Annotated in this window: 46 protein-coding genes, 2 tRNA genes, 1 riboswitch and 1 other annotated feature (1 of these 50 cut by a window edge); of the genes, 40 read left to right on the forward strand and 8 right to left on the reverse strand. The window is 43.3% G+C overall.

Annotation, left to right across the window (positions count from 1 at the left end; genetic code table 11):
- The first annotated feature begins 87 nt into the window (after window positions 1-87).
- The 11 genes from DXB15_RS12975 to DXB15_RS13025 all read left to right on the forward strand — a co-directional run bounded on the left by DXB15_RS12975 (window position 88) and on the right by DXB15_RS13025 (window position 11,709).
- Window positions 88-159: transfer RNA gene (locus tag DXB15_RS12975), tRNA-Asn, on the forward strand.
- 94 nt (window positions 160-253) lie between these two features.
- Window positions 254-324 (forward strand) — tRNA-Cys (locus DXB15_RS12980).
- A 165-nt stretch (window positions 325-489) separates the two neighbouring features.
- On the forward strand, window positions 490-1,983 hold the full coding sequence (locus DXB15_RS12985; protein ID WP_118703195.1) for a sensor domain-containing diguanylate cyclase: 1,494 nt from the start codon (window positions 490-492) through the stop codon (window positions 1,981-1,983).
- Window positions 1,984-2,230: 247 nt separating this feature from the next.
- Complete coding sequence (locus DXB15_RS12990) at window positions 2,231-3,772, forward strand: WD40/YVTN/BNR-like repeat-containing protein (protein WP_118703196.1); 1,542 nt, start codon at window positions 2,231-2,233, stop codon at window positions 3,770-3,772.
- A gap of 135 nt (window positions 3,773-3,907) precedes the next feature.
- Window positions 3,908-4,807 (forward strand): LysR family transcriptional regulator, encoded by a 900-nt coding sequence (locus tag DXB15_RS12995; RefSeq protein WP_158582271.1) that lies wholly within the window; start codon window positions 3,908-3,910, stop codon window positions 4,805-4,807.
- 34 nt (window positions 4,808-4,841) lie between these two features.
- The gene (locus DXB15_RS13000; protein ID WP_109216333.1) at window positions 4,842-5,552 is read left to right on the forward strand and encodes a response regulator transcription factor; all 711 of its coding nucleotides are present in this window, start codon (window positions 4,842-4,844) and stop codon (window positions 5,550-5,552) included.
- Entirely contained in the window at window positions 5,527-6,939 is a 1,413-nt protein-coding gene (locus DXB15_RS13005) for a sensor histidine kinase (RefSeq protein WP_118703198.1), read from the forward strand. The genes DXB15_RS13000 and DXB15_RS13005 overlap by 26 nt, the downstream gene beginning before the upstream one ends.
- Window positions 6,929-8,140: an ABC transporter substrate-binding protein gene (locus tag DXB15_RS13010; protein WP_158582272.1), complete on the forward strand. Its 1,212-nt coding sequence runs from the start codon at window positions 6,929-6,931 to the stop codon at window positions 8,138-8,140. Before DXB15_RS13005 ends, DXB15_RS13010 begins: the two co-directional genes overlap by 11 nt.
- Before the next feature lie 207 nt (window positions 8,141-8,347).
- The gene (locus tag DXB15_RS13015) at window positions 8,348-9,694 is read left to right on the forward strand and encodes a GntP family permease (RefSeq protein ID WP_109216336.1); all 1,347 of its coding nucleotides are present in this window, start codon (window positions 8,348-8,350) and stop codon (window positions 9,692-9,694) included.
- A gap of 367 nt (window positions 9,695-10,061) precedes the next feature.
- Window positions 10,062-10,562, forward strand: coding sequence for an RNA polymerase sigma factor (locus DXB15_RS13020; RefSeq protein ID WP_243115654.1), 501 nt, complete (start codon window positions 10,062-10,064; stop codon window positions 10,560-10,562).
- Window positions 10,563-10,680: 118 nt separating this feature from the next.
- Window positions 10,681-11,709 (forward strand): DUF4825 domain-containing protein, encoded by a 1,029-nt coding sequence (locus DXB15_RS13025; protein WP_118703201.1) that lies wholly within the window; start codon window positions 10,681-10,683, stop codon window positions 11,707-11,709.
- 196 nt (window positions 11,710-11,905) lie between these two features.
- Here the strand turns inward: DXB15_RS13025 and DXB15_RS13030 are convergent, their stop codons facing one another.
- Complete coding sequence (locus tag DXB15_RS13030; RefSeq protein ID WP_118703202.1) at window positions 11,906-12,712, reverse strand: DAPG hydrolase family protein; 807 nt, start codon at window positions 12,710-12,712, stop codon at window positions 11,906-11,908.
- A gap of 457 nt (window positions 12,713-13,169) precedes the next feature.
- Between DXB15_RS13030 and DXB15_RS13035 the strand changes: the two genes are divergently transcribed.
- The 5 genes from DXB15_RS13035 (at window position 13,170) to DXB15_RS17760 (ending at window position 18,341) form a co-directional block, all read left to right on the forward strand.
- A complete protein-coding gene (locus tag DXB15_RS13035; protein WP_109216341.1) occupies window positions 13,170-14,054 on the forward strand; it encodes a LysR family transcriptional regulator in 885 nt (294 codons plus the stop codon).
- Entirely contained in the window at window positions 14,051-15,625 is a 1,575-nt protein-coding gene (locus DXB15_RS13040) for a PucR family transcriptional regulator (RefSeq protein WP_118703203.1), read from the forward strand. The genes DXB15_RS13035 and DXB15_RS13040 overlap by 4 nt, the downstream gene beginning before the upstream one ends.
- A gap of 137 nt (window positions 15,626-15,762) precedes the next feature.
- Entirely contained in the window at window positions 15,763-17,292 is a 1,530-nt protein-coding gene (locus DXB15_RS13045) for an FAD-dependent oxidoreductase (RefSeq protein WP_109216343.1), read from the forward strand.
- A 79-nt stretch (window positions 17,293-17,371) separates the two neighbouring features.
- Window positions 17,372-17,563 carry a ferredoxin gene (locus DXB15_RS13050; protein WP_109216344.1) on the forward strand — a complete coding sequence of 64 codons (192 nt, stop codon included), beginning with the start codon at window positions 17,372-17,374 and terminating at the stop codon, window positions 17,561-17,563.
- A 508-nt stretch (window positions 17,564-18,071) separates the two neighbouring features.
- Entirely contained in the window at window positions 18,072-18,341 is a 270-nt protein-coding gene (locus DXB15_RS17760; RefSeq protein WP_442969705.1) for a helix-turn-helix domain-containing protein, read from the forward strand.
- A gap of 162 nt (window positions 18,342-18,503) precedes the next feature.
- Here the strand turns inward: DXB15_RS17760 and DXB15_RS13065 are convergent, their stop codons facing one another.
- Entirely contained in the window at window positions 18,504-19,859 is a 1,356-nt protein-coding gene (locus DXB15_RS13065) for an SLC13 family permease (protein ID WP_109216346.1), read from the reverse strand.
- 922 nt (window positions 19,860-20,781) lie between these two features.
- Complete coding sequence (locus DXB15_RS13070; RefSeq protein WP_118703205.1) at window positions 20,782-22,776, reverse strand: 2-isopropylmalate synthase; 1,995 nt, start codon at window positions 22,774-22,776, stop codon at window positions 20,782-20,784.
- An 88-nt stretch (window positions 22,777-22,864) separates the two neighbouring features.
- Window positions 22,865-23,205: a binding site (T-box leader), on the reverse strand.
- A 602-nt stretch (window positions 23,206-23,807) separates the two neighbouring features.
- On the opposite strand from DXB15_RS13070, the gene DXB15_RS13080 reads away from it, so the two are divergent.
- From DXB15_RS13080 to atpC, 8 genes are all read left to right on the forward strand, one after another.
- Entirely contained in the window at window positions 23,808-24,515 is a 708-nt protein-coding gene (locus tag DXB15_RS13080) for a F0F1 ATP synthase subunit A (protein WP_109216348.1), read from the forward strand.
- Window positions 24,516-24,665: 150 nt separating this feature from the next.
- Window positions 24,666-24,884 (forward strand): ATP synthase F0 subunit C, encoded by a 219-nt coding sequence (gene atpE, locus DXB15_RS13085; protein WP_021737773.1) that lies wholly within the window; start codon window positions 24,666-24,668, stop codon window positions 24,882-24,884.
- Between the two features lie 44 nt (window positions 24,885-24,928).
- Entirely contained in the window at window positions 24,929-25,429 is a 501-nt protein-coding gene (gene atpF / locus DXB15_RS13090) for a F0F1 ATP synthase subunit B (RefSeq protein WP_109216349.1), read from the forward strand.
- Window positions 25,410-25,937: an ATP synthase F1 subunit delta gene (atpH, locus tag DXB15_RS13095; RefSeq protein WP_109216350.1), complete on the forward strand. Its 528-nt coding sequence runs from the start codon at window positions 25,410-25,412 to the stop codon at window positions 25,935-25,937. Before atpF ends, atpH begins: the two co-directional genes overlap by 20 nt.
- A gap of 31 nt (window positions 25,938-25,968) precedes the next feature.
- The gene (gene atpA / locus DXB15_RS13100; RefSeq protein WP_109216351.1) at window positions 25,969-27,468 is read left to right on the forward strand and encodes a F0F1 ATP synthase subunit alpha; all 1,500 of its coding nucleotides are present in this window, start codon (window positions 25,969-25,971) and stop codon (window positions 27,466-27,468) included.
- Window positions 27,469-27,577: 109 nt separating this feature from the next.
- Entirely contained in the window at window positions 27,578-28,462 is an 885-nt protein-coding gene (gene atpG, locus DXB15_RS13105) for an ATP synthase F1 subunit gamma (protein ID WP_118703206.1), read from the forward strand.
- Window positions 28,463-28,477: 15 nt separating this feature from the next.
- Entirely contained in the window at window positions 28,478-29,869 is a 1,392-nt protein-coding gene (gene atpD / locus DXB15_RS13110; RefSeq protein WP_109216353.1) for a F0F1 ATP synthase subunit beta, read from the forward strand.
- Window positions 29,870-29,881: 12 nt separating this feature from the next.
- On the forward strand, window positions 29,882-30,295 hold the full coding sequence (atpC, locus tag DXB15_RS13115) for an ATP synthase F1 subunit epsilon (RefSeq protein ID WP_118703207.1): 414 nt from the start codon (window positions 29,882-29,884) through the stop codon (window positions 30,293-30,295).
- Between the two features lie 625 nt (window positions 30,296-30,920).
- Here atpC and DXB15_RS13120 read toward each other — a convergent pair.
- Together DXB15_RS13120 and DXB15_RS13125 are read right to left on the reverse strand one after the other, a co-directional pair.
- On the reverse strand, window positions 30,921-31,592 hold the full coding sequence (locus tag DXB15_RS13120) for a helix-turn-helix domain-containing protein (RefSeq protein WP_109216355.1): 672 nt from the start codon (window positions 31,590-31,592) through the stop codon (window positions 30,921-30,923).
- Between the two features lie 168 nt (window positions 31,593-31,760).
- Entirely contained in the window at window positions 31,761-32,609 is an 849-nt protein-coding gene (locus DXB15_RS13125; RefSeq protein ID WP_109216356.1) for a PocR ligand-binding domain-containing protein, read from the reverse strand.
- A gap of 314 nt (window positions 32,610-32,923) precedes the next feature.
- Here DXB15_RS13125 and DXB15_RS13130 point away from each other — a divergent pair, with 314 nt between their 5' ends.
- Window positions 32,924-34,276: an MATE family efflux transporter gene (locus tag DXB15_RS13130; protein WP_158582273.1), complete on the forward strand. Its 1,353-nt coding sequence runs from the start codon at window positions 32,924-32,926 to the stop codon at window positions 34,274-34,276.
- Window positions 34,277-34,725: 449 nt separating this feature from the next.
- Window positions 34,726-36,315, forward strand: coding sequence for a DEAD/DEAH box helicase (locus DXB15_RS13135; RefSeq protein ID WP_118703209.1), 1,590 nt, complete (start codon window positions 34,726-34,728; stop codon window positions 36,313-36,315).
- 635 nt (window positions 36,316-36,950) lie between these two features.
- On the opposite strand, the gene DXB15_RS13140 is transcribed toward DXB15_RS13135, so the two are convergent.
- Window positions 36,951-38,327 (reverse strand): alanine/glycine:cation symporter family protein, encoded by a 1,377-nt coding sequence (locus DXB15_RS13140; protein WP_330427526.1) that lies wholly within the window; start codon window positions 38,325-38,327, stop codon window positions 36,951-36,953.
- Window positions 38,328-38,628: 301 nt separating this feature from the next.
- Window positions 38,629-39,657 (reverse strand): aldo/keto reductase, encoded by a 1,029-nt coding sequence (locus DXB15_RS13145; protein WP_118703210.1) that lies wholly within the window; start codon window positions 39,655-39,657, stop codon window positions 38,629-38,631.
- Between the two features lie 412 nt (window positions 39,658-40,069).
- Window positions 40,070-40,213, forward strand: a riboswitch (glycine riboswitch).
- Between the two features lie 76 nt (window positions 40,214-40,289).
- Between DXB15_RS13145 and DXB15_RS13150 the strand changes: the two genes are divergently transcribed.
- The 14 genes from DXB15_RS13150 (at window position 40,290) to DXB15_RS13215 (ending at window position 56,391) form a co-directional block, all read left to right on the forward strand.
- Window positions 40,290-41,702, forward strand: coding sequence for an alanine/glycine:cation symporter family protein (locus DXB15_RS13150; protein WP_177957404.1), 1,413 nt, complete (start codon window positions 40,290-40,292; stop codon window positions 41,700-41,702).
- Window positions 41,703-41,964: 262 nt separating this feature from the next.
- The gene (locus tag DXB15_RS13155; protein ID WP_118703211.1) at window positions 41,965-43,545 is read left to right on the forward strand and encodes an ABC transporter substrate-binding protein; all 1,581 of its coding nucleotides are present in this window, start codon (window positions 41,965-41,967) and stop codon (window positions 43,543-43,545) included.
- A 132-nt stretch (window positions 43,546-43,677) separates the two neighbouring features.
- Entirely contained in the window at window positions 43,678-44,619 is a 942-nt protein-coding gene (gene nikB / locus DXB15_RS13160; RefSeq protein ID WP_118703212.1) for a nickel ABC transporter permease, read from the forward strand.
- 19 nt (window positions 44,620-44,638) lie between these two features.
- Window positions 44,639-45,439 (forward strand): nickel transporter permease, encoded by an 801-nt coding sequence (nikC, locus tag DXB15_RS13165; protein ID WP_109216203.1) that lies wholly within the window; start codon window positions 44,639-44,641, stop codon window positions 45,437-45,439.
- A gap of 11 nt (window positions 45,440-45,450) precedes the next feature.
- Entirely contained in the window at window positions 45,451-46,248 is a 798-nt protein-coding gene (locus DXB15_RS13170; protein WP_118703213.1) for an ABC transporter ATP-binding protein, read from the forward strand.
- Between the two features lie 21 nt (window positions 46,249-46,269).
- Window positions 46,270-47,034 carry an ABC transporter ATP-binding protein gene (locus DXB15_RS13175; RefSeq protein WP_118703214.1) on the forward strand — a complete coding sequence of 255 codons (765 nt, stop codon included), beginning with the start codon at window positions 46,270-46,272 and terminating at the stop codon, window positions 47,032-47,034.
- A gap of 151 nt (window positions 47,035-47,185) precedes the next feature.
- Window positions 47,186-47,959 carry a class I SAM-dependent methyltransferase gene (locus DXB15_RS13180; protein WP_199670986.1) on the forward strand — a complete coding sequence of 258 codons (774 nt, stop codon included), beginning with the start codon at window positions 47,186-47,188 and terminating at the stop codon, window positions 47,957-47,959.
- A 94-nt stretch (window positions 47,960-48,053) separates the two neighbouring features.
- Window positions 48,054-48,812 carry a class I SAM-dependent methyltransferase gene (locus DXB15_RS13185; RefSeq protein ID WP_109216207.1) on the forward strand — a complete coding sequence of 253 codons (759 nt, stop codon included), beginning with the start codon at window positions 48,054-48,056 and terminating at the stop codon, window positions 48,810-48,812.
- Window positions 48,813-49,026: 214 nt separating this feature from the next.
- Complete coding sequence (locus tag DXB15_RS13190; RefSeq protein ID WP_109216208.1) at window positions 49,027-49,944, forward strand: cyclase family protein; 918 nt, start codon at window positions 49,027-49,029, stop codon at window positions 49,942-49,944.
- Between the two features lie 215 nt (window positions 49,945-50,159).
- On the forward strand, window positions 50,160-51,101 hold the full coding sequence (locus DXB15_RS13195) for a 3-hydroxyacyl-CoA dehydrogenase family protein (RefSeq protein WP_109216209.1): 942 nt from the start codon (window positions 50,160-50,162) through the stop codon (window positions 51,099-51,101).
- 11 nt (window positions 51,102-51,112) lie between these two features.
- Window positions 51,113-52,294 carry a thiolase family protein gene (locus DXB15_RS13200; protein ID WP_109216210.1) on the forward strand — a complete coding sequence of 394 codons (1,182 nt, stop codon included), beginning with the start codon at window positions 51,113-51,115 and terminating at the stop codon, window positions 52,292-52,294.
- A 111-nt stretch (window positions 52,295-52,405) separates the two neighbouring features.
- The gene (locus DXB15_RS13205) at window positions 52,406-53,566 is read left to right on the forward strand and encodes an iron-containing alcohol dehydrogenase (protein WP_118703215.1); all 1,161 of its coding nucleotides are present in this window, start codon (window positions 52,406-52,408) and stop codon (window positions 53,564-53,566) included.
- A gap of 35 nt (window positions 53,567-53,601) precedes the next feature.
- On the forward strand, window positions 53,602-55,542 hold the full coding sequence (locus DXB15_RS13210; RefSeq protein ID WP_118703216.1) for a BglG family transcription antiterminator: 1,941 nt from the start codon (window positions 53,602-53,604) through the stop codon (window positions 55,540-55,542).
- A 51-nt stretch (window positions 55,543-55,593) separates the two neighbouring features.
- On the forward strand, window positions 55,594-56,391 hold the full coding sequence (locus DXB15_RS13215; RefSeq protein WP_109216213.1) for a DAPG hydrolase family protein: 798 nt from the start codon (window positions 55,594-55,596) through the stop codon (window positions 56,389-56,391).
- Between the two features lie 169 nt (window positions 56,392-56,560).
- On the opposite strand, the gene DXB15_RS13220 is transcribed toward DXB15_RS13215, so the two are convergent.
- Window positions 56,561-57,671: the 3' portion of a xylulokinase gene (locus tag DXB15_RS13220; protein WP_118703217.1), read on the reverse strand. It continues 440 nt past the right edge of the window; the window shows 1,111 of its 1,551 coding nt (coding positions 441-1,551); the start codon falls outside the window, past its right edge; it ends in the stop codon at window positions 56,561-56,563.

Raw genomic sequence — 57,671 nt, forward strand, 5'->3', positions numbered from 1 at the left:
TTACTAATCGTTTGAGGGCTTGACCAAAAGGTTGAAATGAATCGGATTTCTGTGTGAAGTTTTGAAGGTATATATCATGTACCTTATTCCTCGATAGCTCAATGGTAGAGCACTCGGCTGTTAACCGAGTTGTTGTAGGTTCGAGCCCTACTCGGGGAGTTTTTTCGTAATTAATTATTTACGAAATGAATTTTCGCATATTGACTTATTCCTTCGGGAATGATATAATGCAAAAAGTATATTAATTAAATATGGCGACATAGCCAAGTGGTAAGGCAAAGGTCTGCAACACCTCTATCACCAGTTCGAATCTGGTTGTCGCCTCTAGTAACCTCAGAAATCAAAAGTTTTTGAGGTTTTTTATGTTCTAACTAAATAGAAGTGTAAAAAAACCGTAAATATTGAAATAAATAACTTTATTGTTAATTATTTATTTGGTATTATTATAAAAATAGGAATTAATAAGACCAAAGATGTGAGGATAAACATATGAGAAAAAAGACATCGCAGTTAAAAAATTATATTGTGGCAACTGGTGTTTTCATTATTGCGGTGGTAATTGGCATTTTAGTATTTTTTGCCGGAGTACAGCATTCTGTGGAGAAAAATTCACAGAGAACAATGATGAATAATGTAAAACGTCAGAGTGAACATTTGAGCTCTATTTTAGCAATTCATTATCAGTATTTGAATGGGTTGGCAAAAGAAATGGGGCAGGATGAGGAGCTGATTACTCAGGAGCATTTAGATAAGTTGATCAATATTTATGAATCAACAGATCTGGAGCGGACGGCATTGATTGAACCGGATGGAACGGCATATTATGACAATGGTGTTGTAAAAAATGTTTCTCACAGACGGTATTTCAAAGAAGCAATTAATGGACAGCAGACCTTAAGTGATCCGCTGGAGAGTAGTGTTGATCAGGAAACAAGAGTGGTTCTTGGGGTGCCGGTATATGATAAAAATCAGCAGATAATCGGTATTTTAGGCGGTTCTTACAATGTAACAATGTTAAGTCATATGCTGTTTGATGATCTGTTTGATGGTGAAGGCGATACATTGATCGTTAATCATACGGGAAAAATTATTACCTATGAAGATGGAAATGGTAATAAAAAACAGATTGAATATGGTGATAATTTATTTACATATTACACAGAGAAAAATAAAAATCAGGAAGATACACTGGCACAGGTGCAGGATGATTTTATTGCAAGTGAATCTGGTTTTATTCGCTTAGGTTTGGATAATACAAGTGCACAGGACTACTATATGACTTATATGCCAATCGGAATGAATGACTGGATGCTTTGTTATATTGTTCCGGTCAAAGCAGCGCAGAAATCCTATGCTTTTATTCAGGAATATGAAATGATCTTCATGTTGGTATTTTGCGTGTTAGTAGGTATTTTAGTTATTTATATTGCACGTAAAAATAATCGGGAAAAGGTAAAATTACTGGCAGTAGCACAGCGTGATGCTCTGACGGGATTGTATAACAAAGACTACACACAGAAATTTATCGAACGAATCTTACAGCAGGAATCTGGACAGCATGGTTTTGTGATTCTGGATGTAGATTATTTTAAGAGCGTGAATGACAGTTACGGTCATCTTGTAGGTGACAAAGTCTTAAGTATGCTTGGAAAATTTTTGCAGGGCCAGTTCCGGGAAGATGATATTGTAGGACGTATCGGTGGCGATGAGTTTGTCATTTTAATGCGCAATATTTCTGATCGGGACAAGGCAGAGCAGAGAATTCATAATCTGTTGAAGAATCTTCCGGAAATGAAGATTGAGGAAATGGATAACCGCAGTATTACGATCAGTGTTGGTGTGGCATTGGCACCGGATAACGGAAATACGTTTATTGAGCTGTATCGACATGCGGATCAGGCACTGTATGAGACAAAGAGAGGCGGTCGAAACGGTTATTCTATTTACAATCCGAATTGGACGGAGAATACGACAGAGGAATAAAAATTTTCTAAGAAAAATATATGTGAAGATGGAGAGTATCTTACTATAAATGGTTTATGGAAAATCATTATAGTAAGTGGTCAGCGTGGCGTATTTGAGTGTGATGATATTTTGAATAATACAAAAAGTGAGATTGCGATTCCTGCTATCAAAAAGTAATATATAATTAAAAAATATGTTGATCTATTAGTAGGATAGAAAACAGAGATATTTTTGGGATTTTGAAAAGCAGGAGTGTGATTTTGAAGTGAGTGCAATAAGAAAAATTTGTGGAAAATTGAACATTGTATGCTACCTGTTACTGCTATTTCAGGTCTGGCATGTATGTCAGTATGGCGGCAGACGGCTCAGTGTGATCATTATCGGAGCAATCGGAGCGGCTTTGATCTGTAGTATCATCATATGGAGCGTGCTGACTGCTTATTTGAAGAAAAATGGAAGTCTGACACAGGAAAGAGGATTTTCTTTCTGGATCTCACTGTTAATCATTCTGATCGGAAGCGGCTGTGCTGTCGGAGGTGTGATTTATTCTGCGATTCCGGGACATGGACGGCTGGCAGAAAAGCTGCAGGAAAAGCAGACGGTTCAGTATGTTTCTTATGATCATGATAATTTTTTCAACAATGGTGTGCAGGGATTGCTGGATGATATTGGCAAGAAGATTGATCTGCCGAAGGAATTATACGTTGCCGGTGATGGCGTAAAAATTATTTTTAATGAACGTGGAACCGTGCAGAAGGTGAATACCTTTTTATATGGAAGAGATAAGAATGACAAAGACAGAACATTTCTGATTTCTTATGACGCAACCAAGAGTGACAAAATCAGAGTTGATCTGGATGGCTATACCAGTGGATCTTATGATTCTGATCATTTGTTGCAACCGATGATCCGTATTTTGAGTTTTGCAGATTGTCAGAAATATGTCAGTCGGTGGCAGAAAGCAATTAATGCGACATCGGGAAAAACTGTGACCTATGGCGTGTTATATTATGGTGTTCGTTCCTTTACAACCAGTGATGGATTGGAGTATTTGCCGGGAGATGTGGATGGTGACGGTGTCGTCAGTGGAGAGACAGATTTTTCTGCATTGGATGCAGGCGGAGAGATGAGCGGGTACGAAGTGTCTCTCTATATTCCGGGAATGGAGGATACGATCACACCGGTGCGTTATATGATGGAGCCTCAGTATACACCATTGAGTGAACTGTCGGAGGAACATGAGGCAGAACAGTCGCTGGAGGCGCAGTTGTCGGATGGATGGCATGTGGATCAGAATAATGGTTCTGTGGAATTTTATGTGGAAAAAAATCTGGGCTGGCGATTGGAAATCGTCGATGCGGCTGCAGGCAGCAGGTTTTATGATCTGAATCAGACGACAGATGGCGGTAAAACATGGACAAAAATAAATGAAGATCCGTTTGATGGGACAATGGGTGTGGCAGAAGGTCTGGAGTTTTTCGACAGTCAGTTTGGATTTGCGGGACTGGCAGGCGCTTCCGGGGCACATTCGCAGATTTATGTGACTTACAACGGTGGTGCGACTTTTGAGCCGGTGACATTGCCGCTGGATTCGGCAACGGAGTTATCTCCATATGCGTCGGAACTGCATTTTTCCGCAAGCGACTATCAGTATATGATGATGCCGGAAAAAGATGGTGACACGTATAAAATTAAGCTGATCAATCAGGTGGGCGAGCAGGAAGGAATCTGTTTTACGACTGAGGATCAGGGAAAAACGTGGACGTTTGCAGGAGCTTTTTCTGACTATGGTAATGATGGGGAATAAAAATTTTTCAAAATTCATTTAGCTATCATAATTCTCTGCTATGATGGGAGCATCAAAAGTTGACGGAAAGATTTATGGTGAAAACAGTAAATTTTACGGGCTTAAAATGTTCGAAAAACGCATGGGGGAAATATGATGAACGACACGTTAGTACAAAGTTTTTTATCGGTGGCAGCAGAAGGCAGTTTTTGTAAAGCGGCAGAGAAAATTTATATTTCTCAGCCAAATTTGAGCAGAAACATCGCGCGTCTGGAAAAAGAACTGAATGTGCAGCTTTTTGACAGAAGTGGAAAACATATTGCGCTGACAGAGGCGGGACGGATTTATCAGAATGTATTTCAGAAAGTGGAACAGTGCATGGCAGATGCAAAAGAGCGGGTAGAGCGTCTGGAAGCACTGGAAATGGGCATGATCCGCATCGGTTATGTCAACGGATGGAATATCGGAAGTTATATTCAACCGATTTTAAAAAAACTGCGTCTGGAATATCCGGGAGTTAAGGTGTCTCTGGAAGCTTATAATCTTCAGGAGCTGTCTGCACGTTTTCAGATGGGTCAGCTGGATCTGATCATTACATTAGAAGAACGTGCGGCTAAGATTTATGATGCACAAACATTTGTGATCGATACGGCACCGGAAGTGATCTTGTTTTCGAATACGCTGTTTCGGAATAAAAAGAAGAACTGGAAGCCGGAGGATTTTCGGAAGGAAACATTTTTTGTGCTGGCAGATGACCGGGAAGATATGCAGGCGGAGTATATCCGGACAATTGGAAGTAAGTATGGATTTGTGCCGAATTTCTGCAGCGTAAACAGTATGGAATCGATTCTGATGAATGTGGAAAATGGTCTTGGGGTGACTGTCTGCAATTCATGGGTGAGAAATGTGTATACACAGGGATTTCAGTGCTGTCCGTTGGAACATTCCGTACAGATCGCGGCGGCATGGAAACAACCGGAGGAGCAGTCGGTACTCAATATTTTGCTGGCTATGATAACAGGAGAAGCATCTACAAGTTGCAAAATTATCGCATAAAAGTTATGATACAAAGTATCATGGGGGTGGGACAATGGCGAAAATTTTAGTGGTGGATGATGAATTATCGATCCGTATGGGAATCCGGGAATTTGCAGAATATCAGGGATATGAAGTAGAGGAAGCTGCCAACGGAAAAGAAGCGGTGGAACGTTGCCGGCAGAAGGATTTTGACGTCATTATCATGGATATTATGATGCCGGAGATGGACGGATACGAAGCATATAAAAAAATCCGGGAGATCAAAGATATTCCTGCGCTGATGCTTTCCGCAAAAGGAGAGGAATATGATAAGCTACAGGGATTTGAACTTGGAATTGATGATTACGTGGTGAAACCATTTTCGATTCGTGAACTGGTGGCGCGGATCGGTGTGATCTTGCAGCGGAATCAGAAAAATAAAAAGAAAACAGAGACGGAAGGCACATATCAGGAAGTAGAAAAATACGAATTTGAGGGACTTTCTGTCAATGTGTCTGCGAGGGAAGTTTTTGTGGATGGTGTGCGTGTGGAACTACGCCCCAAGGAGTATGATCTGCTGTTTTTTCTGGTGAGAAACAGAGGCATTGTTTTTTCTAGAGACGCGTTACTGGAAAAAGTGTGGGGATTTGATTTCATGGGAGATGACCGGACGGTGGATGCACAGATCAAGATGCTGCGGCATGCCTTAGGGGAACATCGCACCTACATTGTAACATACAGAGGGGCAGGATATAAATTTGAAGCTGATCAGAAAGAAACATAAGATGATGTTTGGTCTGTGGGTTGGATTTATGGGACTTGCAGGCGCAATGGCGATCATGTTCTGGATGGTGTTACATTTTTCGGTACAGGGAAAATATCAGGAACAGGCAGAAAATGACCTGAAAGCGGCCGCACAGTCTATCTGGGATATGTACGATCAGGAAGATTTTGAGGCAAATATCGCTTTTTTGGCGAAGACGAATGATTATTTTGTTCAGATCGTATCGGAAAAAGATATGCAGGTGTTGCTGTCGGTAAACAATCAGGGAGAAAATGCGGCGCCGCAGCAGGATGATATTGTAGATGAGACGCTGTTTCAGCGGTTGGATGAGTCGGATGGAATCTGTCAGTATTATGTAAAAGATGATGTCAGGATATCGAATTGGGTGGTTCAGGCAGTGGTGCTGGCAAATATTGACGGCGCCAGAGAAGTGCTGGTGGTGAGCAAATCACTGGCAGATGTGGATGCACTGATGCGGCTTCTGACCAGTCGGTATTTGCTGGTGACAGTGACGGTGCTGATTCTGGCATCGATTCTGTCTATCTGTCTGGCAATACATTTTTCGCGACCATTTCAGCATCTGAATAAGAGTGCACAACAGATGGCAGCAGGTGATTATAAAACTGTGTTTGTCCGGGAAGGTCCGGTGGAAGCCAGACAGCTTGCAGATACACTGGAACAGGCGGAACAGGAATTTAATAAAACGGAATCCCTGCGACGGGATTTTGTGGCAAATGTCAGTCATGATATGAAAACACCATTAACAGTAATTCGCATGTATGCGGAAATGCTGGAAGCCTTTTCCGGGGAAATTCCGGAGAAAAGGGAAGAACATGTGCGGATGATTCTGGATGAGACGGATCGACTGACAAACTTTATCAGTGATACTTTGGATCTGGCAAAATTGCAGTCCGGAACGATGGAAATGGAAGAAACGGTATTTTCGATTCGCGGCGTGGCAGAGGAAGTGTTATCCAGTGTCTGTGCAAACCGACCGGAGTTTCATTTTAAACTGGAATGCATGGAGGATGTGCAGGTGCAGGCAGATCGTCGTCTGATCTACCGGGTGATCTACAATTTTGCTTCCAATGCGGTAAAATATTCCGGAGATAAAACGGAGGCACGAATTCTGATCCGGCGGTATCAGGGCAGCGTCCGGGTGGAAGTCATTGATTATGGAATCGGAATCGAACCGGACAAACTTCCGTATATCTGGAACCGGTTTTATCAGGTAAAACCGAATGAACGGGAAAAATGCGGCATGGGTGTGGGCTTGAATATTGCAAGTGAGATCCTGAAACTGCATCATGCGCCGTTTGGTGTGGAGAGCACGCCGAATAAAGGAACCTGTTTCTGGTTTATGCTGGAGGCGTACGATGAAAAATAGAGTGTGGCAGGCAATTGTTGTGATCGTGTTTCTGGTGGTATTATCACGTACCGCCCTGCAGCGCGATCTGCAGGCAAGTGCCTTTGAAGAAAAAATTAATCAGTCTCTGGAAAACGGGTATCTGCCGGTGGTGGTTCTGTCTCAGGAGAGCGGAGAGTACCGTTCTCTGGGAAAATCTGCCTTGTGGGCAGCAGAATATGCGGCAGATAAAGTGAATGAAAATGGCGGCGTGAATGGCTGTAAGGTCCAGATCATTTCGGAAAATACCAATTCAGAGAAAAGTAAAGCGCTGAGTCTTTTTCAGGGTGCAAGCCGGGCTTCTTTTCTGGTTCTTGGACCAATGGATGCGCCGGAGACCGCGTATATTGCAAAAAATGTGGAGCGTAATCAGACTATTAATATTGCGGCATATTCTTTTGCGGAATCCAGAAATACCATGGCACCGCATGGAATCTCTTATATGAGCGATTCGGAGGCAGGCGATCTGGAGGAAGTGCGGGTATGGTCACAGGCAAATCCGGATATCAAAAATGTGGTGCTTTTTACCATGTCGGAGGATGAGTCTCAGGAAAATACGACGGAACTTTTGCAGGATCGTCTGGAGGATATGGGACTGCATCTTTTGAAGATCGTGGATATCAGGCAGGGAGCCAGTGATAAGGATTATGCCTATTATGCCATTCAGGCATTGAATCAGGGGGCGGACGGATATATTTTTCTGGTGCGTGGCAAGGAAACCGGAAATATTCTGTTGAAACTCAGAAGTCATGGAGTGGAGGAAGGTCGGCAGATTTCTACTTCTTTTTCCGCGTATGGCAGTGAATTGTTTGATGTGGCAGGAAATATGCTGGATGGCATTTCTATCTGGAATAAATTTGATCCGGTTTATCAGGGAAAAGACTGGCAGCAATTGCTGCAGGATTATCGGATCGCCCGTCATGGGACGGAGCAGGTGTCGAATCCGGTGGCAGATTATTATGATTCGGTAATGGCGATCTGTCAGTGTTATGAGGAATTTGGCATTACCAGTGAGAATTATAAGGAGTTTATTGGCAATCAGGAAGTGGTTGACTGGTTTTATAATTCCAAGCAGTTGAAAGGTATTCAGAGCTCTTACCAGTGGCAGGAGGGACAGAAAGTGACGGATTACCAGTTTTTCGTGTTTGATGGGAAGACGCCGGTGAACCGGAGCAGCAGGTAGTAATCGTGTAGATTTGTAGAAAAATATGCTGTTTCCCTGTGAGCGTGATGATTTCAAGAAAATGTTCTGCATGTGAGGAATGTACAGAAATGTTGTATATCAAAATTGATATGATTTAATAAAATTTTTAGTATTTGATTATAGAATGTTTATATTTTATACTAAGTATAGTCATAAAAATACTCAGACAAAGGAGGAGAATGAGAAATGGCTGCATTAGGTATTATAGGCATTATTGTTGGTGTCGCTGTTTTGATCTACGGCGCATACAAAGGAATCAGCACAATTATTCTTGCACCGTTATGTGCACTGCTGATCGCGTTGTTCAACGGAATGAACCTGTTGACAACATTTACAGACACTATGCTGCCAAGCGTATGTAACTATGTTACAGCAATGCTTGGTCCGGTATTGATGGGATGTGTTATCGCTGCATTATATAACGCAAGTGGTGCTGCATTATCCATCGCAAACGCATTATATGATTTATTCACAATCAAAGCAAGAAAACAGGCTGCCGCAGGTCAGCAGGTTGTTATGAAACCGATTCTTGCTATCCTTACAATTTATGTAATCGGTACTGTACTTGCTTACAGTGGAATGAACCCGGTTGTACTGATGTTCATTTTATTCCCGATCGCTATGGACTTGTTTGAAAAAGCAAAAATGCCAAGAGCTATGGGCCCTGGTGTTGTTTTAGGAGCACTTGCAACTGCAGCATGCTCTATGCCGGGTACTACATCCGACCAGAACGTTATCGCTGTACAGATGCTTGGTACATCTCCGATGGCAGCAGCAGTTCCTGGATTTATCGGTGGCGCAGTTGTCCTGATCCTGAACATCGTTATGATGAACATTATCTCTAAAAAAGAAATCGCAAAAGGACACGTATACGACGTTGCACCAAACGCACCAAAACGTCCGGAGGGACAGAAAACACCGCACTGGTTACTTTCCATTATCCCGATCGCAGTAACACTGATCTGCTTTAACGGACTTGGATGGAACATTTTAGTAAGTATGATGCTCAACATCATTCTTTCCCTGATTTTCTTCTTCCCATATTATGGAAAATTCTCAGGACTGAAAGAACTGATCAAACCGGTTGGAGAGCAGACAACTATGCTGGTTCTTCAGGTTGGTTTACTTGGAGCTATCGGTGGTGTCGTAGCAGCATCTCCGGCATTCCCGGTACTGACAAACGGATTATTAAACATGGGTGGTCCGGCATTATTCAAGGTAGTACTTGCAATCGCATTACTGACTGGTGCATCCGGATCAGGTCCTGCAGGTCTGTCCGCTACATTACCGTACATGTCAGAGACATTCGCAAGCATGGGTATCAACATGAGTGCTCTGCACCGTGTATCCGTATTTGCATCTCAGACACTTGATACATTACCGACAAACCCGGGATATATCATCGCTACAGGTATTGCAGAAGTTGAGATCAAAGATTCTTACAAATATGTATTTATCACAACTGTATTAAATACAACAATTACTGCTCTGGTTGTTGCATTGATCCTGACAATTTTCCCAGGTCTTGCATAAGCAGCGTAAGTACATAATGAAAAAAACTGATTACAGGAAATGGAGATTTTTCCATATCCGGTAATAGAACCCCTTCCAAACAGGAAGAAGCAAAATAAGTGCCGCATGGTTTTCCTTTAATAGAAAGCCACGCGGCATTTTTATGGTTTACAGGTTGAACGGACATTTAATAATCTGTAAAATACAATTAGAAAAACGGAAATATGCTGTAACGAAAGTGGGAAAACGGCTATTAATAGATAGAACAACAAAAATACAGGTTGTTTAAGTAAGTTTTTTTAATGCTGGTTGAAACGGTTAAGATATGGAGTGTATTTAAGAAACAAAATAACGTTGGCGGAAAGGAGGGGAAACGCAGGTGCAGGATATGGATGCTGTATACCGTCAGCATGCGCAGACGGTGTTTAAATATCTGATGTCATTGACGCATGATGCGGATCTGGCGGAAGAACTGACGCAGGAAACGTTTTATCAGGCGGTACGAAGTATTGACCGTTTTGATGAAAGCTGCAAGATCACAACGTGGCTGTGCGCCATTGCGAAAAATCAGTATTTTGCTTATGCGAAAAAACATGCGCGGCTGCAGGTTGATCCGGATGTGGATCTGATGTCTGACGGAGTGGGCGTGACAGGAAATACCGTGTCGGCGGAGCAGGAAGTGCTGCAGCAGATTGGGCAGGTGGAGTTATTGAAAAAACTGCATGCGTTTCCAGAGCCGGGCAGGGAAGTGTTGTATCTGAGGATGTTTGGAAATCTGTCTTTTCGGGAGATCGGTGAGGTTATGGGAAAAACGGAGAACTGGGCGCGGGTGACTTTTTTCCGGGCGCGCACAAATCTTAAGCATCAATTAGAAATGGATGAAACGTAAGTGTGAGAGAAGGTTGAATGGATGCAGGCAGAAATGTAAGTGTGTTTTTTGATAGAAATAATGACAGGAAGATAAGAAAAGTGGAAATAAAGATGTTTTGGAAGGGAGATGAAATGGCATGAAAAATGATCTGACGTGTGAAGTTGTGCAGGATCTGCTTCCGTCTTATGTGGATGGACTGACAAGTGATGTGAGTAATCAGGCGGTGGAACAACATTTGAAAACATGCGAAAGCTGCCGAAAATTATATCGTGAGATGCAAGAACCAATGAATGGAGAGAATGTGTCTGATATAAATGAGGGGCAGAAGGCTGATTCCAAGAATTTATCAGAAATAGATTATCTGAAAAAGATTCGAAGCAAAAACCGGATGCGGATTTTGACAGCAGTTCTGATTTTCGCAATTGCGGTTGGTGTGGGACTTTGGAGTAAAGTGTATGTCATTGGGCAGAAGGTAGAGCAGGCGGAGTTCGTGCAGGCAGATGTGGTCGTTGAGGATCATAACGTGTCCGTGCAAGGGTTACTGCTTGATACAACAAAAGGTGTATCAGATGTGGCGTTTCAGGAGAAGGATGGCATTGTGACGGTATCTTTGCGGGAAACCAGAAAGTCATCGTTTCATACCAATGAGTTTCAGGTGGATTATCAGAGTTCTGAAGACGTAAAACAGGTTGTTTTGGAAAATCGGATTTTGTGGGATGATGGAGTGTCGATTGACGGAACTGTTTCAGATTTGTACCAGAGCAGAAATCCATATGTGGGAGATACTTCTGCGGATGGACGGTCTGTGCAGGCTGCCAGAGCGGTACTTGGAATCAATGATGGTGCGTTACTTTCTTATGGCACACAGTTGCAGACTTCTAAGGAACCTTATGGATGGACGTTTTTGAATGTGCAGATTTCTTCATCTGACAATGTGGAACGGCTGCAGCAGGAGATGAAACAGCTTGGTTGTCTGCTGATCGCGGTGACGGATAATCTGGGTTATGTCAGCTTTGAGTATAGTGTGGATGGAGCAGAAAATTCGGATGGAAGTACGACATTGACGGTAACGGAAGCGGATGCAGATGCGATGGCAGGACAGTCGGTGAAGGCGATGGCGCAGACACCGGCGGGATTGCAGGAATTGGTGGAATTGATAAAGTAAACTGGCAGTAAATATTTTGAATAAATACACTGGCATATGTTGATTCAGGATAGTGTGAAAAATCTCATATGCAATGGATTTGAATTTACTAAAAGTAAAAATGGGTATAAAAATACACGTGAATTGACTTATTGCAATCAGTCCACGTGTATTTTTGGTATTAGTCTGAAGTTAAAAGTATTTATACTATATGTATTTAGAAAGTATCTTTCTCTTCCTCATATAAGGTTGGCAGAATTGCTGCCAGGTTTGTAAACTCTTTGATGTTGTGTGCGAATAATCCCTGTGGTACGATTGGAGGGATAGATACGCCTTCCGGAATTGCTTTTACAACATTTCCGTCTTCATCCATGCGGTATCCGATCCAGAAACGGGACTCAAATAATACACCGTTTTTGTATGGATGCCACTTGTGCGTCATGACAGCTGCACAGCTGCTTTTTCCAACTGCACAGACCATAGATTCACAGTTTTCTGTACCAAGGATGCTCTCATCATAGCCAAGATCTGCCGGTCTCTTGAAGCAAAGCTGTAAGAACTCAGGTCCCGGTCCAACATCCTCCATGATGTAGTGATCAACGCCCCATGTTTTCTGGTTCATTGGTACGTTCGGATCTACAACGTAAGATGCCGGATATGCTCTTGCAAAATAGTGATCTTCCGGATCCCAGATTTTGTAACGCAGGTCAGATCCTACGGAATGCCATGGGAACCACCAGTCAAGCATTTCGCCTGTAACGCCCGGCATGTAAGTGGTATTACATACAAGACCTGTTCCGTTAGCAGCAACACCGTAACCGATGTTTGCATATTCATCAGCTTCCCCTTTTAAGAATTTATTTCTCTCCTCAAATGGAATACATTTTTCCGGGACGATCGGTCCACCCTGTAAAATAGTGATTTTCTCAGCTGGTACAGGAGCTAAATCCTGCTCAAAATATTTGTAGTAAGAAAGTTTTTTCTCTTCTTCGGAAACTCCAACTTTAACGCCTGGTTTGCTCATGTTAAAATCCTCCTCCTTATATAAAATGCTTCGTTTTGTGATGGTTTTATTGTAACTGATAATAAGATAAAAAGACACTATTTAATTAGATATAGATATAACTTTTATGTTATACTATTTTTAGTTTACCTGTTCTGTATATGTAAATGATGATCATATTGTTATGAAGTAGCATTCGCATATATAGGGACAAAGGAAGTGCTGTTTTATCTCAGTCGAGAAGACTCCCACTTCTGCAAGTGGTGAGTAATAACAAGTCTTTCTCAGTGGGAGTACAATCTCCGACTGAGATAAACGCTCCGCGGGGGCGCACATTGTCTGGGAGACAATTGGTTTGCGCCGACCGGAACGAAGTGTAGATGTGCAGTGATTCTGAGAAGAATATGTCAGCTTTCGCTGACCAGAATCACGCACCAAGTCTCACGTGCGTTCGACTTGAATCTAAAAGGAGAAGCACATGACCACAAAAACATTAGAATATTTTCTGGTAGTAGTAAAACATTTGAATATTTCAAAGGCGGCGAAGGAGCTTTTTATCAGTCAACCGGCACTGAGCAAACAGATCAGCCAGCTTGAGGCGGAACTGGGTGTCAGTCTGTTTGACCGGACAAAACATTCTCTGAAACTAACGTATGCGGGGGAAGTATTGCTGTCAGAGACAAATGAACTGTTTAACAAGCGGGAGGAACTTTTGCAGCGGGTGCGGGCAGCAGGAAATGTATCGGAAAATGATCTTCATTTGTGCCACATGCCGGGGGCATTGAATTATCATGTGGCAGACGTGTTGGCGCAGTTTCAGAGCCGGTATCCGGAAATTGATCTGAAGCTGACCGGAAGTCTGCCAAGTCAGATTTTTTCTGACTTATTAAATGGAAAAATTGATGCGGGAATCATTCTGGCAACGACGACCACCTGTCCGGAACCTTTGCAAATGCAGACGTTGCATGAAGCACAGCTTTCACTGGCAGTTCCGAAGGGACATAAATATGCGGATTATGAACAGATTTCTTTCCATGATATTTCCAACGAAACACTTTTGTATCTGAGTGAGCAGGAAGCACCGGTACAGCATGCGTTGCTGCCATTTTTCCTACATGGAAGTCATCGAGATTATCACAACAGGATCGAATATCTGCCAAATATGGAAACGGTTGTATCGCTGGTGCGGGCGAATCGCGGAGTGGCGTTTATCGCGCGGGATTACTGTGCCGCATCGTTGGAAAACCTGATTTTGATACCGATCGCCGATGCAATGCCGATTTCTTTAAACCTGGTGTATAACCCAAAACATATATCCGGGCAGTTGAAGAAATTGCAGAAAATGATGGGGGATTTGTCATGACAATTACGAAAAATATGCTTCTGTATTTTATCCGGGATATGGGAATCACCATTTTAGGGGAAACAAAGACGGAACAGCAATTTGCAGGAATCAAACACTGGATTCCGGAACGGAAAGATCTGAGCGATGAGTATTTGTATTTATATGATGGCGCGCATATTCCGGAGAAAACGCAGATATTATCGCAAACGGTATGTATGCTGGTGATTTTTTCACAAAAGGAAGCCGGTCAGAAAAATCAGGAGCAGCGAAAAAAATGGAGACAGTTTCATAATAATCTGATCTGTATCGAGACGGAAAAATCAGTGCCGGAAGTCATGAATGCACTGGTGGAAATTTTTTACCGCCTGGTTGAATGGGACAAAAATATGCACATTGCGGCGCTGGAAGGAAAGGACGTGCAGGAGCTGATCGATATCAGTGAGCCGGTTCTGGAATATCCGATGATCGTATTTGATGCAAGTTTCGATGTGCTGGCATATACAAAGCATTGCGAATCTCATTACAAGACCTTTTGGGAAACCGTGCAGCAGGGATATACGGATGCACATACCATGGAGCAGCTGAAGAAAAAGCAGATTTTTTCCCAGATACGGGAAGGAGAAATGTTGATCGCGCCGTCAGCGGAAAACGCTGGCACGAATATTTATCTGCAGTTTTTCAGCGGACAGACGCTGCTTGGCTATACCTCTTTTTTCTGTGGGGATCATTCACCGGAAGATGGATATCTGGATCTGGTCCGCATGTTTATGAAAAATATGTCTTTTTATTTGCAGCGCAATTATGAAAATCAGAGACATGGTCGGATGATGTATGAGACATTTCTGGCAAACCTGCTTGGAACGGCAGAAATTCCAGAGGACCGTATCACGGAGCAGGTAAATATGATCGACGGACTGGAAGAAACCGGCTATTTTGCTCTGGGAATTCTTGATTTTTCCAATCAGGAAAATGTGCCGCTGAAGTTTCTGGCGCGTCTGTTGGAGCGGCAGTCCTGGGAGATCAAACCGTTTTTGTATGAGAAACATATTTGTCTGCTGAAATACAGCAAAGTACCGTTGCATCAGGAAGTGTTTTTCAATGAAAAGGAGCTTGGGATTCTGCGGCAGCTTCTGGAGCAGTATCAGTACCGCATCGGGATCAGCAATATTTTTAATGAGTTAAGGTGTCTGCGGGATGCGTACACACAGGCGGTGTTTACTTTGTCATGGAATGAGAATGTTTTGCAGAAAACAAAGGAGCAGGTGATCTATCAGTATAAGGATGTGGTGATGTATCATCTGTTTTCAAGGATGGAAGATGAAATGAATCCGAGGGCGATGCAGTCGGAGTTTTATCGTGAGGTGGCAAAGTATGATCGGGAGCATCATAGTGCATATGGAAAAACGGTGTTGTGTTATCTAAAAAATGACTGCAGTGCAACACGCACATCAGCAGAACTTGGAATTCACCGAAATACAGTGCGGAATGTGATTCAGTCGGTGGAAGAAAACTATGGCATTTCGCTGGATGACGCGGAGGAAAAGATGCGGTATATTTTGTCGATGCAGATAGAACAATACCTTAGCTGAGTGCAAAATGCACAATTGTATTCTTGAAAATACATATGATTTATGCCAGATGAAAGGTCAAATAGAAAAGCGTTATTGATAAAATCTCCTTAATAGGTGTTCGAAAAAGAGCAACAGGTGAAGGAGGTTTTATTTTTATGAGGTTAAAAACAGATCTGGTAATCATGGGAAGTGGTATGGCAGGAATTTCTGCAGCAGATGCAGCCCTTGCCCGTGGAAAAAAAGTAATGGTATTTGAGAAGAAACCGTATCAGGGTGGAGCAGTTTCCAACTGTCCGATCGCATACTTAAGTATTCGAAATGACAAAGATTTTCAGAATACAGCATTTCATTTATTGTATGAGTATTCTAACTACAACGCAAATCCATCCGTGATCCGTCAGTATGTAAACAATTCCTGGAGAACAAAAGAGTATATTGAGCGTCTTGGAATTAAGATGATCCAGACACAGAAACTGGAGCTTGAGGATATCGGAAATCCGAAATATGCAGATGGATTTCCGCCGGCGATCATGGCACATGGTGATTTTTATCTGGTTCCTGGTCGTGGAAAAGGACACGGCGGTGCGCTGATCTGTTTGAATGCCATGAAAGATATCATTAAACGTGGCGGACAGTATATGCTCAACACACCGATCACAGATATTCTGGTGGACGAGAACGGAAAAGTAAATGGCGTAAAAGCTGTAAATAATGAGACAAAAGAAGAAATCGAAGTGGAATGTGAAGCAGTCATCATTGCCAGCGGCGGAATTATGGAAGACCGTGAGATGATGAAGAAATATACCGGATTTACATTTACTGATTATAACTGTTCCGGTGACGGAAATGTGCTGTTTAACTGCTATCCGAACTCCGGTCAAACCGGTGACGGACAGAAGCTTGCATGGAAACTTGGCGGCGCACAGAGCGCGATCGCTGTATCCGGACACAATCTGGTTCCTGGACCGGGCATCGTGGCAAGTTCTCCGTGGATCGTATACAACGAGACACGTACCATTCAGGAGCAGCCGTATCTCTGGGTAAACAAAAACGGCGAGCGTTTCATTGATGAAAGTATTTCCAACAACCATATGGCGATCAGCACCGGTATCGCTAATCAGCCAAACGGTGAGAGCTATATCGTATTTGATGAGGATACCCGTCGTCATCTGGAAGAAGATGGTGTGGACTACATGTATTTCATTTTCCCGGTAGAAAAACTGACGGATATTCCGGGACAGTTTAAGACACTGATCAACGAAAAAGGCAACAAACACGTATTTATGACAGATACGATCGAGGAGCTGTGTGCACAGTCTGGCATCGATCAGGCAGGCTTAGAGGAAACACTGGATCGCTACAACGGATATTGTGATAATGGCGAGGATGAAGAGTTCGGAAAAGATGCAAAATATCTCCGCCCGGTACGCAAAGGTCCGTTCTATGCAATGCGTGTTTTCTGTGCAGGTTATGACACCATTGGCGGTATCAAAGTAAACGGAAAAATGCAGGTTATCCGCGAAGACGGAAAAGCAATTCCGGGACTTTACGCAGCCGGTGACAATATGATGAGCGAATTTTACGGAAACCCGCCGACAGGTGGAAGTGCAGGTGCTTATTTTGCAATGCCGTTTGGTTTTGCTGCAGGAGACAGTGCCTGTGATTATCTGGAGAAAAATGCATAATTGAACAGCAGATGAGTTGTGAAAACGGCATTTTAAAAGTTTTGGTATATTTTGAAAAATAAAGTTGGAGGAACGGAAAATGAAAGTTGAAATAAAAGAATATTGTGTTCGGTGCGGTATTTGCGTAGGTCTGTATCCAGAGTTGTTTGCACATAATTTTGACAAAGATTGTATTGATGTGAAATACGATGAACTTCCGGCAGAACTGGAAGAAACTGCGAAAAATGCGGCACGTGATTGTGCGGTGACAGCGATTTATTTGAAAAAATAAATCATATGCTAGGGTGGCAAATTAAACAAAAATGATGTTATTTCAGGAGTTGAAAAATCAGGTTTTTGACTCCTGATTTTTGATATAGCCAGAAAATACAAGGGATGTAGCAGAAAGATGGGGTTTATGCAATTTGTACAGAAAAAATTTTGTGATAAAAACGGGCATTGATGGTGAAAGAAAGGCATTATATACTGGCTACACTTTATAAATGTCATGACGAATGCATTCTCAGAAATGAATAAAAGAAAAATAACAAAATTGACAATATGGTATATGTGCCATATAATATAGGGGAATACATATGACAAAATTTGAAGTTATTGCATATGAAACAGAGGACGGAGATAATCCTGTAGAAAAATTTTTAGATAAGCTTAATCCAAAAATGAGAGCTAAGATATGTCAAGAAGACACAAAAAACACCTGTAGCAGAAATACAATTAGCAAAAGCGCGACGAGAAGACTATATGGAAAGGATGAAGAAGGTATGAAAACATTAAATGAAATGTTGGAAAAACAGATGAATGATGAAAACTTTCGAAAAGAATATGAAGAAATGCAACCGGAGTTTGATGTAATTAGAGCAATTGTAGATGCACGTACTTTTCAAAATTTAACACAAAAGGAATTAGCAGAACGTACAGGGATTGATCAGGCAGATATTAGCAAACTGGAAAATGGAACAAGAAATCCATCTGTTAACTTGTTAAAAAGATTAGCAGAAGGAATGGGGATGGTGTTAAAGATTGAATTTGTACCAAAACAGAAAGCATGATGTTTTGGAAAGAGGAATCAAAAATAATAAAATAAAATCTGCCTCCCCCGAAAAAGAATGAGAAAAGATAAGGGGGAGGCAGAGCAGGAGTAAAGATGCCTTTTGTAATAGGGATAGGATGAAGTCCTATTTAGTTGTGCAAAATAAGGCATCTTTTTTGTTTTATATATATCTAACAATGATATATAACATAGAAACAGTAATAACGATCAATGTTGCCGGAATGGAGTACTTGCAATACTGCTTCCAGGAAATATGATGACCGTTTTTGGATGCAACGGCGATGCCAACGACATTCGCAGAAGCACCGATCGGAGTTGCGCTGCCACCGATGTCAGTACCAAGGGCAAGTGTCCATGCAAGGACGGACAGATCTGCACCGGAAGTTGCAGCAAGGCTTTTGATGATCGGGATCATCGTAGCCGAAAATGGAATATTATCAATGATCGCGCTTGCTACAGCGGAGATCCAGATAATAATAATTACGATAAATGTGATATTTCCACCACTGATCGCATGAATAAAGGTTGCGATCAGTTCGAGAATACCGGTTTCTTCCAGACCGCCAACGACTACAAATAAGCCGGTGAAAAATACAAGTGTCGGATAATCAACACGTCGCAGGATTGCTTTGCTTTTCTTACCTGCTGTGATGCAGGTAGCAACCGCGGCAATGATGCCGATGGTGGAAACTGTTAAACCGGTCTGACCATGTGTTACCAGCAGAATTACGGCACAGAGGAAAATCACAGTGCTGATGATAAAAGCACGTTTATTTGTGATGGCACTCTGCGGTGTCGGCATTTTTTCGATTTCTTCTTCGGAAAGATTTCGTTTACCAAGTTTTTTACGAAAACACATGTAAAAGAAGAAAATCATCAATACCAGACAGATGATTGCGATCACACCGGTATTGGTCAGGAAATCGGTAAAGGTATAATGCAGAGCCGTTCCGATAATGATATTTGGCGGATCGCCGCACATCGTGGAAGAACCACCAAGGTTCGAACAGAAGATTTCTGCGATAATGACCGGAATCGGATCAAACTGCAATAGTTTACTTTGGGTAATTGTGATTGCCGCAAGGAATAAAATTACGGTAATGCTGTCAATAAACATGGACAGGACAAAGGCAAGGATCATAAACATGATAAAAATCTTTGTCGTGTTGTATCTGACTGCTTTGGCAATGGTCAGGCAGAGCCAGGAGAAAAATCCGGAAAGTGCCATTCCTTCCACCATGATCATCATACCAGCGATGAAAATGATGGTCTGCCAGTTGATTCCTTTTGTGCTTTCTGTCGCTTCCGCCCCCGCGCGCCAGAAATCAACAGATGTAAAAGTTTGAAAGTTCAGGGTGTCCCAGAGTGCAGTTGCACTGTGCATACAGACACCAAAGACGAGAATGATAGTCGCGATGCTGCAGATGGTCGTGGCTATGTGCCGTGGGATTTTTTCCGTGATGATCAATGCAAACATGATCAGGAAAATAATAACGGCTGTGATTTGTGCTGCCATAAATACCTCCTCAAATTTTGTGTATGCGGTAGTAAGCCAGAACCGTCCCAATCACGTTCTGAATATACCATATACTACATATGTAAAAAGCCCCTGCTATCATTATGTCTTAAAAGAACTGACAAGTCAAATAGAAGTCAGACATATTTCTATAATGCAAATTCCATGCCAGTTTTTTGCTCATTTCCATTTTCCTGTCGAATCAAATAAATATTTTTAAATTATTTTGGTCATTTGTTTCGTATGAAAATCCTGTTGAATGGCTTATCAGATAGAGTTTTATCACTAAGATATTATGTCTGTTTACAAAGAAAAGATGCTGACTGTGAAAAATTTTGTATGTTGGCCAGCGCATTCGATGAAGAAGATTTTTACAAAATATATGTCAAAAATAATTTACCTCAGTCGAGAAGACTCCCACTTCTGCAAGTGGTGAGTAATAACAAGTCTTTCTCAGTGGGAGTACAATCCCCGACTGAGATAAGCGCTCCGCGGGGATGTGCAGGGATTCTGAGAAGAATATGTCAGCTTTCGCTGACCAGAATCACGCACCAAGTCTCACGTGCGTTCGACTTGAATTTTGTTTACATAAATGCTATTTTGAGAGAAAGATATTTTGTAAACATATTCGAAAAAGTGTAATATCGGAGATGCGGGACAGAACGTGAGTGTTTTTTGAGTATGTACTGTCGGATGTTTATCTCAGTCTGAGTTAAGACTCCCACCTCTATAGGTGGTGAGAAACAAGCTAGTATCAGTGGTGGGAGCCAATCCCCCATCTAATATAGCCTCCGGCAGGATTACAGAGGTGCGCAGTTGAAGTATGTCATGCAATTGCATGACGCGCATCTCGCAACAAGAATGCCGGAGCATTCTTGAACAAGAGCGATGGAAGGAGTTACTTGAATACATTTTTGCAAGTCTAGTTTTTTGACTCTCTATACTGGATTGGAGTCATATGGTATTTCTTTTTAAAGGTGCGGCTAAAGTGTTCGACGTTTGGGTAGCCGATGGAGGCCGCGATGTTTTCTGCTGTCATGTTTCCGTTTTTTAACAGGGTGCATGCTTTTTTCATGCGGATGTTTGTGACGTGTTCGCCGAAGGTTACGCCGGATTTTTCACGGATGTATTTGCTGATGTATGGCTCTGTCAGGTGAAATTCCTGTGACATATCTGCTAATGTCACGTTCTGGTAATGGTTCTGAATGTAGTTCAGCATTTTTGTCAGGCGGACGTCTTCGCAGGCGTTGCCTTTTTGTACGGCGAGCATTTTGTTGACGCTGACGCACAGGGCCTGAATGGAGGCTTTGATGATGTCTTCGTCGATGCCCGCACCCCAGTAAGTCGTGTTGTCTTTTTTGATGCAGACATAGGCAATCGCCTTGGATGAAGTTGTCTGGGTTAAGGCATGTTCTTCGTAGTTCATCAAGGTGTAATCAATGTTGAAGAACTGTTTTACTGCGTTGCTGACTGCGTCCAGACGGCCGTTTCCGTTTGCGTCGATGACTGTCTCTTTTTCACCGTTTAAAATGGTGACTTCTGCCATGATGCCATCCGCTAACTGTTTGAAATGGCTTTCGGTAATGCGGAAGTAATTCATGGAGTGAAGGTACTGCTCCTCAAATATTTCATATACGTTCTGCGGGGACAGTTCCTGATGCATTTCGTCGGATATCTGTTTAATGGCATAACCCACGTCTTCACGCATTGCTTCTGGAAGAACAACGCCAAAGTTCTGTTTTAAAATGTAGCTGATACCGCCTTTGCCGGACTGACTGTTGATGCGGATCACGTCACCGTCATAGGTGCGTCCGATATCTTTCGGATCGATGGGCAGATATGGCACGGTCCATTTGTCAGTTTTGTGTTCCTCACGCCAGGTCATTCCTTTGGAAATTGCATCCTGATGAGAACCGGAAAATGCGGTAAATACCAGATCGCCGGCGTATGGCTGACGTTCATGCACTTTCATTCCGGTGTAAGTTTCATAACCTGCGCGGATTGCTGATATGTCGGAAAAATCAAGTTCCGGATCGATACCATGGGAAAACAGGTTCATCGCCATGGTGACGATATCCATGTTTCCGGTGCGCTCACCGTTTCCAAATAATGTACCTTCGATGCGGTCTGCGCCTGCCAGAACACCGAGTTCCGCGTCGGCAACAGCACAGCCGCGGTCGTTATGTGGATGCAGGGATAATAAAACGGCATCTCTGTATTTTAAATGTTTGTGAATGTATTCAATCTGTGTGGCAAACACATGCGGCATGGAATTTTCCACGGTAGCCGGAATGTTGATAATGGCTTTATGATCCGGTGTCGGCTGCCAGATATCAAGTACCGCATTGCAGATTTCGACTGCGTAATCGACTTCGGTTCCGGTGCAGCTTTCCGGGCTGTACTGCAGATAAATGTTTCCACTTTGTTTGTCAGCAAGTTCTTTTACCATGATGGCGCCATCTACAGCGGTTTTTATGATTTCTTCTTTGCTCTTATGAAAAACCTGTTCTCTCTGCGCCACAGAAGTGGAAAGATACAGGTGAACGATGACATTCTGAGCGCCTTCAATGGCTTCGAAAGTTTTTCTGATAATATGTTCTCTTGCCTGGGTAAGCACCTGAATGGTGACATCTTCCGGGATCATATCCTGCTCAATTAATGTTCTGACAAAATCATATTCAGTTTCGGAAGCTGCGGGAAATCCGACTTCAATTTGTTTGAATCCGATTTTTACAAGCATTTGGAAAAACTGAATTTTTTCTTCCAGACTCATCGGCTCTACTAACGCCTGGTTTCCATCTCTTAAATCTACGGAACACCAGATTGGTGCTTTAGTCAAATATTCTTTTTTCACCCAGTCATACGTACATTCTAGTGGCATAAAATAAGCTCTTTCATAGTTTTCGTAATGTTTCATAGTCTTCTGTTCCTCCTTATCTGTTAGCTATCATGTAATAATTCGTTTCATATAAAAAAGGCTCTCATCCCTACAACCATGTAATAGTTGTAGAGACGAAAGCCATTCTTCCGCGGTACCACTCTACTTCGTATCAAATACGCACTCATCAGCACTGTCATGCTGTCCTCCTGTAACGGTGAGATTCCGTCAGTTCCTACTATAATTACATTTTTAACTCATACTCATATGTTTTACCTCAATTCAGACTGTGTTGATTAAATCTGTAGTCTTTTAAAAGTTCGAATTGAATTGACAAATAAAAGAATGTAATCTTGTTCAAAACCGCTGCTCAAAGGCGAGTTCACTGTATTTCTTTTATTGCCTCACACCAACCGGCAACTCTCTGAAAAAAGTAGGACAGTTACTATTCCTTGTCTTCGCATTTCATGTTTCAGAGTATAACATAATGTTTATAGTAGCAGAATGATTTATTTTAATCAATATTATTGATTTATTTTAAAGGAACGGATATGCTGCTTGGCAACTGGTTGCAGACCGCAGCGCGAAATTTCCCAATGGCATTGTTCTGGCAGTTGTTCTACGCAGGTCCATTTGTAAGATTCGTTTTTTGTAAAGTATGCAAATTTACCGAAAAAAGAAGTAAAAAAGTGCACGAAAGGGAAATAATCTGTTAAATGGAAAATTGTCAATCGTGATTTTGCTGAAAAATTGTTTTCATCTAAAAACAATTTGGGAAAATTTGCCGATTGCAAAATCTGGAAGTTGTATTAATATATGTACAAGAAAAGATCAACGGAGGTTAATGAGTTTTGAAAGAGCAACCGCACGGTCTTTTATTTTCTTCAAAATAATGGTAGTACCAATTATGAGAAAGCAGTATCATTTACAAATTGAATGCAAGTCGTAAGGCGATTACGTTCATGAGTAAGTAGCAAAAGTGGATTGCGAATGTTCGCTTTACCAACTGTAATAATTGGAAAACATTTTTCAGGAGAAAACAAAAAATAGAAGAAAGAGAAAAGAAGGAGGTGACCGCTACGAACGGACTGGTAGATGAGTTGATCGACCAATTGAGTGTCAAGACAGTGTTCACGATACCCATTTTTGGTGGAATCAAAATCGCAGAATCAGTTGTCGTTATGTGGATCATTATGGCAGTCGTCATAGTGGCATCGATTTTCCTGACGCGGAACTTAAGCGTGGAGAATCCGGGAAAGAGACAGTTGTTTCTGGAAGTGTGTATCGGAAAATTCTATGGATTTTTCGAAGGGCTGCTCGGAGAGGAAGGAAAAGGTTATATTCCTTATCTGATGAGCGTCGGTCTGTTTATCGGTATTGCAAATGTAATTGGCTTATTTGGATTTAAGCCTCCGACAAAGGACCTGAATTGTACGATCGCTCTTGCGTTGATGAGTATCATACTGGTGGAAACCGCCGGTATCCGTGCAAAAGGTGTGAAGAAGTGGGCGAAAGGATTTACGCAGCCTGTCGCGATCATTACACCGATCAACATTTTGGAAATCTTCATCCGACCATTTTCATTATGTTTGCGACTGTTCGGAAATGTACTTGGCGCATTTGTTATTATGGAGCTGATCAAGGCGGTTGTGCCGATGGTGGTACCGCTGGTATTTAGTTTCTATTTTGATATTTTTGATGGATTGATCCAGGCATATGTATTTGTGTTCCTGACATCGTTGTACATCAAGGAAGCTATTGAGTTGCAGGCGGAGTAAAGGTCAATGTATTTTGACAGAAAACCTGTAACGTAACATATCGAAAAGTCCTGTCAATGATCTCACAAATTATGTGAGTTTTACAAAATAACAAAAATGAAAGCATAATGTGACAGGCAGAATATGAAGTGAGAAAAGGAGATAATTATTATGATGATCGCACTCGGAGCTGGTATCGCAGCATTAGCAGGAATTGGAGCAGGTGTAGGTATTGGTATCGCAACAGGTAAAGCAGTAGACGCTGTAGCAAGACAGCCGGAAGCAGACAGCAAGATCAGCAAGAACTTATTACTTGGTTGTGCACTGGCAGAGGCAACTGCTATTTATGGTATGGTTGTCGCTATTCTGATCATTTTCCTTTGCAAATAAAAAACAAAGACGTGAGATTTTGTTTTTAGAAGGAGGATTTCAGGATGCTGAGAATTGATTCAAACCTTATATGGATCATTGTGAACCTGTTGATCTTCTATTTCCTGATCAGAAAGTTTCTGTTCAAGCCGGTTTTGAATATCATTGAAAAGAGAAAACAGATGGTGGCTGAACAGTTTGAAAAAGCAGATACGGCAAATGCCGAAGCACAGGAGTTAAAAACTCAGTATGAGGCATCTTTGCAGGGAGCCAAAGAGGAGGCAATTCAGATCGTGGCAGACGCCAGAGAGCGGGCGGATGTACAGTACAAGCAGATTGTTTCCGATGCGGAGAAACGATCCGCAGATCTGCTTGAGAAGACAAATCAGGATATGGAAAAAGAACGTGACAGAGCACTTCAGAGTGTACAGAAAGAAATCGGTACTCTGGCCATGGCTGCAGCAGTTAAAATTATCGGAGAAAATAGCAGTAAGGTCACGGATGAACAGCTTTACAATGAGTTTTTGAGTAAAACGGGTGACAAACATGACAGCAACAACGGCTAAATATGTAAGAGTTTTGTGGGAGCTGAACGCTCCGGTAGAGGATCTTGAAAATGCAGCGCAGATTTATCAGGAAAGTCCTGAACTTCAGCGTGTGCTGACAGACCCAAGTGTTTACAAAGAGGAAAAACATGCGGTGGTTGACCGTATTTTCCCGGAAAAAAAGTTACAGAATTTTATGAAGATTCTCTGTGATTATTCTGACGTGGAATATCTGGAAGAGATCGTGGAGGAATATAAAATGTATGCAAACGAACATCAGTCAGTAGTAAATGCAACATTACGATATGTAACTGCACCGGATGATAACCAGTTGGAGGGAATCAAGAAATTTCTGCTGGAAGAGTTTGATGCACATCAGGTGGAGCTTGAGATGATCCGGGATGAGCGTCTGGTGGGAGGTTTTGTCCTCACTGCAAACGGCCGTGAATGGGATTGGAGCATCAGCGGACGTATCCGCGGCATGCAGGAACAGCTCGGAATGGTTCAGAGCCATCATGCAGAAGTATAAGTAAAAGGTAAAAGAAAGAGGTGATAGGACAATGAGCGCTATCAGTTCACAGGATATTATTTCCATCCTGAAGGAAGAAATCGAAAATTACGATTTTGAAGCGAAGGATCGGGAAATTGGTCATGTCATCTGGGTTGGTGACGGAATTGCCACTGTTTATGGAATTGACCAGGCCATGTATGGTGAGATCGTTGTCTTTGAGAACGGCGTAAAAGGTATGGTACAGGATGTCAGAAGAAATGAAATCGGTGTCATTCTGTTCGGCCGTGATACAGGGATCAAGGAAGGAACCAAGGTAACAAGAACCAAAAAGAAAGCCGGAATTCCGGTTGGAGATAAATTTGTCGGAAGAATCATCAATGCACTGGGGGCACCGATCGATGGTGAGGGTGACATTCAGGAAGATGATTACCGGCCGATTGAAAATGAAGCACCGGGTATCGTTGATCGTAAATCTGTCAGCGTACCAATGGAGACAGGAATCCTTTCCATCGATTCCATGTTCCCGATTGGCCGTGGACAAAGAGAGTTGATCATCGGTGACCGTCAGACAGGTAAGACATCCATTGCAACCGATGCAATGATCAACCAGAAGGGCAAAGATGTCATCTGTATTTATGTTGCAATTGGACAGAAAGCATCTACAATTGCAAAAATTGTATCTACATTGAAAAAACACGGTGCCATGGATTATTCCATCATCGTAGCAGCAACTGCCAGTGATCCGGCTCCGTTGCAGTACATCGCACCGTATGCAGGAACTGCCATGGCAGAGTATTTTATGTATCAGGGAAAAGACGTGCTCATCGTTTACGATGATCTGTCCAAACATGCGGTAGCTTACCGTGCATTATCCCTGTTGCTGGAGCGTTCTCCTGGACGTGAGGCTTATCCGGGTGACGTTTTCTATCTGCATTCCAGACTGCTGGAGCGTTCCAGTCGTCTGAGTGACAAACTTGGCGGCGGTTCCATCACAGCCCTGCCGATTATTGAGACACAGGCGGGCGATGTATCCGCATACATTCCGACCAACGTTATTTCTATCACAGACGGTCAGATTTTCCTGGAGAGCAACTTATTCTTCTCCGGTATGAGACCGGCGGTAAATGTAGGTCTGTCCGTATCCCGTGTTGGTGGTGCCGCACAGACAAAAGCGATGAAAAAAGCAGCCGGAAGTATCCGTATTGATCTGGCGCAGTATCGTGAGATGGAAGTATTTACCCAGTTCAGTTCTGATCTGGATGATGATACAAAAGAGCAGTTACAGTACGGAAAAGGTCTGATGGAGCTGTTAAAACAGCCGCTTTGCCAGCCGCTTAGCATGGCAGAGCAGGTTATCACACTGTGGACAGCAACACACAAGATTTTCCTGAATGTAGATGTGAAGAAAATCAAAGAAACCCAGAAGGGTATGCTGGAATATATCAAAAATGCACATCCGGAGATCATCGATGAGCTGAATGAGACAAAAGCTCTGTCCGATGAACTTGGAGACAAGATTCTCGCTGCCGCAAAAGAGTACGTAAAATAAAGTTATTTTCATGTATATTTAGATAGTTTAAATAGTTCATGCATTTCGTACAGAACATACATCTGCATGAGCAACTATCTGAGTGAAAAAGGGCAGAAAGGAGAATATCATGGCAAGTGCAAGAGAGATACAGAGCAGAATGCAGAGTATCAAAGATACGATGAAAATCACCAGTGCCATGTACATGATATCTTCATCAAAAATGCAGAAAGCAAAGAAAAGTCTGGCAGATACAGAGCCGTTTTTCTTTGGTCAGCGAAATGCAGTGGCACGTTTTATGCAGTGCGTTCCGGATACCAAGAATATTTTCTTCGGAAAAGAAGGTGTTGCGGAGGATCAGAAAAAACGTGGTTATATCGTAATTACTGCAGATAAAGGTCTTGCAGGTGCTTACAATCACAACGTGCTGAAACTTGCATCAGAGGAGATTGAAAAGCATCTGCAGAGTGAGCTGTTTGTAGTCGGTGAGCTTGGCCGTCAGTATTTTATGAAAAAGAACGTTTACATTGATGGTGAGTTCAGCTACACAGTTCAGAACCCGACCCTTTATCGTGCCCGTCATATCGGACTGCAGATGATTGATAAATACGTGTCAGGGGAACTGGATGAGGTTTACATTATCTATACAAAAATGATCAATGCCTTCAAGATGGAAGCGGATATGTTCCAGATCCTTCCATTGCACAGAGAAGAGTATCTTCACAAAAATCTGCAGGGCTACAATGATCAGATGATGTTTCACCCGTCGGTAGAGACATTGTTGGATAATCTGGTTCCGAACGTAGTGTGTGGTTTTATTTATGGCGCGCTGGTAGAGTCTTATGCCAGTGAGCACAATTCCAGAATGATGGCGATGCAGACTGCGACAGACAGTGCAAAGAAGATGCTGCATGATCTGGAAATTGAGTACAATCGTGTGCGTCAGGCGGCGATCACCCAGGAGATCACTGAGGTTATTGCGGGTGCCAAGGCGCAGAAGAGCAAGAAAAAATAAGAGAGGTGAAGCGATATGAATAAAGGAAAAATCGTTCAGGTCATGGGACCTGTTGTAGACGTAGAGTTTTCCGACCATAACCTTCCATGCATCAAAGATGCACTCGAAGTTGATAATAATGGAAAAAAATGTGTCATGGAAGTGGCACAGCATATTGGAAATGATACCGTAAGATGTATTATGCTTGCTTCCAGTGAAGGGCTTCATCGTGATATGGAAGTAACAGCAACCGGCGCTGGTATCACAGTTCCGGTAGGAAAAGCAACACTGGGACGACTTTTCAATGTTCTGGGTGAAGCAATTGATGATGGAGAACCGGTGGAGTCAAAGGAAAACTGGTGTATTCACAGAGAGCCGCCATCCTTTGAAGACCAGAGCCCGGTTGTAGAGGTTCTGGAGACAGGTATCAAAGTTATCGACCTTCTGGCACCATATTCCAAAGGTGGTAAGATCGGTCTGTTCGGTGGTGCCGGTGTAGGTAAAACCGTTCTGATTCAGGAGCTGATCCGAAATATTGCAACAGAGCACGGCGGATATTCTATTTTCACCGGTGTTGGAGAGCGTTCCCGTGAGGGTAATGACCTTTGGACTGAGATGAAAGAATCCGGCGTTCTGGAAAAAACAGCCTTAGTGTTTGGACAGATGAATGAGCCACCTGGAGCTCGTATGCGTGTGGCTGAGACGGGTCTGACCATGGCAGAGTATTTCCGTGATAAAGAGCATCAGGACGTACTGTTATTTATCGATAACATTTTCCGTTATGTACAGGCAGGTTCTGAGGTTTCTGCGCTGCTCGGACGTATGCCGTCAGCCGTAGGTTATCAGCCGACACTGGCAAACGAAGTCGGTGAGCTGCAGGAGCGTATCGCTTCCACAAAAGAAGGCTCTGTTACATCTGTACAGGCGATTTACGTACCGGCCGATGACTTAACTGATCCGGCCCCGGCTACGACATTCGCACATCTGGATGCAACAACCGTACTTTCCAGAAAAATTGTTGAGCAGGGTATTTATCCGGCTGTTGATCCGCTGGAATCTAACTCCCGTATTCTGGAGCCGGATATCGTCGGTGAGGAGCATTACGAAGTTGCCCGTCGTGTACAGGAGATTCTGCAGAGTTACAAAGAGCTGCAGGATATCATCGCAATCCTTGGTATGGAAGAACTTTCCGAAGAGGATAAAACGACTGTATACCGTGCAAGAAAAATTCAGCGTTTCCTGTCACAGCCGTTCCATGTAGCTGAGACATTTACCGGAATTCCTGGTAAATATGTACCGCTGGAAGAGACAGTCAAAGGTTTCAAAAAAATCATTGACGGTGAGATGGATGAGTATCCGGAATGGGCTTTTTTCAATGTCGGAACCATTGATGATGTCATTGAAAAAGCAAAGAACGGTAATCATTAGTGAGGTGTGACTATGGCTACATTTCATTTAAAAATCATTGCATATGATAAGATTTTTTATGATGATGAGGCGGTTTCCATCGTACTGCCTGCTGTGGATGGAGAAATCCAGATTATGGCAAATCATGAGGAATATGTCATTGCGTTAAAAGAGGGCGAAGTACGAATCACGACACCGGATGGAAAAATGATCCCGGCAGTTTGCGGAAGCGGATTTGTGGAGGTCAGTTCCGATAATCAGGTGGAAGTGCTGGTGGATACGATCGAACGCCCGGAAGAAATTGATGTGCGCCGTGCACGGGAAGCAAAGGAACGTGTAGAAGAACGTATGCGGCAGCATCAGAGTAAGATGGAGTATCATCGAAATGCGGCTTCGCTGGCACGTGCGATGGCACGTTTGAAGGAAGCTAATAAATATCGTCATTAAAAGATGCTTTAGTTTTTTAAGTTTCTTTGGTGGCTAAGTTTTAGGTAGTGGAAGCGTCCCCAATTTATTTTATCTTGCTGGCCAACAATCGCTCATCAAGAAAAAATAAATTGGGGGCGCTATTTGCATTCGGAAAAAAATTCTTTTATTATCAAATAATCGCTCACTGAGAAAAAATGAATCCAGTCCCCTATTTACGTCATGAAAAATGTTTTTTGTTGAGAATTAAAAACCCCCGAAGCTGGCACTTCGGGGATTTTTGTATTCTAATGGAATACATACTTTTCTTACTCACCACTATAATAAACTTTTCCTTTGAAAAAATCAATATCTAAATGAACAATATTTTTAGTTGAATCGAACAAAGTTTCGTGATATTATGTTATTGCTGTCGACTCTTTCCAGTAGGAAGGAGGTGAGTCTAATGGAATACATACTTGCTTTTCTTATCTCTGTATTGGCATCTATAGTGGGTTATTATATTTGCAAATGGTTAGACAGAGACAAACGGCAGCACTAGCCTGACGGTGTAGTTCTCCAAAATGAACTTTAGAACTCTGGAAACTGGCATTTTCAGAGTTCTTTTAAATATATGTATTGCACTGGTAAATTATGAAAAATAATTTTATAAATTATCGGATCCAATATAAACCTGATAGTATTCTCCAAGTGTGTCCCGACCGTATTTGTATACGGAGTAGAACGGGGCATGGTAAATGACAGTTTCATCGCTGTATTCTACGGAATAGGCAAAACGTGGTGCCTGTCGGATATAGCATACACTGGCGAAGTCCAGCCAGATCATGCCAAATAGGATAGCGAAAAAGATAACAATGGCTTTCAGTAATCTGCGTTTTTTGAGTAACTGGAAGATTCCAATGGTTACGATTATAGCTCCTAAAATAGCAAATTTTGCTGCCCAGCCGCTTTCACTTGGAAATACGGTAAATCCGGACAAAATCAGGAAACATCCGAAGGCTGACAGGATATATCCGGTCAGTTTTTTCATTTGCATGTGTTTGTCTTCTGTGGCATATTGTGCCGCTTTCATTAAAGTGTCTTTCATTTCTACATTCATATTCTCGCTTTTCCTTTCTCCGTCGATGATTTCACGGATATCAACATCATAAAAATCTGCAAGTTCAACTAATACAGACAGATCTGGTAAATTCGTTCCGGTTTCCCAGCGGGATACGGTGCGGTCAGATACGTTGAGCTGTTCTGCAAGCTGACTTTGCGTAAGTTCTTTTTCTTTTCTGAGTTCTTTTAAAAAAAGACCGATCTTTTTCTGATACATGTTGTTGCTTTTGCCTCCTTTCAGGAAAAATGATAACAAAAAGTGCGTGAAATCACCACGACACAAAGCGAGAGTTACAGCAAAAGGTAAATACAATATGTGTGTCTAGTACATATTGTGTTATATAAAGTGTGTGTTCCGTAAATAAAAATATAGTATCACAGAAAATTATGTCTGCTGTGCTACGCGATAGCTTCGTGCGGACATACCGTTTTCTTGTTTAAAAATTCGACAGAAGTAGTTGTAGTCGGAGAAGCCACATTGTTCGGAAATTGTGGAAATAGGTAAATTTGTTTCGGACAACAGTGTCTGTGCATGTTGCAGGCGCATTTTTTTTATGTATTTGGCGATGCTGCAATGTAAAAATTCTTCTGAATATTCGTAGAGTTTGCGGCGGCTCAGATGCAGGTGTTCGCAAAGGCGGTCTACGGACAGATCTTCGGTCAGGTGATTCAGGATGTAAGTGTTGATGTTCTGTTCAAATTGTTGCTTTTCGATAGAAATCAATTTTTTGTACAGGATGGAAGAAATACATGCTTCCATGATTCTTGCGGCGGCGTGAATCTGTGTGTCAGAGATACAGGGAGTCGCAGCAGCATACTGTTTCCAACTGTCATTTTCTGCTTCGTTTAAATGATATTTATGTAATGCATGTTCAATTAGTGACTGTAACTGTTCCGGGGAGGCTGCATTTGCAACCTGTCCCATCATAAGGTAGCCGATGGTAAATCCGTCGCTGACGATTGGCGCGGTGGCTTCGATCAAACCGGCATGACATTTGTAAATGACACATTCACCGGAAGCCTTTGCTGCTTCAAAGGAAGCACGGTCGGAAGCTTCACAGAGGGCAGCTCCTTCCGGGGAAGTTTTGATACAATTGCAGAAATAGTTTTCTTTTGTAGGGTAGCTAAAAATCCATTCTCCTTCGGGATCGTAGAGGGTTAGTGTCAGTTTTGTTAAGTCGTGGAAGTCCTGTAAAAGCTGATGCAGTTCTTTTTCATTATAGTTTAGTTTCATAGTAAAATTCCTTTATTTTATTTGTTTCTATAATACATGAAAAAAGTGCTGTTTGCGATACGATTTTACAGTTTTTGGGAAGAAAATCACTATTTTTTCAAAATGGTATGAGATACAATACAAGCATGGTTAAGAAGTGCCATGAAATAAGTTGAGCAAAATCGTGGATCTGGTTTCATGTTCATTTAACCAAATTAAGGAAATTCTCTGCTTCAATTGTGTAAATGTGGGGGAATTGCCTATATCAGTTTGACTTTGAAGATTATTTGAGATGGAAGCATAAAAAGTGGGAATTGAAAGGGGAAGAGACGAGTATGAAAAAAGAAGTTATGGTGGATATGACTTCCGGACGTATTGCACCGCAGATTTTGAAGTTTGCGATGCCGGTATTGCTGGGATTGATTTTTCAGAGAATCTATAATTTCGCAGATTCGTATATTGTGGGTCACTTTTTGGGGGACAATGCGCTGGCGGCGGTCAGTGTGGCAGGCGTTGGCATGTATCTGATGTTTTCGCTGATCATCGGTCTGACCACTGGTGTGACGGTGGTTATGTCGCAGTATTACGGTGCTAAGGAAGCGGATAACGTAGTAAAAACATTTTTTTCTTCCATATATATTGCGTTGGGGATGACGATCATCGTGACGGTGGTTGGTCTGATCGTGACAAAACCGCTGCTGATCGTGCTGCAGACACCGGATGAGGTGTTGGATCAGGCGGTATTGTATCTGCGACTGATCTGTGCGGGATGTATCGGAACAATGTTGTACAACTGGATTTCTGCGGTATTGCGGTCTCTGGGAAATTCGGTGGTTCCGCTGGTGTTCCTTGGAATTTCCAGTTTGCTGAATATTGTATTTGATGTATTATTTGTGGCTGTGCTTCCGTTGGGCGTTGGCGGTGCGGCATTTGCAACGGTGCTGGCGCAGATTGTTTCAGGTGTGGCGTGTCTGCTTTATGCATGGAAAATTCTGCCGATGCTACGGATTCGCAGGGATAAATTGAAACTGGATACATTTATTGGAAAAAAGATGCTTGTATATGGTCTGCCGGCAGCTTTGCAGATGAGTATTATTTCCATTTCGGATATGACTTTACAGGCGGTTGTAAATACATACGGAACGACGCTGGTTGTAGCCTACGGTGTCTGTGTAAAAGTGGAAGGTCTTGGTATGCAGGTAGGAGATGCACTGGGAACCGCTCTTGGAACTTTTGCGGGACAAAACACCGGTGCAAAAAATATTTCACGAATTAAAGCCGGTTTTCGCACAACATTTGCGTTGAATGTCATTGGTTATGCGATTGTGTCACCGTTGATTTTTATCCTGGCTCCGCTGTTGATGCGTTTGTTTACCGATAATCAGGCGTCTATCGGTTGTGGTGTGGAGTATATGCATATTTTTGCACCATTTTTAATCGGTGTTGGAACACTGAATCTGTTCCACAATCTGCTTCGTGCAGTTGGTGATGTCAAGATCACAATCTGGATGGGCATCAGTGAGGTTATTACGCGAATCGGTTTTGCATTTTTGTTCTCTTATCTGTGGGGCTATCATGGACTTTGGTGGGTATCACCGCTTACATGGTGGTGCGCAGCAGGTGTCGGCGGCTTAAGATACCTGAGCGGTGTTTGGAAAAAGAAGATCGAAAAGGCGATTCCCTCATAAAAGTGTGATTATATCAGATGGGAGATGACTCCCACCTCTATAGGTGGTGAGAAACAAGCTAGTATCAGTGGTGGGAGCCAATCCCCCATCTGATATAGCCTCCGGCAGGATTACAGAGGTGCGCAGTTGAAGTATGTCATGCAATTGCATGACGCGCACCTCGCAACAAGAATGCCGGAGCATTCTTGAAAGAAATAATCTCTTCATGAAAGTGCAGGAAATGTAAAAATACGTTTATCTCTGCATTGACTTTTAAAGTGTGCTTTGTTATCATTGTTTTCAGTGTGCAAGGCACACTTTTTTTCTGCAAATTTATTTAGAGTATATATTTTGATTTATTTAGAATATCTTTGAGAATCGTGTTAAAAATCATATTCGTACAGATTTGAAGTAAATAGAGGGAATGTAATAGGCTCTGAATAACATGTTTTTAATTGGAAAGGAAATATATGAGTACAGTTTTATTTGAAGATTTAGATTTAAATCCGCAGATTCTGCGGGCAATTAAAGAAATGGGATTTGAGGAGGCCACTCCGATTCAGGCACAGTCCATTCCGGCTGTCATGAGCGGCAGAGATGTCATCGGACAGGCGCAGACAGGAACCGGAAAAACAGCATCTTTCGGTATTCCGCTGCTTCACAAAGTAGATCCGAAGCTGAAAAAAACACAGGCGCTGATTTTATGCCCGACCCGTGAGCTTGCCATTCAGGTATCCAACGAGTTACACAATCTGGCAAAATACACCCACGGTATCAAAATCCTTCCGATTTACGGTGGACAGGAGATTGGCAAACAGATCCGTTCCCTGAAAGGCGGCGTACAGATCATCGTTGGTACACCGGGTCGTGTAATGGATCATTTAAGAAGAAAAACAATCCGCTGCGATCATATCCACACCATTATTCTGGATGAGGCAGATGAGATGCTGAACATGGGATTCCGTGAGGACATTGAAGAAGTATTAAAATATCTTCCGGAAGACCGCCAGACCGTTCTTTTTTCCGCAACTATGCCGAAAGAGATCATGGAGATCACAAAACAGTATCAGAAAGATGCGCTGACCATCAAAGTGGTAAAAAAAGAGCTGACTGTAAAAAATATCGAACAGTATTACTATGATGTAAGAAGAAAAGATAAGCTGGATATTTTGACAAGACTTCTGGATGTGTATGATCCGAAGCTCTCCCTTGTGTTCTGTAACACAAAACATATGGTAGACGAGCTGGCAAACGAACTGCAGAACCGTGGTTATTTTGCAGAAGGTCTGCATGGTGATATGAAACAGCAGCAGCGTGACCGTGTTATGAGAAACTTCCGTAACGGAAAAACAGAGATTCTGGTAGCAACGGATGTCGCTGCCCGTGGTATCGATGTTGACGATGTGGAAGCAGTATTTAACTACGATCTGCCGCAGGATGACGAGTATTATGTTCACCGTATCGGTCGTACCGGCCGTGCAGGCAGAACCGGAAAAGCATTTTCTTTTGTAAAAGGAAAAGAAGTTTACAAATTAAAAGAGATTATGCGTTACTGCAAGACAAAGATCTATGCACAGCCGATTCCATCCATGCGTGATGTTGAGGAAGCAAAATGCGACAAGATCATGGAGCAGTTAGACCAGATCATTGAAAATGAGGATCTGACTAAGATGGTAAATATGGTCGAAGCGCAGATCAATAACGGTGATTATACGGCAATGGATCTGGCAGCAGCCTTTTTATATCAGGCACTTGGAAAAGCAGAGCGCGAAGGCGTAAAACAGGATAATTTCGATTTCTCTGATACCGGTGCAGAAGACGGAATGGTTCGTCTGTTTATCAATATTGGTAAAAAACAGCGCGTGCGTCCGGGAGATATCCTCGGGGCAGTTGCGGGAGAATCCGGAATGCCGGGAGATTTGGTAGGAGCTATTGATATGTTTGACAGCTATACATTTGTGGAAGTTCCGAGAGAGTATGGTGCGGCAGTGCTGAAGGCGATGAAAAATGCGAAGATTAAAGGAAAGAGCATCAATGTGGAGCCGGCGAATGCGAAATAGGGGCTTTTTAGTTTTTGAAGCGGCGGCAATTTAGGTTGTGAATGAAAAAAGAGTGCGAATTGCATCCTTCGGGCTAAGACGCCCGTTCGAATGAAATTCGCACTCTTTTTTCAATGTCAGTTAATGAGCCGCCGCGAGAGAAAGCCTGTGAGTTGTATCACGTGCGTTCGACTTGAATGTACTAAGACGGTGATTTTGCATATTGTAGATTGAAATCGACGAATCATTTCTGGGCAAGCGATTGAGTGAGTGACTGAGTTTCACAAGGTTTTGCGCGAACGGAAACCGACCAGCTTTTATAGGAGGCGGGAGTGAGCGCGATGAAACCGAAGTGAAATGAAGGTAACGAACGTTTAGCGGACCGGAAATGATTCGTCGATTTCATCTCAGTCTGAGTTGAGACTCCCACTTCTGCAAGTGGTGAGTAGTAACAAGTATTTCTCAGTGGGAGTTCAATCTCCGACTGAGATAAATGCTCCGCGAGGGCGCACATTGTCTGGGAGACAATGGTTTTGCGCCGACCGGAACGGAGTGTAGAGTGCAGTGATTCTGAAAAGAAGATGTCAGCTTGCGCTGACCAGAATCACGCACCAAGTCTCACGTGCGTTCGACTTGAATTAACAAAATCTCAAACATCATTTTCCGGCGTCCCGAAGGGCTTTCAAAGCCTGACCTCCCATCGGGTACAATGCCATCAGGTTAAAAATCGTCATAAGACCAACGCCTACGTCACCGAGATCCCATACTGTGGTGTAAGCTGCAAGTCCTCCGATGAAGAGCATTACAAGAGCCACGATTTTGTAGGCAGTCTGGTAACACCATTTATTTCCGAACAGGTAAGCTACGTTGGAGCGGGCATAGAACAGAATTCCAATGAAAGTGGAAAAACTGAACATTGCCAGAGTAGCTGCAATAAAGATTGTTCCAAATGTTCCAAGGTGGTACTGCATAGCAGTCTGCAGCAGATCCATGCCGACAAGTCCGTTGGTGAGTTCCTGTGGTACGAGAAGCAGGATCATTGCAGTACAGGTACAAATCACAATGGTATCAATAAATACGCCCAGTGACTGTACCAGACCAATTTTAACAGCGTCATCGCTTTTTGCAGCAGCTGCCGCACATGGTGCAGAACCGGAACCGGCTTCATTGGAAAACAGTCCTCTTTTTACACCGTTCATTAATACAGCACCGAAACCGCCGGCTGCGACCTGGCGGAAACCGAATGCTTCCTGGAAAATACGTGCAAAAACGTCCGGCATCTGTCCGAGGTGTGTAAGAATGATAATGACAGTAAAAATAAAGTATGCACATGCCATGATCGGAACCATGATGTCCAAAACCTTTACGGTTGCATTTTTCCGAAGTACAATAATTGCAGCAAGAACAACAAGAATGATGGTCGTTGCCAGTGGCGGAATGGAAAATGCATTTTCAAAGGCAGAGGTAACCGAATTGCTGATCACCTGACTGATTCCGCACCAGCAGATAAGACCGGAAATTGCAAAAAGTACAGCAAGTACGGAGTATTTGCGATAAGTGCCGTCTTTTCTTTTGGCAAAAAAATGATGCATATAATAAGCAGGGCCGCCATGGTATCCGCCATAGAGCGGATCTTTTTCTTTGTGAAGCTGTGCCAGGGTACCTTCAATAAAAGCAGTAGAAGAACCAAGCAGTGCAGTGATCCACATCCAGAATACCGCACCGGCGCCTCCGGCTGAGATAGCTGCCACAACACCTACCAGATTACCCATGCCGACGCGGGTAGCCGTGGAGACGATCAGTGTCTGAAACGAAGACAGACCGCCGCGTTTGTCTTTTTTTTCATTTAAGGCACGAACCATATCCGGAAAAAGGCGGATTGGCAGGAATTTTGTCCGAATGGTAAAATAGATTCCGGTTGGAATCAGTAAAATAACGAGAAGCGGAAGACCTAATGTTCCGCCACCGGGTAATGGAAGGGTGACCAGATCACCCCATAAAAAGTTGTACACAAGTTCAATAATTGTTGTCATAATGTCCCCCTTAGTTTTACAGATAAACAATTGATCGGTTTTGTATTTCATTGGAAAACCAGCTGTTTCGAATTTTGTTTCACATCTGTAATTTGTAAATGATAAAGGCAAGTATAGCATATATCTCCGAAAACATCAACACTTTAAAGTGCGAAACTTTAAAGTAAAAAACAGTATGTCGTAGTTCACTCGTTCCATTTGCAAAATATACTTGTTATTACTCACTTTATAGAAGCAGGAATCTTCTTGACGGAGATAAAAAATGAGATTCCGAATGCGGTTTACATTCGGAATCTCATTTCTAATTTACAGATACTTCTCCGGCAAGGACTTTTTTGTAATCCTCATAATTCTTCTTCAGAAGTTCCGGTGTATTCAGTTCATATGGACATTTTTTCATGCACTGGCCACATTCCAGACAGTTCTCAATTTTTTTCATTTCCTCCTGCATCTGCGGAGTCAGCCAGCCGGCGCTCGGTGCACGGCGCAGCATGAGGGACATGCGGGCACACTGATTGATCATAATGCCAGCCGGACATGGCATACAGTAACCGCAGCCACGGCAGAAATCACCGGTCAGTTCCAGTTTTTCTTTTTCGATATAAGCACAAATTTCTTCATCCATGGAAGGGGTATGTTCCATATAAGAGAGCCATTCTTCCAGTTCGGATATTTTCTGGATTCCCCAGATTGGCAGAACGTTATCAAATTGTGTCATATAAGCCATGGCAGCTTTGGAGTTGTGGATCAGACCTCCAGCAAGTCCTTTCATGGCAATAAATCCCATGTTTTGTCTGGAACAGGCTTCTACCAGCTGAAGTTCCTGTACAGAGGAAAGATAGCTGAACGGGAACTGCATGGTTTCGTACAGACCGGAAGCGACACATTCTTCTGCGATACCGATCTTGTGCGCAGTGACACCGATGTGGCGGATCATACCCTGTTCTTTTGCTTTCAGCATACATTCATACATTCCTGTTCCATCTTCCGGGCGGTAACACTGGTTGACACAGTGGAACTGATACAGATCCAGATAGTCTGTTTTGAGTAAGTGCAGGGATGTTTCTAACTGACGCCAGAATTCATCCGGAGTCGTTGCGGCTGTTTTGGTGGCAATATAAATTTTATTGCGCATGTGTCCGAACGCTTCTCCCATTTTTTCTTCGCTGTCACTGTAGGCGCGGGCAGTGTCAAAAAATGTCATGCCGCCTTCGTAAGCACGATGCAGGATTTTGACTGCTTCTTCCGTGGATACACGCTGGATTGGTAATGCACCAAAGGCATTTTGTGGTGTCTGGATGCCGGTGGATCCTAATGTAATTTGTTTCATAATGTTTCACCTCATAAATAGCTGTTTTTTTATCATTTTATTAAAAAGATATTATCAGTTACAGATATTGTATACTGTCAGGAGGAACGGTGCAAGGTGAACTGTAACATAAAATTCATCATTTGAACGCAGAATAAGCAATCCCCCGCTTCAAGCGTGTAGAGCACTAAGCGGTGGGTAAGGGGGATGCTTATGTCAGTGGGAGTTAAAAGCTCCCACTGACAGGTCGCAAAGCGACTGCGTTCATGAGCAAGTAGCGAAAGCGGATTGCGAATGTCCGCTTTACCATCATAGAAAGACAAATGTACGTTGTATGAAGAAAAATGCTTGCATCTTGAAAAAACCTGTGATATGCTTTTTTACGGATTTGTCGTTGGTCGTTGAAATCAGATGCATATTTTTGCATCGCAGACAAGTTCACTCTGGAGAGTCTTCGCATATGCGAAGCGCCGAAGGTGTCGCGGTTAAGTGAGCGGATGATTTGTGCGTATCGTATGGATTGGTCCTTTCAGGTTATAACCGCTTATCTCTCAGGCAAAAGGACAGAGCATACCACAATATATGCATGTTCTACTCTTTAGAGGCTGATTGTTTATCAGCCTTATTTTTTATATAAAAAGGGAGAGAAGAAAATGGCAAAATTATTCAATCAAATTCTTACATCAATCGACGATTTTGTATGGGGCGTTCCCCTGATCGTCCTCATTCTGGCAGTCGGTGTTTTTCTGACCATAAGAGTCAAAGGTCTGCAGATCCGACTTCTGCCACGTGCAATCAAGGAACTTTTTGTAAATGAAAAAAGTGGTGACAGCGGAGAAGTATCCAGTTTTGCAGCATTGTGTACTGCATTGTCCGCAACCATCGGTACAGGTAACATCGTTGGTGTTGCAACCGCGCTGGTAGCCGGAGGTCCGGGTGCATTGTTCTGGATGTGGGTAGCTGCCTTTGTAGGTATGGCTACAAAGTATTCGGAATGTCTGCTGGCAGTGAAATATCGTACCGTTGCAGAGGATGGTCATATTGTGGGTGGCCCGTTCTACTACATTGAAAAAGGTATGGGAACAAAATGGAGATGGCTGGCAAAGATTTTCGCATTTTTCGGTGTTTGTGTAGGTTTGTTTGGTATCGGAACATTTACACAGATCAATGGTATCACAAATGCCGTACAGACATTTTTTGATCCGGATAAAACATGGACCGTGCATATGTTTGGAATGGATTATTCCTGGACAGTTGTAATCGCAGGCGTATTGTTATCTATCTGTGTCGCACTGGTAGTTATCGGTGGCATCAAACGTATTTCCAGTGTTTCACAGGTTGTCGTGCCGTTTATGGCAGTTGCATATGTAGTTGTTGTATTAATCATTCTTCTGACACATCTCGGAGAGATTCCGGGAGCGTTCAGGACAATTATTGAGAGTGCGTTTGGTCTGCGGGCAGCAGCAGGTGGAGCATTGGGAGCAGTATTGATGGCAATGCAGAAAGGTATTGCCCGTGGTATTTTCTCCAATGAGGCAGGCCTTGGTAGTGCACCGATCGCAGCAGCCGCTGCACTGACAGATTCTCCGGGACAGCAGGGCCTGATTTCTATGCTGGGAACATTTATCGATACAATCGTAATCTGTACAATGACAGGTCTTTCTATCGTAATTGCAGGTACATGGAATATCGGTCTGGAAGGTGTGGCAGTTACTACAAAAGCATTCCAGACGACATTACCGTTCCCGGAGCAGTTTTCATCCTTTATTTTGATGATCTGCCTGGTGTTCTTTGCATTTACGACGATTCTTGGATGGGATTATTACAGTGAAAAATGTCTGGAGTATTTATCCAATGGAAATCAGAAAGTAGTTAAAGGTTATCGTTGGTTATATATTCTGGCAGTATTTATCGGACCGTATATGACAGTTTCTGCTGTGTGGACCATCGCGGATATCTTTAATGGATTGATGGCGATTCCGAATCTGATCGCACTGGTGGCACTGAGCGGAGTGGTTGTCAGTGAGACAAAGCTTTATCTGAAACGTATTGGAAAAGCGTCTTAAGATGCGTATATAAAAATTAATTTTTAGTATATGAAACGAAAATGTGGTATTTTACCTTCGCGGTTAACAATCGCCTGCATGGGAAAAATACCACATTTTCTTTATCTGTGTTTTCTGACTAATTCAATTCTCTGTTAACCTTAAATTTTTTCCCATTTTCTTAACCCCCTGGGTGGCTTGTGAAGCTGCTTTTCTTTTGTTATTCTGATAAAAAGTGATCGAATTGTTGTGTCTGAAAAAATGTATATGAAAGGAAAAAATTATGTTGAACAGAAAAGGAAAAAAAATAGGTGCAGTTCTTCTGACCATGGTTATGGCACTTGGCTTGCTGACGGGATGTGGAGGAAACAGCGAGCAGAAAGATGGCTCTGCAAAAGCGGAAAACACAAGTGTGAAAGTATTTACATACGGAGATACAACATTTAATGCAGAAAACGATGAATCGGACGTGAACCCACACAGAGGATATTCTGGATGGGCATGCATCCGTTATGGAATCGGAGAGACGTTATTTAAGTATTCCGATTCTATGGAATTAGAGCCATGGCTGGCAAAATCATATGAAAATGTAGACGACAACACATGGAAGATTACATTGCAGGACAATGTGACATTTTCCAGTGGACGAAAAATGGATGCGCAGGCAGTCAAAGAATGTCTGGATGATCTGGTGGCAGTCCATGAACGTGCAGCAGGTGATCTGAAGATCAGCAATATGGATGCAGATGGTCAGACACTGACGATCACAACCAGTGAACCGGTTCCGGCATTAATGAATTACCTGTCTGATCCGTATGCCTGTATCATTGATATGGAAGCGGGCATTACAGACGATGGAAAAGTAACCGGAACGGGACCGTATATCGTGCAGGAACTGGAAACCGACAAAGGTCTGACTCTGGTAAAAAATGAAAATTACTGGAACGGTACACCGCATCTGGATACGATTTATGTAAAAACGATCACAGACGGGGACACCATGACTATGGCAATGCAGTCCGGTGAACTGGATGCCGCTTACGGACTGCCGTATGCAAGCCTGCCATTGTTTGAAAACGAACCATACACGATTTCTTCCTGTGAGACATCCCGTTCGTTTTTTGCGCAGATGAATTATGCGACAGAAGCACTTCAGGATGATAACGTCCGGGCAGCGATCGCAAGTGCGATTGACAAGGAAAACTTTACTTCCGTATTGCTGGATGGAAACGGAGCTGCGGCAGTGGGACCGTTCCCGGAAAGTTTTACCTTTGGTGATACTACCGTAACCGCGGAAACCTATGATCCGGCAAAAGCAAAAGAATTACTGAAAAATGCCGGTTGGACGGATACCGACGGGGACGGCTATGTAGATAAAAATGGTAAAAAATTGACGATCCGTTGGGTGACTTATCCAAGCCGCCAGGAGTTACCGCTGCTGGCAGAATCGGTACAGGCGACCATGAAAGATATTGGAATCGATGTTCAGGTAAACAGTACGGCTAATTATCAGGATTATCTGGATAAAGGCGACTGGGATATTTTTGCAGGTGCTTTTGTCAGTGCACCGACTGGTGATCCGGAGTATTTCTTCACCACACATTGTCTGGACAGCTCCACAAAGAATCGTGGCGGATATCACAGTGATGCGTTGGAGGCATTGGAAAAACAGATGGCAGTTACTTTTGATCCGACGGAACGTGCGTCTCTGGCGACACAGATGACACAGACAATTCTGGATGAACATGCATTTGTTTTTGCGTCTCATTTGAAAATGTCTATGGTATCAGGAAAAGGTGTGTCCGGTCTGGTGGCACATCCGTCAGACTACTACGAAATTACGGCAGATTTGGATAAAGAATAGTGGAAAATATAGAGCAGAAAACATCAGATGTGAGATCATTTGCGACTCCATAGATGATCTGCAACAAGATTATATATGATAGGAACTTATCAGGAAAAAGGTTCTGATAGGTAAGGAAAAATACGAACAGGTATGAAAAAATATATCATAAAACGGTTATTACAACTGATTCCGATTTTGTTTGGCATTACGCTGCTGACGTTTGTGCTGATGCACACGTCTTCCGTGGATGCAGTTGACATGATGGAGCAGAATACGGGAATGGCATGGACGGAAGAACAGAAAGCGGCCGCCAGAGAAGAACTGGGACTGGACAAATCTGTGCCAGTACAGTATCTGAACTGGGTAGGAAATATGCTGAAAGGGGATATGGGAACATCCTATATCTCCGGGCAGCCGGTATTGCAGATGTTTCTGGAAAAACTTCCTATGACAATTTATCTGACAATCACGTCTGTTTTGATGACCATTGCGCTGTCGATTCCGTTGGGAATTCTCTCCGCGGTGCGAAAAAATAAATTTACCGATTATTTTATCCGGATCTTAAGTTTTATCGGAAACTCCATGCCCGGATTTTTTGTCGCGTTATTGCTGATGTATCTGTTTTCGTTGAAACTTGGGTGGTTTCCGGTGATGGGAAGTGGTCAGGGATGGAAAAGTATTGTTCTGCCGACACTGACGCTGGCAATTGCCATGTCTGCAAAATATACCAGACAGATTCGGGCAACGGTTCTGGAAGAACTGAAAAAAGATTACGTGGTCGGAGCCCGTGCGCGGGGCGTCAGAGAACGAAAAATCCTGGTCGGAAGTGTATTGAAAGCATCCATGCTGACGATTGTAACATTGCTGTCGTTGTCCATCGGTTCGCTACTTGGTGGAACTGCAATCGTAGAGTCGATCTTTATGTGGGATGGTGTTGGAAAAATGGCAGTGGATGCGATTTTGACCAGAGATTATCCGGTGATACAGGTATATGTGGTCTGGATGGCGATTATTTATGTGATGGTAAATCTGGCGACGGATATCATTTACCATTATCTGGATCCGCGTATCCGGTTACAGGAAAATTCCTGAGAAAACAGGAGATGATAACATGCGAACGAAAAAGACAAAAATAAAATTTATCATACTGTTAATTTTAGTGGGAATCCTGCTTTTTACCGCGGCTTTTGCGAAGCATCTGACGCCGTACGATCCCTATGAACAGGAACTGGCAAATGCGCTGGCAAAACCATCGGCACAGCATTTGTTTGGAACTGACCGCTATGGAAGGGATATGCTTTCCCGGGTGATTTTAGGCGCACAGACAACAGTATTTTCCGCATTGGCACTGGTGTTGATCATTTCTGTTACAGGCACGATCCTTGGAATGATTGGCGGGTATTTTGGCGGAAAAATCGATGATCTGATCATGCGGATCTCAGACTTGTTTCTGGCATTTCCGGGCATGGTATTTGCCATTGCGGTGGCAGGTGTCTTAAGTGGTGGTTTAAAAAGTGCGGTGATCGCCCTTGCCTGCATTTCCTGGACGAAATTTGCCCGGCTTGCCCGCAGCCAGACGCTGACGGTAAAAGAAATGCCGTATATTGCGGCAGCAAAACTGTCGGGGTGTAATGGAATGCAGATTCTCCTCAGACACATTTTTCCTAATATTGCAGGAACCATGATCGTGACTGCCATGCTGGATATCGGAACTATGATCATGGAGCTGGCAGGGTTATCATTTCTGGGACTTGGCGCAACGCCGCCGATGGCAGAATGGGGTTCTATGATGAGCAATGGGAGGAGTATGCTGCAGACCTGCCCGTGGATCGTGATCGCGCCGGGAATTGCAATGTTTGTGACGGTTGCGATATTTAATTTGCTTGGTGATACCGTGCGGGATATGATTTAGGGACAAATGATATGATGAGTAATATATTGGAGTATCGTAATGTCGATATTCATTATGGGAAAAAACAGGTAATAGAAAATGTTTCGCTGTCAATGAAACCGGGAGAAATCCTTGGCATTGTCGGAGAATCCGGAAGTGGAAAAAGCACTCTGATTCGGGCAGCTATGGGTTTGCTTGGAGAAGGCGGAATGGTTACACAGGGGCAGATTCTCTATCAGGGAACGAATGCGACAATTGATATGACGCAGATTCACGGGGAAGAAATGCGCCGTTTGCGCGGAGCGGAAATTGGCATGATCTTTCAGAATGCAGGAGCATCCCTCTGTCCGATCCGAACGATAGAGGAGCAGCTTTATGAGGCAGTATTGGAACATGAATCCATCTCAAAAGGAGAGATTCGTGACCGGGCGCTGGAATTATTTGAACAGCTGCGATTTACCAACGGAGAGCAGATTTTAAAAAGTTATCCCTTTGAATTTTCCGGGGGAATGAATCAGCGTGTGGGAATCGTGCTTGCCATGGTGCTTCGTCCGCGTTTGCTGCTGGCAGATGAGCCAACCAGCGCGCTGGATGTGACGGTACAGCTTCAGGTTTTGCGGGAAATGAAAAAATTACGTGACATGTACGGAACTTCCATTGTTCTGGTGACACACAACATTGGTGTGGTCAATTATCTGGCAGACCATGTGGCAGTCATGCATCAGGGAAAACTGGTGGAATATGGCACAAAAGAGGACGTGTTAAACCATCCGCAGGATGCATATACGAAAAAACTGATCGGTTCGGTATTGCATTTGAAACGGAGTTAAATTAGGGGCGTAATATTAGCTATGGATACAATATTAGAAGTAAATAATTTATCAAAGCAATTTTACAAAAATAAAAAATTGTTCACAGCGGTAAATGGCATCAGTTTTACGTTGCAGCGTGGAGAATGTCTGGGAATCGTCGGAGAAAGCGGTTGCGGAAAAAGCACTACTGTAAAAATGCTCACCCATTTGTTAAAACCGGATGGGGGGGATATTTTCCTAAACGGAACCGACATTCAGAAACTGAGAGGAAAATCCCTAAAAGAATTTTATACGGAAATTCAGATGGTATTTCAGGTGCCGCAGGATTCTTTTGATCCCAGAAAAAAATTAGGGGACAGTATCATGGAAAGCATGCGCAATCATGGTATCGGCAAAAAAGAAGCACAGAATCGTCTGGAACAATTGTTGCAGCAGGTGGAGCTTCCAACAGAGATCGCAGACCGCTACCCAAATCAGGTCAGTGGCGGTCAGTGTCAGAGGGCGGCAATTGCCCGTGCTTTGGCAGTAAATCCGAAAATCCTGATCTGCGATGAGGCAACCAGTGCGTTGGATGTGACGGTACAGATGCAGATCATAGAGTTATTGAAACGATTGCAGAAAGAAATGGATCTGTCGATTCTTCTCATCAGTCATGATCTGGCATTGGTGCAGCATTTGTGCGACCGCGTTATCGTTATGTATCAGGGAAATATTGTGGAACAGGGAATACCTGAGCGCGTGATCAATGCGCCGGAAAATGACTATACCAAAATGCTGATCGAGGCAGCAATGCTGGGGCAGTAATGTGAATTGCCTTGGTGAAAGAAGCAGATTATGGTTTTTGTTGCAGAGTTGAAGAAAATAATATCCCCCTGGGTGGCTTGTGAAGCCACCCTTTTCCTGTATAAAATGTACTTAATGAATATGAGAACGGCAAAATGAAAGGAGACGGGATATGAGCAACACAGCAGAACAGCAATACGCAGAACAGGGGATTGTATATCTGGATCCGAAAATGAGAATCAAAAATTACTGGACACAGAGAAGCCATTCCTTTGCAGAACTGCGCGTCAGAGAATTAAACAGTGTGATGGCAGATCGCTGGCTGCGGGAAATTGCAAAATATATTCCGGCCGGAGGACAGCTTCGGATTCTGGATATCGGAACCGGAACCGGATTTTTCGCATTTCTGCTCAGCAGTCTGGGACATCGTGTTACCGGGATCGATCTGACTCCTTCCATGATTCAGGAAGCAAAAGAAATCGGACAGACATTACACAGCCCGGCACAGTTTCGTGTCATGGACGCAGAAAAATTATTATTTGCAGATGAAAGTTTCGACATGGTTATTTCCAGAAATCTGACCTGGACCTTACCGCATCCGCAGGAAGCATACCGGGAATGGCAGCGTGTATTAAAACCCGGTGGATTACTTTTGAATTTTGACGGCAATTACGGAAAAGCAGATTTTACCGGAAAAGGCGAAAAACTTCCGGAAAACCATGCACACAAACAGATTACCGGAGATCTGATGCAGGAGTGCGAGGCAATCAAAGATCAGCTGGAGATCAGCTATCATGTGCGCCCGGCATGGGATGTTACCGCATTGGGTGAGGCAGGATTTGAACAGATCAAATTAGACCTTGGCATCAGCAAACGGATTTATATCGAAAAAGATGAATTTTATAATCCGACACCGTTATTCTGTATTGCAGCGACAAAGAACTAGTACAACGATTTCTAAATAAGTACCATATAGAAAACAGACAAGTTATATGCGGCACTTATTTAAGAAACATTGTACTGAATTTAGGGGTACTATTATGAAAGAACTGGGAGAAAAGATCGTCAGCTACTGGGGGAACCGCGCCGAAGGTTATTCCGAATATAACCGGGAAGAACTGGCAGGCGATAAGTGGCAGGACTGGATCACAGAGATAAAAAAACAATTACCGAAAAAAGAAAAATCGGAAATCCGGATTCTGGATATCGGAACCGGTCCCGGTTTTTTTGCTATCCTGCTGGCGCAGGAGGGCTATCAGGTAACAGCAATAGACTGTACCGCAGAAATGCTGGCAGAAGCGCAGGCAAATGCCGGAGCACTGGCAGCGCAGATCACATGGAAGCTGATGGATGCACAGAAATTGGAATTTGCGGACGAAAGTTTTGATCTGGTACTCAGCAGAAATCTGACGTGGGTATTAGAAGAACCGGAAACTGCTTATGCAGAGTGGTATAGGGTATTAAAACCAGAGGGAATCATGCTGAACTTTGACGCGAACTGGTATCGCTATCTGTATGACGAAGAAATGCGAAAAGGTTATGAAGCCGACCGTGCAGCCACAGAAGCAAATCAGGTGCGGGACGAATATATCAATACCGATATTGATGCCATGGAAGAAATTGCGAAAAACGTTCCATTGAGCCGCAAGCTTCGCCCGGAATGGGACAGAGAAGTCTTACAGCACATCGGTTTTTCAGACATAGATATTGATACCGACATCTGGAAGCATCTCTGGACGGAAGACGAAAAAGTAAATTTTGCATCGACACCGATGTTTCGTATCGCGGCGATGCGATAATACGATAGATAAAAAGGTTCAAAATTTTTCCATTCTGCAACAAAAAAAAGCGAAGCGTTGTGAATCTGAAACAGTATCAGTTTTGCAACAACAAAAAACCCCGAAAAACCGTGCATTTTTGTAAAAACAAAATTGGCACGGTTTTTGCACTATATAAAAGCGTAACCAAAAACAATAATAAAAAATTATTTATATAAGAAAAGGAGAAATTATAATGTCAGAAATCGCTGTAAGACACACACGTGAAGAAAACTACGCGCACACAAATGACTGGAAAAAACCTTACGACGGAAATATCTTTGATATGTTCAAAGATGGCTCTTTCGAGCTGATCGATCTGTCCAACCCATTTGGTAGAGGAAATCCACTTTGGCCATCCAACGGAGACTTCCATATCGACAGAGTACAGCATATGCCGATGCATTACAGACTGCTTCAGACTTTCAACTCATTCCATATGCACAACTCTACACATGCAGATTCACCGGCTCATGTTATTCCGGAGAGCCCATATACACATGAACTCCCGATCCAGAACTACTTTGGTGAAGCTGTTTGTCTTGATATCCCGAAAGGAAAATGGGAGCTGATCACGGTAGAAGATATTGAGAACGCTGCGAAAAAAGTTCCTGGCGGAATCAAAGAAGGTGACTGGGTTCTGTTAAATACAGGTACACACAGACGTTGGGGTGAGAATGATGATTATTTCGCATACAGCCCGGGACTTTCTATTGATGGTGCAAAATGGTTCGTTGAGCATCACGTAAGAGGTGTTGGCTTCGATATGCAGGCAATCGACCACATCCTTTATACATATGCAGCAGATCACGGCCCTGGTCCATACGTTCCGCGTATCTGTGAAGAATACGAAGAACAGTTCGGACATCCGGCAAAAGACGATTTCCCGGAGTGGGAGCCATGTCATGATATCTTAATGGCAAACAATGTAATGGGTATCGAGAACCTTGGCGGAGATCTGGATAAAGTAACAAACCAGAGATTCTTATTCTGTGCATTCCCGCTTCGCTGGTACATGGGTGATGGTACAATCGTTCGTGCCGTTGCATTTGTTCCATCTGACAGAATCGACAGAAGTGTACCGGACAAAGAGTATCCGTACGGCGTATACTAAGAGTTAAGGATACGATTTAACGATTAACATACCGCAAACATAACTGTTCAGAGCTGGGTTACAGATTCCTGAACAGAACAAGTAAATAAATGAATAAGGAGCCAGACATCAGAATATGGTAACTGTTCAGAGCAGTAAAAACTAAATAATGGCTCTGGACGGTGAACACCACATATGATGTCCGGCTCCATTTTTAAGCAAAAAAAGGGGAAATTATGAGTAAAAAGAATATTGCTGTCCTTGGTGCAGGTAAAATGGGACTGGGAATTGCCCAACTTTTCGCAACAAAGGGACATCAGGTAAAAGTAATTTATGTATATGATGATAAGATCCGCTGTGATGCAGCCGCAGTTGTAAGAAGCAACTTGAGTGTATTAGTTGAGAATGATGTAATGACACAGCAGGAAGCTGACGATGCAGCTGCAAGAATCAGCTTTGTAGACACCATCGAAGAAGTGGCAGATTTTGCAGATATCGTATTCGAGGGAATTATTGAGAAACTGGAGATCAAACAGGATTATTTTGCAAAAATGGATGCGATTTTCCCGGTTTCAACAATTCTTGCAACAAATACATCCGCGATCAGTATCACAGAGATTGCAGAGAAATCCGTACACAAAGAGCGTATCATTGGTACTCACTACTGGAATCCGGCTTACCTTGTTCCGTTAGTAGAGGTTATCAAGACAAAATATGTATCTGATGAGACGGTACAGGCTACTTACGATCTGTTAAAAGAAGCAGGAAAACGTCCGGTTATCGTAAAGAAAGATGTTCCGGGATTCCTTGCAAACCGTATGCAGCATGCATTATTCAGAGAAGCATTAAATATCATTGAGCAGGATATTGCTGATCCGGCAGACGTTGATGATGCAATCAAATATGGCTTCGGTATGCGTCTTGGCATCTGCGCACCGGTAGAAGTTATGGATATGGGTGGACTGGATCTGACTTACAACATCCACAGCTATCTGTTCCCGCATCTGTGCAACAGTACAGAGCCGTCCAAACTTCTGACAGACAATATTGCAAAAGGCAACCTTGGCTTCAAGACCGGACAGGGACTTGAAACATGGTCCAAAGAAGATGTAGAAAAAGCAAACAAAGAACTGACAGAGGGACTGATCAAAGTTGCCCGCGTTCTTGGCCGTTTATAGGAGGAAGTTAAATGAGAGACGTAGTAATCGTAGCAGGATGCCGTACCCCGATCGGTACCATCGGTGGTCAGTTTAAGACACTTGCACCGGTAGAATTAACCATTCCGGTTATGCAGAATCTGATAAAAAGAGCAGGCATTGATCCGGTGATCATTGACGATGTCATCTGGGGATGCAACTACCAGAGAACTTACAAAGAAAATAACCTTGCCCGTGTAGCAGCAGTAAAAGCAGGTCTGCCTGTAACTGTACCGGGTATTACCATCCATAGAAACTGTACCTCATCCATGTCTGCCATCCAGATGGGATTTTATCAGATCCGTGCCGGAGAAGCAGAGTGTATCATGGCAGGAGGTTCTGACAGCATGAGTACCGCACCACATATGGTATTCAATGCCCGTTACGGACAGAAATACGGTCATATGGAGATGCGTGATTCCATGTGGGATTCCCTGACAAATCTGGGTGTTGGACCGGCTATGGGTATCACAGCAGAGAACGTAGCTGACAAATACGACATCACAAGAGAGCAGATGGATGCATATTCTCTCCGTTCTCAGCAGCGTGCAGTAGCAGCCATCGATGCAGGACGTTTTGAGGAAGAAATCATTCCGGTTACTGTAAAATCCAGAAAGAGCGAGACTGTTTATACCGTAGATGAGTATCCGAAACGTAACGCCACGTTAGAGGGACTTCAGAAACTGAAACCTGCATTTAAAGAAGGCGGAAAAGTAACAGCAGGAAATGCTTCCGGTATGAATGATGCTTCTTCCGGTGTCATCCTGATGTCTGAAGAAAAAGCAAAAGAACTTGGCTGCCCGATCATGGCAAAGGTTGTCAGCGTAGCTACAACAGGTGTAGAGCCTGAATTAATGGGAATCGGACCGATCAGCTCCACAAAGAAAGCACTGGAGAAAGCTGGTCTGACCGTAGATGATATCGATCTGTTTGAGATCAATGAGGCATTTTCTTCTCAGTGTCTGGCCTGCCAGAAAGAACTCGGTGTTCCGGATGAGAAACTGAATGTAAACGGTGGTGGAATTTCTCTTGGACATCCGGTAGGAGCAACCGGTTCCAGAATCGTCATCACACTGATGTACGAGCTGAAACGCCGCAAACAGCGTTACGGTGTTGCAACACTTTGCGCCGGCGGTGGAATGGGAACAACCGTTGTCATTGAAATGTGTGAATAGTAGATAATATTAAAATTATTCCTGTAAATTCAATGACTTAGAAAAAATGTACTCTCGGAATTCATCGTTTAAAAGATTCCGAAATTACATAAAAGAGCAATGGAGGATTGCGTGAAAGATTTTGAATTTTCTTTTCCAACGCAGATCATTTTCGGAGCGGATGCAGAAGAAAAAATCGGAGCTTTGTCACAGAAATACGGACATCGTGCGATGATCATTTACGGAAGCGAACGTATCCGAAACAATGGTCTGTATGACCGGCTTGCCGCAAAACTAAAGGAGTATGGAGTGATAAGCCTGCCCTTTGGCGGTATTGCCGAAAATCCGCGTCTTATAAAGGTTGATGAGGGAATAGACCTGGTGCGGAACAATGAAATAGACCTGTTGCTTGCCGTTGGCGGGGGGAGTGTTATAGATACAGCAAAGGCAATCAGCCTTGGAAGCTACTATCCCGGAGATGTCTGGGATCTGTATGAACAGAAAGCAAAAGCAACAGAAGTGCTGCCCATCGGCGTTGTACTGACGATGGCGGCAACTGCCAGCGAAGCAAACGGAGTCTCTGTTATCTGGAATGAAGAACAAAATAGAAAATGTGCATTGACGGACGCACAGGTTTGCCCGAAATTTGCACTCATGAATCCTGAATTGACCTACACAGTGCCTGCACGCCAGACGGCGGCAGGCTCTTTGGATATATTTGCACATGCATTTGAGCGGTATATTGTGCGGTCACAGGAAGGGGTATTGCGGGATCATCTGTGCGAATCCATCATGCAGACAGTGATCGAAGAACTGCCGGTTGTTTTGGCAGATCCGGCTTCCAAGGAAGGGCGCAGCGAACTGATGTGGACAGCGACCATGGCACACAGCAATATGATCGGTTTTGAAGGGGATTATGCCTGTCATGCGATTTCCCATATTTTTACGGAACTGTTTGGACTGTCCCACGGAGAGGCACTTGCAATCCTGATGCCGGCGTGGTGCTGTATGATGAGTTCGCGGGAACCGGAATTTATGAAAAAATTCTTTTCCCATGTATGGCACGCCGAAGGCGGGGATGATGAGGCGCTGCTCTGGGACGGTGTGAAGCGCTTTTACCGTTTTATCAGTAGCTGCGGACTGGCAACAACGCTGAAGGAAGCTGGATTTATTAATGTGGATACCGACCGGGTAACAGACAAAGTACTGCAGGGTGAAACGCAGTTTATTGGCGGCGGATTTCAAAAACTCTATAGACAGGACGTGAAAAATCTGATTGAATTGTGTTTATAAGATATCGACAGAACGAAAGATGAGAGGTGCATAAAATGACAGATTTGACATTAAATGCCAGACAGAAGAAGTTGTTATCGATTTTAAACGCAAGACACAATGTAGAGACAGGCAAAGAGCTGGCAGCAAAGCTTGGCGTGTCGGAACGAACCGTCCGAAACGATATCCGCGAGATCAACAGCAAATTAAAACAGTATGAAATACAGATTCTTCCCCAGTATGGAAAAGGCTACACGATATCTGTTAACAACCGTGAGGTATATCTGCAGCTTTTTTCGGAAAAAGCAAACTATGAGACGAAGGAAGACCGTATCCGAACGATGATGCTGCGGCTCATCCGGGAAAATGACTGGTATGAGCTTGGCAACCTGGAGGATGAAATGTTCGTCAGCCGGACAACTTTAGAGAGCGATATCCGCGCCATGCGGCAGCGCGTATCTGTGCGTTATCCGTATCTGCAGATCCAGCGTCAGGGAAATTATATCAAGTTTGAGAAGGATGAAATCAAGCGGCGGGCACTTCTGATCCGTCTGTATGCGGAAAACTGGGATTATGATTCCAGAGACGGAATCGTGTTAAAGCAGGATGAATTTGGCAGAGAACGTCTGGAAGAAATTCAGGATGTGTTCAAGGATGAACTTTACCGCTGTCAGACCGATCTGGATGATTTCGGACTGATTTATATGGTTCTGGCAATTGCGGTCATGCAGTTTCGGGTAAATGGCGGCAATACGATTGAAGCATTTGAGAAAAAAGGCGAGTCTCAGGGGATTGCGGCAGTCGTCCGCTACGTGCTGGATGCGTTAAAGGAACTGTGGCAGATTGAACTGCAGCAGAACGAATATCTGTGGCTTTCGGATATTTTTTATCAGATTCAGATTTTAAATACACGAAATATGACCAAGGCAGCGGTGCTTGGATACACGAGCCCGGTCTGTCATAAGATCGTTAGAGAGATGCTGCAACAGGTAAAAGCGGTGTATGGATTGGATTTTACCACAGACGACCGGTTGTTTGCCGATCTGTGTGTGCATGTACAGACCTTGAAAAACGGTATTATCGCGCCGCAGATTCAGCATCATGTCTTTGGCGATGAACTGCGGAACCGTTATCCCCTGTTGGGGGATATCTGCCACTTCTTAAAGAACTGTCTGGGACAGGAGTGTGAGGTGCTTTTAGGAAAAGATGAGGAAGATTATCTGCTTCCGTTTCTGATTTCCGCACAGCGTACACTGTATCAGAAGATCCGCGGCAAAGGGCTGTCCACCGTAGTGATCAGCCATTTCAATGGAAGCGTTACACACTTTCTGATGGAACAGCTGCAGAAATTTTACGGTGACATTTTAGATCTGTACGGACCGTATCCGGTTCACGGCAAGGAAAGGGCAAATCAGGATAAGCCTATGCTGATCATCACGACAGTTCGGATGAAGGACTTCCGGCGTCTGTTTCATGCGCCGATGCTGACGGTATCCCCGCTGTTGGATGAGGAGGATCAAGCGCGGCTGGAGCACTGTCTGACAGATATCAAATGCAAATTGTTATATCCGGAGAAAAAACGTGCGATTCAGGATTATATCCGACCGGATATGATTTATAAAATGAAAAATAAGGATAGCCTGTCCAGCGTTATCGCTGCCATTCAGGATCGTTTTTATGTAAAAAAATACATGGTAGAAAAAGTGGCAGTTGATCTGGAAAATGACTATCTGGCGATTTTACCAAATGGATTTGTGTTTATGTATCAGGAAGATGCCTATATTACAGATACAGTAGTCAGTCTGGTAAAACTGGAGCGTGCGATTTCCTGGAAACATGCCCGTAATATCCGTGCAATTATGTTTATGGCGCTTCGCCCGGAGGATCGGACGCAGCTTGGATGGTTCTATCATCTGGCATTTGAACTGGCAGGAAATATACAATTACTGGATTCGGTGATCGAAAAGGAATCTCTGGAAAATATGGATAAAAAATGAATTGGGAACTGTGTAAACGAAAAGGATTAAGTAAAAAGGAGAGGGGCAATTATGGATGCAAAATATATTAAAGCAATGAAACCGCGTGATCTGACAGAAGAAGAAAAACAGAGACCATATGCGAAACTGTTTTACAAACCACAGCCGGATATCAGTGACAGAACGAAAAAAGTACTGGCAAGCGGTGAGCCGATGGATCCGAAATATGCGATGACACCGGATAATATCCGTGAAAAAACAGTACATATCCTTCCGGAAGAAGAATGTGGATGGTGTTATCTGCCGGGCGGTGGTGCTTATGTCACGAACCGTCATGATATGCCGGGAGTCACAGTGGAGATGTACAGACACTGGTTATACTGGTGGAATGAGATTCCGGAGGAAAGCGAAATGCGTTATAAATGCTGGTGTCCGGATTCCCATCATTGCAGTGATTTCATGTGGAGTACTGAAAATATCGGAGATTATATGTTAGATCTGACACTGACAGATCCGCTGGCAGATCACCCGGAAGCCATCGGTCTGGACGAGGAGATCTGCAAAGAGGCAGGTATCCTTATGGTGGACGGTGCCAGTGCAAGGCAGAAACTGTTCAGCACAGATCTGGAAGAACACCCGGTTCCGGCAGTCGTAATGCATTTTGTTTATGATGCGCCGGATGGAATCATTATGCGAAGTCATTTCTGGATCGGTTTTCAGGCAATGGGCGGAAAACTGGTCAATGTAATGGGTGAGCGTCCAATGCCGGAGAAAGATCTGCTTATGGGACTGCTAGAGCACAACAGCAAAGAGATGAACAATCTGAGAGATCTTATGCCAATCCTGTATACAGAGTTCCGTAATAAATAACAGATAAAATAAAGTTTATGAAATTATGCTGAAAAAAGAACCGTGCGGAGGGTTGCCACACGGTTCTTTTTCTGTTGCTTTTTTATAACGTTACTATACATGAGGAGGGTATAGGAGTTATAGAGCAGGATTATTTCGGCTTGAGGCTGCCTGAAATTCCTGCCTTGATCTATATGTTATCAACAGTGGTACGGAAACTGCGTAAATCCGCATCCAGATGCTGATACATATCTAAGTAATACGGGTAGAGTTTGTCATAAACTGCTTCCCATTCCGGAACTGGTTCGATAACTTCTTTGACCGGAATCAGTTCCTTGATCGTCTGAGTCAGATCGGAGAATACACCAACGGCAGTACCTGCGATCAGGACATCACCGAATGGCACATCGCCGGAGCGCTCATCCAGAATATAGATCGGCATATGAAGCATAGATGCTTTGATCTGTGACCAGGTACGGCTTTTGGAACCGCCGCCTGTGATGCGTAAGCATTCCGCCTGTCCGCCGGCTTCTTTGATGGTCTCCATAACATGTCTGAGTGCAAATGCAGTTCCCTCAAATACGGAACGGACGAAATGTTTGCGCTCTGTGTTCAGAGACATTCCGATGAACATACCTCTTGAATAGGAATTCCAGAGTGGTGCACGTTCACCGAGCATATATGGGAAAAAGAGTAATCCATCGGAACCCGGAGCTACTTCTAATGCTTTACGGTTCAGATATTCATACACGTTAATGCCAAGTTCTTCCGCTTCTTCTTTATCAGCCTGTCCGAAGGTATCCAGATACCATTTGATGGAAGCGCCGGAAGCGTTGATCGGTCCGTCAAAAATATATGGCATGCCGTCAATGGCACATGGTTTTGTGACAACCGGAACATCGGAACGGCTCTGAACCGGAGATCCGACAAATACGAGAGAAGTTGTTCCGGAGGACTCACCTGCTTCACCAAGCTGGCTCAGTCCGGTTGCATACATGGAAGCCATTGCGTCGCTGCATCCTGCAACTACAGGAATACCGCTTACCAGTCCGGTTTCAGCAGCAGCTTCTTCGGTAACTGTACCGATGATATCTGTGATCTTGGACGGCTGTGGAAGTAATGCATTAAAATTGACATCCAGTACTTTGGCGATCTCATCAGACCATGTTAAAGAATTGATATCCAGACACTGACATCTGGAAGCGCAGTCAAGGTCGATGGTCATCTCACCGGTCAGCTTATAGTTGATAAAACCGTTTGCCTGTAACAATTTTTCTGTTTTTGCAAATGCTTCCGGTTCG

It is taken from the genome of Roseburia sp. OM02-15 (assembly GCF_003481835.1).
In the GTDB taxonomy this organism is placed as follows: Bacteria; Bacillota; Clostridia; order Lachnospirales; family Lachnospiraceae; genus Eubacterium_I; species Eubacterium_I ramulus_A.

Bases quoted from the DNA above. Each gene is read 5' to 3' on its own strand.
- DXB15_RS12985 (WP_118703195.1), top strand. From the start codon at position 490: ATGAGAAAAAAGACATCGCAGTTAAAAAATTATATTGTGGCAACTGGT.
- DXB15_RS12995 (WP_158582271.1), top strand. From the start codon at position 3,908: ATGAACGACACGTTAGTACAAAGTTTTTTATCGGTGGCAGCAGAAGGC.
- DXB15_RS13000 (WP_109216333.1), top strand. From the start codon at position 4,842: ATGGCGAAAATTTTAGTGGTGGATGATGAATTATCGATCCGTATGGGA.
- DXB15_RS13010 (WP_158582272.1), top strand. From the start codon at position 6,929: ATGAAAAATAGAGTGTGGCAGGCAATTGTTGTGATCGTGTTTCTGGTG.
- DXB15_RS13015 (WP_109216336.1), top strand. From the start codon at position 8,348: ATGGCTGCATTAGGTATTATAGGCATTATTGTTGGTGTCGCTGTTTTG.
- DXB15_RS13020 (WP_243115654.1), top strand. From the start codon at position 10,062: ATGGATGCTGTATACCGTCAGCATGCGCAGACGGTGTTTAAATATCTG.
- DXB15_RS13025 (WP_118703201.1), top strand. From the start codon at position 10,681: ATGAAAAATGATCTGACGTGTGAAGTTGTGCAGGATCTGCTTCCGTCT.
- DXB15_RS13030 (WP_118703202.1), bottom strand. From the start codon at position 12,712: ATGAGCAAACCAGGCGTTAAAGTTGGAGTTTCCGAAGAAGAGAAAAAA.
- DXB15_RS13035 (WP_109216341.1), top strand. From the start codon at position 13,170: ATGACCACAAAAACATTAGAATATTTTCTGGTAGTAGTAAAACATTTG.
- DXB15_RS13040 (WP_118703203.1), top strand. From the start codon at position 14,051: ATGACAATTACGAAAAATATGCTTCTGTATTTTATCCGGGATATGGGA.
- DXB15_RS13045 (WP_109216343.1), top strand. From the start codon at position 15,763: ATGAGGTTAAAAACAGATCTGGTAATCATGGGAAGTGGTATGGCAGGA.
- DXB15_RS13050 (WP_109216344.1), top strand. From the start codon at position 17,372: ATGAAAGTTGAAATAAAAGAATATTGTGTTCGGTGCGGTATTTGCGTA.
- DXB15_RS17760 (WP_442969705.1), top strand. From the start codon at position 18,072: ATGTTGGAAAAACAGATGAATGATGAAAACTTTCGAAAAGAATATGAA.
- DXB15_RS13065 (WP_109216346.1), bottom strand. From the start codon at position 19,859: ATGGCAGCACAAATCACAGCCGTTATTATTTTCCTGATCATGTTTGCA.
- DXB15_RS13070 (WP_118703205.1), bottom strand. From the start codon at position 22,776: ATGAAACATTACGAAAACTATGAAAGAGCTTATTTTATGCCACTAGAA.
- atpE (WP_021737773.1), top strand. From the start codon at position 24,666: ATGATGATCGCACTCGGAGCTGGTATCGCAGCATTAGCAGGAATTGGA.
- atpF (WP_109216349.1), top strand. From the start codon at position 24,929: ATGCTGAGAATTGATTCAAACCTTATATGGATCATTGTGAACCTGTTG.
- atpH (WP_109216350.1), top strand. From the start codon at position 25,410: ATGACAGCAACAACGGCTAAATATGTAAGAGTTTTGTGGGAGCTGAAC.
- atpA (WP_109216351.1), top strand. From the start codon at position 25,969: ATGAGCGCTATCAGTTCACAGGATATTATTTCCATCCTGAAGGAAGAA.
- atpG (WP_118703206.1), top strand. From the start codon at position 27,578: ATGGCAAGTGCAAGAGAGATACAGAGCAGAATGCAGAGTATCAAAGAT.
- atpD (WP_109216353.1), top strand. From the start codon at position 28,478: ATGAATAAAGGAAAAATCGTTCAGGTCATGGGACCTGTTGTAGACGTA.
- atpC (WP_118703207.1), top strand. From the start codon at position 29,882: ATGGCTACATTTCATTTAAAAATCATTGCATATGATAAGATTTTTTAT.
- DXB15_RS13120 (WP_109216355.1), bottom strand. From the start codon at position 31,592: ATGTATCAGAAAAAGATCGGTCTTTTTTTAAAAGAACTCAGAAAAGAA.
- DXB15_RS13125 (WP_109216356.1), bottom strand. From the start codon at position 32,609: ATGAAACTAAACTATAATGAAAAAGAACTGCATCAGCTTTTACAGGAC.
- DXB15_RS13130 (WP_158582273.1), top strand. From the start codon at position 32,924: ATGAAAAAAGAAGTTATGGTGGATATGACTTCCGGACGTATTGCACCG.
- DXB15_RS13135 (WP_118703209.1), top strand. From the start codon at position 34,726: ATGAGTACAGTTTTATTTGAAGATTTAGATTTAAATCCGCAGATTCTG.
- DXB15_RS13140 (WP_330427526.1), bottom strand. From the start codon at position 38,327: ATGACAACAATTATTGAACTTGTGTACAACTTTTTATGGGGTGATCTG.
- DXB15_RS13145 (WP_118703210.1), bottom strand. From the start codon at position 39,657: ATGAAACAAATTACATTAGGATCCACCGGCATCCAGACACCACAAAAT.
- DXB15_RS13150 (WP_177957404.1), top strand. From the start codon at position 40,290: ATGGCAAAATTATTCAATCAAATTCTTACATCAATCGACGATTTTGTA.
- DXB15_RS13155 (WP_118703211.1), top strand. From the start codon at position 41,965: ATGTTGAACAGAAAAGGAAAAAAAATAGGTGCAGTTCTTCTGACCATG.
- nikB (WP_118703212.1), top strand. From the start codon at position 43,678: ATGAAAAAATATATCATAAAACGGTTATTACAACTGATTCCGATTTTG.
- nikC (WP_109216203.1), top strand. From the start codon at position 44,639: ATGCGAACGAAAAAGACAAAAATAAAATTTATCATACTGTTAATTTTA.
- DXB15_RS13170 (WP_118703213.1), top strand. From the start codon at position 45,451: ATGATGAGTAATATATTGGAGTATCGTAATGTCGATATTCATTATGGG.
- DXB15_RS13175 (WP_118703214.1), top strand. From the start codon at position 46,270: ATGGATACAATATTAGAAGTAAATAATTTATCAAAGCAATTTTACAAA.
- DXB15_RS13180 (WP_199670986.1), top strand. From the start codon at position 47,186: ATGAGCAACACAGCAGAACAGCAATACGCAGAACAGGGGATTGTATAT.
- DXB15_RS13185 (WP_109216207.1), top strand. From the start codon at position 48,054: ATGAAAGAACTGGGAGAAAAGATCGTCAGCTACTGGGGGAACCGCGCC.
- DXB15_RS13190 (WP_109216208.1), top strand. From the start codon at position 49,027: ATGTCAGAAATCGCTGTAAGACACACACGTGAAGAAAACTACGCGCAC.
- DXB15_RS13195 (WP_109216209.1), top strand. From the start codon at position 50,160: ATGAGTAAAAAGAATATTGCTGTCCTTGGTGCAGGTAAAATGGGACTG.
- DXB15_RS13200 (WP_109216210.1), top strand. From the start codon at position 51,113: ATGAGAGACGTAGTAATCGTAGCAGGATGCCGTACCCCGATCGGTACC.
- DXB15_RS13210 (WP_118703216.1), top strand. From the start codon at position 53,602: ATGACAGATTTGACATTAAATGCCAGACAGAAGAAGTTGTTATCGATT.
- DXB15_RS13215 (WP_109216213.1), top strand. From the start codon at position 55,594: ATGGATGCAAAATATATTAAAGCAATGAAACCGCGTGATCTGACAGAA.